53 protein-coding genes (1 of these 53 running past the window's edge) are annotated in these 56957 nt (G+C 55.5%); 25 read left to right on the top strand and 28 right to left on the bottom strand.

All coding sequences use genetic code 11. The features are described from left to right. Positions 1 to 19: 19 nt before the first annotated feature. A complete protein-coding gene (locus tag Q371_RS09835; protein ID WP_034339539.1) occupies positions 20 to 952 on the bottom strand; it encodes an MBL fold metallo-hydrolase in 933 nt (310 codons plus the stop codon). 376 nt (positions 953 to 1328) lie between these two features. On the opposite strand from Q371_RS09835, the gene Q371_RS09830 reads away from it, so the two are divergent. Then, the gene (locus Q371_RS09830) at positions 1329 to 2030 is read left to right on the top strand and encodes a phosphatase PAP2 family protein (protein ID WP_034339536.1); all 702 of its coding nucleotides are present in this window, start codon (positions 1329 to 1331) and stop codon (positions 2028 to 2030) included. On the opposite strand, the gene Q371_RS09825 is transcribed toward Q371_RS09830, so the two are convergent. After that, positions 2021 to 2842 carry a GNAT family N-acetyltransferase gene (locus Q371_RS09825; protein WP_034339533.1) on the bottom strand — a complete coding sequence of 274 codons (822 nt, stop codon included), beginning with the start codon at positions 2840 to 2842 and terminating at the stop codon, positions 2021 to 2023. The two genes, Q371_RS09830 and Q371_RS09825, sit on opposite strands and share 10 nt — an antisense overlap. A gap of 94 nt (positions 2843 to 2936) precedes the next feature. On the opposite strand from Q371_RS09825, the gene Q371_RS26930 reads away from it, so the two are divergent. The 4 genes from Q371_RS26930 to Q371_RS26925 all read left to right on the top strand — a co-directional run bounded on the left by Q371_RS26930 (position 2937) and on the right by Q371_RS26925 (position 7112). Beyond that, on the top strand, positions 2937 to 3089 hold the full coding sequence (locus tag Q371_RS26930) for a hypothetical protein (RefSeq protein ID WP_157442621.1): 153 nt from the start codon (positions 2937 to 2939) through the stop codon (positions 3087 to 3089). Positions 3090 to 3312: 223 nt separating this feature from the next. Then, complete coding sequence (locus tag Q371_RS25580; protein ID WP_051963973.1) at positions 3313 to 5559, top strand: carbohydrate binding domain-containing protein; 2247 nt, start codon at positions 3313 to 3315, stop codon at positions 5557 to 5559. A gap of 253 nt (positions 5560 to 5812) precedes the next feature. Then, on the top strand, positions 5813 to 6835 hold the full coding sequence (locus Q371_RS09815) for a LacI family DNA-binding transcriptional regulator (protein ID WP_034339530.1): 1023 nt from the start codon (positions 5813 to 5815) through the stop codon (positions 6833 to 6835). Between the two features lie 130 nt (positions 6836 to 6965). Beyond that, positions 6966 to 7112, top strand: a complete 147-nt coding sequence (locus Q371_RS26925) for a hypothetical protein (RefSeq protein ID WP_157442620.1) — start codon at positions 6966 to 6968, stop codon at positions 7110 to 7112. 71 nt (positions 7113 to 7183) lie between these two features. Here the strand turns inward: Q371_RS26925 and Q371_RS09810 are convergent, their stop codons facing one another. The 4 genes from Q371_RS09810 to Q371_RS09795 form a co-directional block, all read right to left on the bottom strand. After that, positions 7184 to 7831, bottom strand: coding sequence for a PepSY-associated TM helix domain-containing protein (locus Q371_RS09810; protein WP_245618308.1), 648 nt, complete (start codon positions 7829 to 7831; stop codon positions 7184 to 7186). After that, complete coding sequence (locus Q371_RS09805; protein ID WP_034339666.1) at positions 7809 to 8405, bottom strand: DUF2271 domain-containing protein; 597 nt, start codon at positions 8403 to 8405, stop codon at positions 7809 to 7811. Before Q371_RS09805 ends, Q371_RS09810 begins: the two co-directional genes overlap by 23 nt. 50 nt (positions 8406 to 8455) lie before the next feature. Continuing rightward, a complete protein-coding gene (locus Q371_RS09800) occupies positions 8456 to 9454 on the bottom strand; it encodes an FAD:protein FMN transferase (protein ID WP_084571364.1) in 999 nt (332 codons plus the stop codon). 78 nt (positions 9455 to 9532) lie between these two features. Further along, positions 9533 to 11167: a GGDEF domain-containing protein gene (locus Q371_RS09795; RefSeq protein WP_169743824.1), complete on the bottom strand. Its 1635-nt coding sequence runs from the start codon at positions 11165 to 11167 to the stop codon at positions 9533 to 9535. Positions 11168 to 11523: 356 nt separating this feature from the next. Here Q371_RS09795 and Q371_RS09790 point away from each other — a divergent pair, with 356 nt between their 5' ends. Both Q371_RS09790 and Q371_RS09785 read left to right on the top strand, forming a co-directional pair. Beyond that, positions 11524 to 12522 (top strand): endo-1,4-beta-xylanase, encoded by a 999-nt coding sequence (locus tag Q371_RS09790; RefSeq protein WP_034339523.1) that lies wholly within the window; start codon positions 11524 to 11526, stop codon positions 12520 to 12522. 193 nt (positions 12523 to 12715) lie between these two features. Then, positions 12716 to 12973, top strand: a complete 258-nt coding sequence (locus Q371_RS09785; RefSeq protein WP_034339520.1) for a cold-shock protein — start codon at positions 12716 to 12718, stop codon at positions 12971 to 12973. A gap of 63 nt (positions 12974 to 13036) precedes the next feature. Here the strand turns inward: Q371_RS09785 and Q371_RS09780 are convergent, their stop codons facing one another. The 4 genes from Q371_RS09780 to Q371_RS09765 are packed head-to-tail and all read right to left on the bottom strand — an operon-like array spanning position 13037 to position 18548. Further along, the gene (locus Q371_RS09780; protein ID WP_034339518.1) at positions 13037 to 14509 is read right to left on the bottom strand and encodes an ATP-binding cassette domain-containing protein; all 1473 of its coding nucleotides are present in this window, start codon (positions 14507 to 14509) and stop codon (positions 13037 to 13039) included. Next, on the bottom strand, positions 14502 to 16130 hold the full coding sequence (gene cydD, locus Q371_RS09775) for a thiol reductant ABC exporter subunit CydD (RefSeq protein WP_034339516.1): 1629 nt from the start codon (positions 16128 to 16130) through the stop codon (positions 14502 to 14504). The genes Q371_RS09780 and cydD overlap by 8 nt, the downstream gene beginning before the upstream one ends. Before the next feature lies 1 nt (position 16131). After that, on the bottom strand, positions 16132 to 17151 hold the full coding sequence (gene cydB, locus Q371_RS09770; protein ID WP_211253827.1) for a cytochrome d ubiquinol oxidase subunit II: 1020 nt from the start codon (positions 17149 to 17151) through the stop codon (positions 16132 to 16134). Then, positions 17148 to 18548, bottom strand: a complete 1401-nt coding sequence (locus Q371_RS09765) for a cytochrome ubiquinol oxidase subunit I (protein WP_034339511.1) — start codon at positions 18546 to 18548, stop codon at positions 17148 to 17150. The genes cydB and Q371_RS09765 overlap by 4 nt, the downstream gene beginning before the upstream one ends. Positions 18549 to 18952: 404 nt before the next feature. Here Q371_RS09765 and Q371_RS09760 point away from each other — a divergent pair, with 404 nt between their 5' ends. The 6 genes from Q371_RS09760 to Q371_RS09740 all read left to right on the top strand — a co-directional run bounded on the left by Q371_RS09760 (position 18953) and on the right by Q371_RS09740 (position 24072). Beyond that, the gene (locus tag Q371_RS09760) at positions 18953 to 20014 is read left to right on the top strand and encodes an IS4 family transposase (protein ID WP_051963971.1); all 1062 of its coding nucleotides are present in this window, start codon (positions 18953 to 18955) and stop codon (positions 20012 to 20014) included. Positions 20015 to 20102: 88 nt separating this feature from the next. After that, on the top strand, positions 20103 to 20246 hold the full coding sequence (locus tag Q371_RS27530) for a hypothetical protein (RefSeq protein ID WP_169743823.1): 144 nt from the start codon (positions 20103 to 20105) through the stop codon (positions 20244 to 20246). 32 nt (positions 20247 to 20278) lie between these two features. After that, positions 20279 to 20467, top strand: a complete 189-nt coding sequence (locus tag Q371_RS09755; protein WP_034339508.1) for a hypothetical protein — start codon at positions 20279 to 20281, stop codon at positions 20465 to 20467. A gap of 157 nt (positions 20468 to 20624) precedes the next feature. Next, positions 20625 to 20876, top strand: coding sequence for a hypothetical protein (locus tag Q371_RS09750; protein ID WP_034339505.1), 252 nt, complete (start codon positions 20625 to 20627; stop codon positions 20874 to 20876). 227 nt (positions 20877 to 21103) lie between these two features. After that, positions 21104 to 22579, top strand: a complete 1476-nt coding sequence (locus Q371_RS09745; protein ID WP_034339501.1) for a caspase family protein — start codon at positions 21104 to 21106, stop codon at positions 22577 to 22579. 161 nt (positions 22580 to 22740) lie between these two features. Next, on the top strand, positions 22741 to 24072 hold the full coding sequence (locus Q371_RS09740) for a sensor domain-containing protein (RefSeq protein WP_034339498.1): 1332 nt from the start codon (positions 22741 to 22743) through the stop codon (positions 24070 to 24072). 52 nt (positions 24073 to 24124) lie between these two features. Here Q371_RS09740 and Q371_RS09735 read toward each other — a convergent pair whose 3' ends face one another. Then, positions 24125 to 24757, bottom strand: a complete 633-nt coding sequence (locus tag Q371_RS09735) for a hypothetical protein (protein ID WP_034339495.1) — start codon at positions 24755 to 24757, stop codon at positions 24125 to 24127. A 538-nt stretch (positions 24758 to 25295) separates the two neighbouring features. On the opposite strand from Q371_RS09735, the gene Q371_RS25575 reads away from it, so the two are divergent. The 3 genes from Q371_RS25575 to Q371_RS25570 all read left to right on the top strand — a co-directional run bounded on the left by Q371_RS25575 (position 25296) and on the right by Q371_RS25570 (position 30274). Beyond that, positions 25296 to 25769 carry a MarR family winged helix-turn-helix transcriptional regulator gene (locus Q371_RS25575; protein WP_051963968.1) on the top strand — a complete coding sequence of 158 codons (474 nt, stop codon included), beginning with the start codon at positions 25296 to 25298 and terminating at the stop codon, positions 25767 to 25769. Beyond that, positions 25754 to 27583 (top strand): MDR family MFS transporter, encoded by a 1830-nt coding sequence (locus Q371_RS09725; protein ID WP_051963965.1) that lies wholly within the window; start codon positions 25754 to 25756, stop codon positions 27581 to 27583. Before Q371_RS25575 ends, Q371_RS09725 begins: the two co-directional genes overlap by 16 nt. Positions 27584 to 27781: 198 nt before the next feature. After that, complete coding sequence (locus tag Q371_RS25570) at positions 27782 to 30274, top strand: diguanylate cyclase domain-containing protein (protein ID WP_051963962.1); 2493 nt, start codon at positions 27782 to 27784, stop codon at positions 30272 to 30274. Positions 30275 to 30360: 86 nt separating this feature from the next. Here the strand turns inward: Q371_RS25570 and Q371_RS09715 are convergent, their stop codons facing one another. After that, entirely contained in the window at positions 30361 to 30657 is a 297-nt protein-coding gene (locus Q371_RS09715; protein ID WP_034339491.1) for an AzlD domain-containing protein, read from the bottom strand. Then, a complete protein-coding gene (locus tag Q371_RS09710; RefSeq protein WP_051963960.1) occupies positions 30654 to 31337 on the bottom strand; it encodes an AzlC family ABC transporter permease in 684 nt (227 codons plus the stop codon). The genes Q371_RS09715 and Q371_RS09710 overlap by 4 nt, the downstream gene beginning before the upstream one ends. Positions 31338 to 31430: 93 nt before the next feature. On the opposite strand from Q371_RS09710, the gene Q371_RS09705 reads away from it, so the two are divergent. Continuing rightward, entirely contained in the window at positions 31431 to 32102 is a 672-nt protein-coding gene (locus tag Q371_RS09705; RefSeq protein ID WP_034339488.1) for a GntR family transcriptional regulator, read from the top strand. Between the two features lie 259 nt (positions 32103 to 32361). Here Q371_RS09705 and Q371_RS09700 read toward each other — a convergent pair whose 3' ends face one another. Further along, the gene (locus tag Q371_RS09700; RefSeq protein WP_157442619.1) at positions 32362 to 32757 is read right to left on the bottom strand and encodes a hypothetical protein; all 396 of its coding nucleotides are present in this window, start codon (positions 32755 to 32757) and stop codon (positions 32362 to 32364) included. Positions 32758 to 32821: 64 nt separating this feature from the next. Between Q371_RS09700 and Q371_RS09695 the strand changes: the two genes are divergently transcribed. Both Q371_RS09695 and Q371_RS09690 read left to right on the top strand, forming a co-directional pair. Continuing rightward, positions 32822 to 34531 carry a DUF4153 domain-containing protein gene (locus Q371_RS09695; RefSeq protein WP_084571362.1) on the top strand — a complete coding sequence of 570 codons (1710 nt, stop codon included), beginning with the start codon at positions 32822 to 32824 and terminating at the stop codon, positions 34529 to 34531. A gap of 301 nt (positions 34532 to 34832) precedes the next feature. Then, on the top strand, positions 34833 to 36785 hold the full coding sequence (locus Q371_RS09690; RefSeq protein ID WP_034339480.1) for an acetoacetate--CoA ligase: 1953 nt from the start codon (positions 34833 to 34835) through the stop codon (positions 36783 to 36785). Positions 36786 to 36819: 34 nt separating this feature from the next. On the opposite strand, the gene Q371_RS09685 is transcribed toward Q371_RS09690, so the two are convergent. Then, positions 36820 to 37203: a hypothetical protein gene (locus tag Q371_RS09685; protein ID WP_034339477.1), complete on the bottom strand. Its 384-nt coding sequence runs from the start codon at positions 37201 to 37203 to the stop codon at positions 36820 to 36822. A 219-nt stretch (positions 37204 to 37422) separates the two neighbouring features. Here Q371_RS09685 and Q371_RS09680 point away from each other — a divergent pair, with 219 nt between their 5' ends. Then, positions 37423 to 37845 (top strand): GNAT family N-acetyltransferase, encoded by a 423-nt coding sequence (locus tag Q371_RS09680; protein ID WP_169743822.1) that lies wholly within the window; start codon positions 37423 to 37425, stop codon positions 37843 to 37845. Here the strand turns inward: Q371_RS09680 and Q371_RS09675 are convergent. From Q371_RS09675 to Q371_RS09645, 6 genes are all read right to left on the bottom strand, one after another. Next, entirely contained in the window at positions 37835 to 38494 is a 660-nt protein-coding gene (locus Q371_RS09675) for a response regulator (protein WP_034339472.1), read from the bottom strand. The two genes, Q371_RS09680 and Q371_RS09675, sit on opposite strands and share 11 nt — an antisense overlap. Next, the gene (locus tag Q371_RS09670) at positions 38484 to 40067 is read right to left on the bottom strand and encodes an ATP-binding protein (RefSeq protein WP_169743821.1); all 1584 of its coding nucleotides are present in this window, start codon (positions 40065 to 40067) and stop codon (positions 38484 to 38486) included. The genes Q371_RS09675 and Q371_RS09670 overlap by 11 nt, the downstream gene beginning before the upstream one ends. Before the next feature lie 484 nt (positions 40068 to 40551). Next, a complete protein-coding gene (locus Q371_RS09660; RefSeq protein WP_034339647.1) occupies positions 40552 to 41610 on the bottom strand; it encodes an ABC transporter ATP-binding protein in 1059 nt (352 codons plus the stop codon). Between the two features lie 11 nt (positions 41611 to 41621). Further along, positions 41622 to 43349, bottom strand: coding sequence for an ABC transporter permease (locus Q371_RS09655; protein ID WP_211253826.1), 1728 nt, complete (start codon positions 43347 to 43349; stop codon positions 41622 to 41624). Further along, complete coding sequence (locus tag Q371_RS09650; RefSeq protein WP_034339468.1) at positions 43349 to 44428, bottom strand: ABC transporter substrate-binding protein; 1080 nt, start codon at positions 44426 to 44428, stop codon at positions 43349 to 43351. The genes Q371_RS09655 and Q371_RS09650 overlap by 1 nt, the downstream gene beginning before the upstream one ends. Before the next feature lie 229 nt (positions 44429 to 44657). Continuing rightward, entirely contained in the window at positions 44658 to 45263 is a 606-nt protein-coding gene (locus tag Q371_RS09645; RefSeq protein WP_034339466.1) for a CGNR zinc finger domain-containing protein, read from the bottom strand. A 239-nt stretch (positions 45264 to 45502) separates the two neighbouring features. On the opposite strand from Q371_RS09645, the gene Q371_RS09640 reads away from it, so the two are divergent. Further along, complete coding sequence (locus tag Q371_RS09640; RefSeq protein WP_169743820.1) at positions 45503 to 46237, top strand: MBL fold metallo-hydrolase; 735 nt, start codon at positions 45503 to 45505, stop codon at positions 46235 to 46237. Between the two features lie 32 nt (positions 46238 to 46269). Here Q371_RS09640 and Q371_RS09635 read toward each other — a convergent pair whose 3' ends face one another. From Q371_RS09635 to Q371_RS25565, 5 genes are all read right to left on the bottom strand, one after another. Then, positions 46270 to 47055, bottom strand: coding sequence for an ABC transporter permease (locus Q371_RS09635; RefSeq protein WP_034339461.1), 786 nt, complete (start codon positions 47053 to 47055; stop codon positions 46270 to 46272). Next, a complete protein-coding gene (gene modA / locus Q371_RS09630) occupies positions 47052 to 47804 on the bottom strand; it encodes a molybdate ABC transporter substrate-binding protein (RefSeq protein ID WP_034339458.1) in 753 nt (250 codons plus the stop codon). The genes Q371_RS09635 and modA overlap by 4 nt, the downstream gene beginning before the upstream one ends. After that, positions 47801 to 48907 (bottom strand): substrate-binding domain-containing protein, encoded by a 1107-nt coding sequence (locus tag Q371_RS09625; protein ID WP_034339455.1) that lies wholly within the window; start codon positions 48905 to 48907, stop codon positions 47801 to 47803. The genes modA and Q371_RS09625 overlap by 4 nt, the downstream gene beginning before the upstream one ends. A 248-nt stretch (positions 48908 to 49155) precedes the next feature. After that, positions 49156 to 49647: a YqhA family protein gene (locus Q371_RS09620; protein ID WP_051963952.1), complete on the bottom strand. Its 492-nt coding sequence runs from the start codon at positions 49645 to 49647 to the stop codon at positions 49156 to 49158. Further along, positions 49644 to 49859: a hypothetical protein gene (locus Q371_RS25565; RefSeq protein WP_051963948.1), complete on the bottom strand. Its 216-nt coding sequence runs from the start codon at positions 49857 to 49859 to the stop codon at positions 49644 to 49646. Before Q371_RS25565 ends, Q371_RS09620 begins: the two co-directional genes overlap by 4 nt. 87 nt (positions 49860 to 49946) lie before the next feature. Here Q371_RS25565 and tnpA point away from each other — a divergent pair, with 87 nt between their 5' ends. The 4 genes from tnpA to Q371_RS09600 all read left to right on the top strand — a co-directional run bounded on the left by tnpA (position 49947) and on the right by Q371_RS09600 (position 55084). Beyond that, positions 49947 to 50342: an IS200/IS605 family transposase gene (gene tnpA, locus Q371_RS09615; protein ID WP_034339452.1), complete on the top strand. Its 396-nt coding sequence runs from the start codon at positions 49947 to 49949 to the stop codon at positions 50340 to 50342. Beyond that, the gene (gene tnpB / locus Q371_RS09610) at positions 50329 to 51555 is read left to right on the top strand and encodes an IS200/IS605 family element RNA-guided endonuclease TnpB (RefSeq protein ID WP_034339448.1); all 1227 of its coding nucleotides are present in this window, start codon (positions 50329 to 50331) and stop codon (positions 51553 to 51555) included. Before tnpA ends, tnpB begins: the two co-directional genes overlap by 14 nt. Then, complete coding sequence (locus Q371_RS09605) at positions 51527 to 52186, top strand: DsbA family oxidoreductase (protein WP_281174297.1); 660 nt, start codon at positions 51527 to 51529, stop codon at positions 52184 to 52186. The genes tnpB and Q371_RS09605 overlap by 29 nt, the downstream gene beginning before the upstream one ends. Positions 52187 to 52795: 609 nt before the next feature. Next, positions 52796 to 55084, top strand: a complete 2289-nt coding sequence (locus Q371_RS09600; protein ID WP_051963945.1) for a xyloglucanase — start codon at positions 52796 to 52798, stop codon at positions 55082 to 55084. Positions 55085 to 55138: 54 nt separating this feature from the next. Here Q371_RS09600 and Q371_RS09595 read toward each other — a convergent pair whose 3' ends face one another. Both Q371_RS09595 and Q371_RS09590 read right to left on the bottom strand, forming a co-directional pair. After that, positions 55139 to 55669, bottom strand: coding sequence for a DUF1697 domain-containing protein (locus Q371_RS09595; RefSeq protein WP_034339446.1), 531 nt, complete (start codon positions 55667 to 55669; stop codon positions 55139 to 55141). An 8-nt stretch (positions 55670 to 55677) separates the two neighbouring features. Continuing rightward, positions 55678 to 56957 carry the 3' portion of a beta-N-acetylhexosaminidase gene (locus Q371_RS09590; RefSeq protein ID WP_051963940.1) on the bottom strand. The gene runs 244 nt beyond the window's last position, so the window shows 1280 of its 1524 coding nt (coding positions 245-1524); its start codon lies off the right edge, out of view; it ends in the stop codon at positions 55678 to 55680.

Below are 56957 nucleotides of genomic sequence, written 5' to 3'. Positions count from 1 at the left end.
TTCTGATCTGTCAACAAATTCAGGATTGAACCGGCAACAGTGTAAACTCCATCAAATCCCGCCCGAGGGTGACTTTCCCCTGAAAGATCTCCTGCATGCCTTCCAGATAAGACGCTTCGGCCTCTGGGGTGCGCCGGGGAGCAGGAATGTGGTGGGTGAGCACCAGATGCTTGACCCCTGCTTTCGCGGCAATTTCAGCGGCCTCCAGGGTGGTGGTGTGGTACTTGGCCGGGTTGGTCACCTGAATGGCAAGCTCGGGGTTCTCTGCGGCAATCTGATCCAGCCATTTCTTGTTGTACGCATCATGGACCAGCAGGTCGGCGTTCTGGCTGTGAATCACCATGTTTTCCACAGGACGGGTGTCTCCAGAGACCACCACGGTTTTGCCCCTGTACTCGAATTTCAGCCCGATGCAGGGCTTGACTGGACGGTGATCCACCTCGAAAGCCGTGACTTTGAGCCCATCCTGATCGTACAGTACCCCGTTGTCCGATTCGGTGTATTCGATCAGGGCTCCGTCGGTGTCGGATTTGTTGTAACTGAGCCTCAGGTCAATGTCGTAACCCAGCGCATCATGGTACTTCTGGATGATCTGCCGGGTGTTGGTGGGACCGTACACCTTCATGGCGTTTTTGCGACCATCGATGATGCCCACATGGGTGCGCCAGCTGCTGATGAACAGGTCCAGAAAACCTCCGTTGTGGTCGTAATGGTGGTGGGTGAAGAACACATGCTCGATGCGCTGGGGCATGATGCTGCTCTCGATGAGCTGACGGACCACTTCGCCACCGGAGTCCACCAGAAAGACCTTGCCAGCAGCAATGACCGCCACCGAAGGTTTGGCTGCCCCACGGTACGCTCTGGGCGTGCCGGTTCCGAGGATCACCACAGAGAATTCTTCAGGGTCGATGGAGCGCACGAAGTTGGGTTCAATGAATTCCTGATAAGACATGAAAGCAGTTTATCTGCTCGTGTGGGGTTTCCCACCAGAGGTCCAGTCATGGTGTAGGGTCAGCGCAAAGTCTGACTTGTGGCAGGTCACTTGAAAAAGCGTTCAGCGATCAGCTTTCAGCAAAAAGCTCACCAAAAGGCTTTTGCAAACAGCAAAACAAAAAGACACAAAATGAATCCCACTTAGACGTTCAGTTCAAAAGGCAGCCAGAAAACTGTCCTTATGGCTGACGGCTGACCGCTGACAGCTGATGGCTCTTGGTGTTGGCATGGCCCGACAGCGACTTTGCGCTGACCCTGAGTCATGGTGCTTCAGCCCTCCTTAACAAAGAGAATTTCTGACAGTGTTGGCTTTGTGTGTTGAAGAAACTGCAAGAATGATTCACTGGATGCTCAACACCTTAAAAGTGCATTGGAAAGCCCTGCTGATCTGGTTGCTGGGCATTTTGCTGCCCCTTCTGGGGGTCGGTTTGATTGCAGAAGATTTGCTGGACAAAGAACCCTTCACCTTTGAAGAGCCTTTCATGCGCTGGCTGAACAGCCATTCCACCCCTTTTCTGGACGCTCTGGCCATCACCCTCGGGGTGGTGGGCAGCATCAAGATCATCGGCCCGATCAGTGTCTTGATTTGCGTGTTTGCCCTGCAGCATCGCAGGGCTTATGGGGTTTATTTTTTGCTGTCCACACTGGGTGCAGGTCTCCTCAATGTGATTGTCAAAGTGGTTTTCAATCGCCCGAGACCCCAGTTCTGGGAATGGCTGGTCAATGAACCTGCGGCCAGCTTCCCGAGTGGACATGCCATGTACTCTGCGGCCCTGTCTACAGCCCTGATCGCCCTGCTCTGGCACACCCGTTACCGGCTGCACATGCTGATTCTCGGGGTGCTGTTTGCCGTATCGGTGGGCATCAGTCGCATTTATCTGGGGGTGCACTATCCCACCGACGTGGTTGCAGGATGGGGAGCAGGCATGGCGTGGTCTCTGGCCCTCTGGCGCATCCTCAAAAGCCGCTGGCAAACCCACCCGAGCCGCACCGTGCCTGCCCAACCTGCAACCGCCGATCAGCTTGATCAGGCTTGACGCCAGAGTTCATACTGCCCCAGCTCTCCTTTTTGCCAGCCCAACTTCTGGGCGATGGGGGAAATCAGGTGCTCGGGGAACACCGGGATGGCTTGAAATTTCTGAATCCCTGTGAGGGCAGCGATGGCTTGCAGCAAACGTGTGGCCTGTCCCTGTCTGCGGGCAGGTGCAGCCGTAACCAGTGTGCGCAAATAAGCTTGTTCTCCAGCCAGAGAAACGATGGCCACACTGTCTTGCAATCGAAAAGCTCTGGCTGTGGGGGGCAGGCTGATGAGGGTGTCTGCAGAAATTTGCCAGGGCAAGTCAACCTCTCCATGAAGTCGCAAAAAGGCCACTGCCTCTTGCAGAGGAATGGACTGCAACTCAGGGTTTGCCACAGCAGGCACTTCGCCAGAGTAACCGGGCAGGCTCTGGCGGATTTCAAAGCCGTTCTTGAGGTAAAGCTGCACCGCTTTGATGTTGCTCTGGAAGACCTCCAGAATCAGCAGGTCTTTGCGTTCCAGTGCAGGTTGCATGAAGGCTTCGGTGAGCAGTTGACCCACACCCTGTCCCCGGAACTCGGGGTACACCCCGAGCCCGGCAAGGCGGGTGCGGTTGTCACGTCTGGCGGTCAGGGACAGACCGGCAGGTTGACCGTTCACTTCGGCCACCAGACTTTCGGTCAGGTCAATGTGCTCGGACCGCAGGCGGTAAGCAAACATTTTCAGGTCGTTGGGGATGGGCACCAGATACCCTTGAAAGGCACCCACAAAAATGGCATTGAGTTGCTGCAAAGTGTAATCGGTGGCGGGGCGCAAATTCACTGGGGACATGGGCAAGATTCTGACATGGCAGGCAGGGTGGTGGCTCTAAGCCAAATGGTGCATCTGCCTTAGGCCAAATGGAACACCAGAAGAATTGTGATTGATGGTTTTGATTTCTGAAGCTGATTTTGACAGTTCAAACTTCAAAAGGCGTCGCTTGATGGCAGGGAAAGGGGCAAGACAAAAAGCCTTTTCATTTACCGGTAAAAGAGAAATTCCTGCAATCCGGCGTGATTTTTGGGTTTTGGGGTTGTGAATTGTGGACCGGTAAAGCTGGGTTTGTGGTGGGGGTCTTGAAAACGCTCTCATTGCTCCTTACCATGACTGCATAGCAAAACAATTTTACCGCTAAAGGTCTGTGGTCCTCTGGCGCAGGGTTTCCACATGTGGTGGTCTGGTCTGCAAATTTTACCGGTAAAGTTTTTGGCTCTGTCGTGGGCAGATCATCGTGTCTGCAACATGACACAGGGGAGGAACACGTGAAACGCAAAACCCAAATCATGTTTGGACTCGGGCTCACACTGGCACTGGTGGCGTGCGGAACCAGCACCAAACCCGACACCAAGCCCACCATCACTCTGGATGCCACACCCACCTCACTGCCCAAAGGCGGAGGCAAAGTCACCCTGACCGCCACCGTCAAAGACGACAAAGGCATCAAAAAAGTCGAGTTCTACAATGGCGGTGCAACCCCATTTGCCACCGACACCACAGCTCCCTACAGTGTTGACAGCACCATCACCACCGACACCACCTTCACGGCCAAGGTGTACGACACTGCAGATCAAGTCACCACCTCTGCTCCCGTTTCTGTCACGGTTTCCACCGCGCTCTGGGAAGACAACTTTGATGGTGCAGCCCTCGACACCACCAAATGGGGTTACCAGCTTGGCAACGGTTTCGGCTCTGGTGCCGGATATGTTGCAGGGTGGGGCAACAACGAACTGGAATACTACACCGACCGTGCCCAGAACGTCAGCCTCAAAGATGGCAACCTGGTGATCACAGCCCTCAAAGAGAACTACAAAGGCGATGCCAACGGCACCATGCAGGATTTCACCTGGACCTCGGGGCGCATCCGCACTGCTGGGAAATTCAGCCGCACTTACGGCAAATTTGAGATCCGTGCAAAATTGCCTGCTGGAAAAGGCCTCTGGCCCGCCATCTGGATGCTGCCCGAGGACCAACCAGACAACCCCTACGGCACCTGGGCCGCCAACGGTGAAATCGACATCATGGAAGCCTGGGGCAGCAAACCCGGCAAAGTGGCCCACACCATCCACTACGGGGGCATGTGGCCCAACAACGTCTACTCTGGTGAGGAGTTCGAGTTCCCCAATGCTGGACGCATTGACGAGTGGCACACCTACACCCTTGAGTGGCGTTCCAACGAAATCAAATGGTTTGTGGACGGCAAACTGGCTGCCACCCGCACCCAGTGGTGGAGCTCCAAAGCCAACCCACCCAAGAGCGACGCAGACCTGAACGCCTGGCCTGCACCTTTTGACAAGCCTTTCTACCTGTTGCTCAACCTGGCTGTGGGCGGAAACTTCGATGGCAACCCCGATGCCAACACCCCAACCAAAGCCGAAATGCTGGTGGATTACGTCAAAGTCTGGTCTCTGCCTGATGAAAACCGCAACCCCGGTCCCCGTCCAGACATGACCTACCCATGGACGCCCAAACCTGCACGTCCCCCTCTGGAAGATGGCAACTTGATTTACAACCCTTCTTTCGACTGGGCTGCCAACGATCCACGCATTGACGCCACCACCACCACCCTTGCCGGAGCAGATCAATCGCACTTCTGGACCTCTTACAACACCGACGATGCTGCCATGGCTTTCTCCAACGATGCTGCCAACGGCAAAGCCCTGAAAGTGGACATCACCAAACCTGGCACCGTGAGCTACGGTGTGCAGGTCCGTCAGGACGGCATCAACATCCAGAACCTCAAGAAGTACGAAGTCAGCTTTGACATCTGGGCCAGTGCTGCCCGCAACATCATGGTCAAAGTGGGTGGCGGTCCCGACCGTGGATACGCTGCTTACTCGGGTGAGCAGACCGTGGCTGTGGGCACCACCAAAGAACGCAAAACCCTGAAATTTGACATGCTGGCCACCAGCGATGCTGCTGCAAGACTGGAATTCAACCTTGGCAATGCTGGAACCAACACCGTCTGGATTGACAACGTGTCCGTGAAAGCGGTGGGCGACATCGCCATCCGTCAACCCAAGGCCGATGGCAACCTGATTTACAACGGTGATTTCTCTGCAACCGACCCCGCTGCTCCCGGCATTGGTGGTGTGGCAGGCTCTGACTACTGGTCCTTCTGGGAAAATGGCAACAACGGTGTGGTCAACAGCATTGTGGATGGCAAGTTCAAACTTGCAGTGGCCCACGTGGATCCTGCCAACGACTGGCACATCCAGTTCATGCAGGAAAACGTTCCGGTGTTCTCTGGCAAGTCTTACACCCTGACCTTCACCGGTTCGGCTTCCAAAAACATCAGCGTTCCGGTGATTGTGGGTGAAAAAGGTGGCAGTTACCAGAGGTACCTTGATGCCAAAGCCAACCTGACCACCACACCTCAAACATTCAGCTACACCTTCACTGCTCCAGTCACCAATTACGCTGCCATGCTGCAGATTCTGGAAGCTGTTGGGCAAGCAGGAGACAGTTACGACCTGATCTTTGACGACTTCAAACTGGTTCAGAACCCCTGAGTTTCTCCAGAGCTTCAAAGTCCCGGAACATTTCCGGGACTTTTTGCTGAGGAAAGCCCACCAGAGCTGAACACGATCAAGCCAGAGCATCTCCCATATACAGGTTTTGGATCGGGTGGTGTTTGAGCAAGCAGAAAATGCTTTTTGGGTCTTCAAATTGTGTACAGTAACAATCAGCACAACATCAAGCTTTTTTGTATGCTCCGTTCAATCTCCAGCCTGTTCTGGCAAGCCAATCTGCAAGAGGAATCCCATGACCAAACCTGCCATCACCCTCAGTGAAATTGCCCGCATTGCTGGAGTTTCAAAAATGACCGTGTCCAACGTCATCAATGGAAAGAAAGGCGTGGCAGAGGACACCCGGCAACGCATTCTGGAAGTGATTCAGGAAACCGGATATGTGGCCAACCGTTCGGCCCGCAACCTGGCTTCCGGGCGCACCCGCACCATTGGTCTGGTGGTGCCCAAATTGAACTCCAATTACACCCTGTACATCGGTGAAATTCTGCGTGGTGCTGGGGATGCTGCAGACCGTCAGCACTGGGATTTGCTGGTCTGCACCACCAGCGACGACGAAGAACGGGAACTCCGGCGCATTCAGGCTCTGGCCACTGGCCTTGCCGATGGGATTCTGGTGCTTTTGCCCAGAGCCGAACAGACCTACCTGTCTTTCTTGCAAGACACCCACATTCCAGTGATCACGCTGGACCACGGCCTCATCGAAACCCCTTTGCCTTCCATTGATGTGGACAACCACACCGGAGGCAGGCTGGGCACCCAGCATCTGGTGGACCTCGGGCACAAACGGATTGCTTTTGTGGGTGGAACCTATTCCAGAGCCCATCTGGAACGCCTCTCTGGTTATCAGGAGGTGCTCAGGGAAAACGGTTTGCCCATTGATCCTGACCTGATGGTGCACGGGGACTACTCCCAGCCCAGCGGTTTTCAGGCTGCCGAGCGCTTGCTGGACCTTCCAGAGCCTCCCACTGCCATTTTTGCCATTTCAGACGCCATGGCTTTTGGTGTGATGGAAGCTGCAGGTCGCAGGGGCCTCAGGATCCCCGAGGATGTGTCTCTGGTGGGCTTCGATGACATCCCGATGGCCAACTGGGTGCATCCGCGCCTCACCACCATCCGGCAACCGCTGTACCAGCTTGGAGAAACGGCCATCAACCTGATCATTTCCCTCACCGATGGGGACGCTTTGCCGGGTCAAAGGATGATGCTTCCGGTGGAACTGGTGGTCCGCAACTCCACAGGAAAACCAGAGAAATGAAGGCCAATTTGTTTGACTTTATCTGCCGCAAATGACGTGTCAAAAGTGGAAAAGTTGGAATTTGTGCCTCATTACAAAATCTGAACTGAAGACAACCTGAATGCAACCCTCTGGCTGATAAGGTGACGTCATGGATTGGTTGATTCTCTCAGTGATCATGCTTCTGCTGGTGGCCAGCATTTACCTGTTGTACCGCATCACCAACCCACCTGAACTCCACCAGAGGCCCTCGGTGCACCAGATGAGGCAAGAACGGTACAGTCGGAAAGACCCCTGATTTTGCACACTGCAAACTTCAAGACCCCCTGAAACCTCAGGGGGTCTTTCGTTGATGGTTCAGTCAGGGCTTCAAGAGGCCAGACGCATCAGGAGCAGCACCAGAACGCCCCCTGCAGCAGCGGTGATCAGTCCTGCTGGACGGATTTTCTTGAGGAAAATCAGCAAACCCAGACCGGTCAGGGAAACCAGCGTCAGGAAACCTGCGGAGAGGTCAATCACCCATTTCCAGAGGGGGCTGGTGTCCCGTCCTTTGTGCAGGTCGTTCATGACCGCCACGGCCCCCTGTGCATCCACGTTGACGGTGTATTTTCCGGTGCCCATCTCGATGAAGACATCGGCAGCATAACCGGGTCCATGGAAAGCCACCGAAGCCTGCTGCTCGTCACTCTGGTAACCGTCATCGGCCACACTGCCCTTGACGTTGTGGGTGGCCCGCACGTGTTCCACCACCTTCAGCCAGTTCACCTGATTTCCGGTTTTCCAGCCCTCTGGGAGGGTTCCAGAGTACTCCTGCCGGGTTTCCACGTTGCCGAACACCCAATCGGGATGGTTCAGGGTGATGCCAGTCACCGAGAAGAACAGCACAATCAGCAAACTGAACATCGAAATGTACACGTGCAGCCAGCGGAAAAGGCCATAGGTTCTGGTCTTGAGGGGACGGGCTTTGCGTGCAGCCCCGGTTTTGGCTGGAGGGTTATTTTCTCTTGCGGAGCTCAATGGACACATCCTTCAGCTCGCCATCCGAGCCCAGACTTTGTTTGGCTGGACTGTTGCCGATGGTGACTTTTTTGCGGACCAACTGGTAAGGGCCGTGTTCTCGGGCCTCTTCCACACAGATGTAGTAGTCTCCCTGATCGACCAGCGCTTTCTTGTCGTTTTTGCCGTCCCAGACCACCGTGTACTTGCCTGCATTGCGGGTCGGACTGGAAACAGTGGCGACCAGATCGCCCCCATCTTTGGCCTGACGGGTGGCTTCTCCCTGTGCCCAACGGCGCAGGTCACGCACCCAGCGCATGCCTTTGGCAGAAGTCAGCATCCACAAACTGACCGTGCGCACCGGATAACCGCTCTCGTTCTCGATCCACACCGCCACATAAGGACGGTTGTAACGCCCACCAGAGGGTTGTTCCAGTTCAAAGCTGATGGCCATTTCCAGATCATCGTTGAACTTGCTGTTTTTGGTGGCGCTCTGGGCAAACGCCATGCGTCCTACCAAAAGGGTGGATGCCAGAGCGGCACTGCGGGTCAGGAAGTTTCGGCGGGAAAGGTAACGGGATTTTGGTTCACTCATGGGATCACCTCGGGAAGAAAGGACAGGGAAAGGAGGACGGAGGAAAAAGTTCACGGATCAGGAAGCACATGTTGTTTCCAGAGGGCATTGCTGAAGGCTTGCTGGTCTTCACGAACCAACAGGCATCCCACTCCGGGCAGTTGGTCTGCCAGAGACAGGCTTTCGGCCACGGGAAGCACACTGAAGGCGGTGGCCAGCACATCCGCAGTGGCACTGTCTGATGCAAGCACCGACACCCCCACCACTTCGGAAACCGGCCAACCAGAGGTTGGGTGAATCAGATGGGAATGCCACGCTTCACCCACCTGAAAGCCCCGATGGGTGTTTCCACTGGTGGCAAAGCCCTGGCCTTGCAGCTTCAGGCGGCAAAACGGCGGCAGGTTGTCGGCCTTTGCAAAAGGATGGGCCACATCCACCTGCACCCCCCTGTGCCCGAGGTGCCTCAGGTCCCCTCCGATGTTCACCAGCACCGATTCCACACGGGGACTCTGGAAGGCTTTTTCACAGGCCAGATCCACAATCCTCCCTTTGGCAAACCCATTGAAGTTCAGGGGCAAAGGGGTAAGCTTGCGGGCTTTGTGGCCCTCCGCCTCCCACATGGGCTGGGTGAGTGCGTTCAGGGTCTCCTGAATGGCGGATGGCTCTGGTGGACAGCCCTGTTGTGCTGCGGTTTTCCAAAGCTGGGTCAAAGCATCCACCCCCGGATGAAAAGCCTTTGAGGTCATTTCCATCCAGAACAGACCCTCAGAGAGGAGCCAGAGGAGGTCTTCTGACACATCAAGCCATGTGGCTCTGGAACTTTGCCAGAGGTTCAGTTCACTGTCTGCCAGAAAACGGCTGTAGATGTTTTCCAGACGCTCAATTTCCAGCAGCATCTGGGTTTCTGCAAACCGGGCATCCTTTGCAGAGGGGGCCACAATGTGCAGGTGCAGGTCGGTGCCCAAAACCCCTTCATAATGCTGTTCCAGATGGTGGGTTCTCTGGCGTGAGGTCCACGACCAGCGGTCCAGAAACCGGTTCAACCACAATGATTGTGCAGGTGTGCCCATCGAAACTCCCCCTGAAAAGGCCTGTGCTTCTCAGGGGGAAGTCTAGTTTTCTCGGGTTAAAAAGCGGTTACGGTCATTTCAAGTCCCCGAGAGGGTCTGGTTGCGGCCCCGTGCTTTGGCTTCCAGCAAGAGCAGATCGGCACTGAGCATCCACTTGTTCAGGTCGCCCTGAAGTTGCACGGTTCCCCCGGCCACCCCCACCGAAAAACCCACTGCAAACCCGAGTCGGTCCTGACTGAACAGGCGCATTTTCTGCCGGACGCGGTTCAGGATGCCCTGCGCCTGCTCTGGGGTGCAGTTGTACAGGAACACCATGAATTCATCGTTGCCCCAGCGCACCATGTCGTCTTCGCCACGCAATTGTTTGCGGATCAGGGTGGAGATCAGTTTCAGTGCCCGGTCTCCCACCTCGTGGCCATTCTTCTCGTTGATTTTGCGAAAGTGGTCCAGATCCAGCAGGCACACCGTGACAGGCAATTGCTGTCTGCTGGACAGGCTTTCATAACGGTTCACGATGGCTGGGACGGCCCTCTGGTTGCTCGCTCCGGTCAGGGGGTCCACATTCAGTTGGGCTTGCATGGCGTGTTGCCGTGCTGCGTACTGAATCACGTACTTTGCAGCCTGCACCGAGGTTTCCAGAGCGTGCTGCTGGGCGGGTACCTCGCTGAAATAGAAAGTCACCCGGCAAGAGGGTCTGCCCTCCAGATAAACTTTTTCTTCACGCTGGACGGTGGTGCTCTGGCCCATCAGGAGGGGTTCTTCGGTGTCAAAGCGCAAACCGACCAATTCGGGAACAATGTGCTGGATGTTGTGCAGCAGGCTCTCGGACAGTTCTTCCAGTTGGAAGTTTTGCTGCTGGTTGCGCTGTTCCAGCATGGACAAGAGGGCATTGTTGAAGCTGAGGAATTGCCTCTGGGCCAGTTTCTGGTGGTTGCGCAAGGCCAGCACCAGAGCCCCGATGCCCAGAAACACCCCGTAAAAAATCAGGATGCTGAGGGGTTGTGGCACTTCCTGTTGCTGCACCACCAGCAGCACAAACAATGAAGCGGTGATGGGGGTCAAGCTGTCCCGATGTCGGGCCTCTTCCAGACGCACCCCAGAGGCGAGCGCTGCACAGATCAGGGTGTAAATCAGCAACCCATCTGGAATGGTCCGCTCGGGCTCTACCATGAACGTTTCGGTCAGGTGGGTGATCAAGAGTCCCAGCAAAGCCACAATCCAGATGGACCTGCCCAGACTGGTGCGCCCTTCAATGAACGACTGGATGGAAGGCAGGGCCAGACCCAGCAGCATGAGGTCCAGCACAGGGTACAGCGCGGTCCAGTGGACCTCTGGCAGCAGGGTCAGGGTGGCCAGCACCCCGAGCAGCATCGGCAGGTACACGCTGAGGGCCATGCCAGAGCGCCACTTTTCGTCCTGCCTGAACAGTTGCACCCCCCACAGGCCGTAGGCCAGCAGGTTCAGCAGGTGTCCGACCACCGGAACATCCAGAAAAAAGGCCACCTGAGCCACGCTGAACAGGATCACCCCCAGTTTCCCGAGACCCCAGTTCAGGGTGATGGGGGTGTTCACGAAGGCCACCAGCACCACCAGCAAGGGCAAGGTCCAGAGCCAGCTCTGGTGGTTTCCGGGAAAAGCCAGGCCCAGCCCTCCCAGCACAAACAACCCTGCCCATTTGAAAGTTTGCAGACGGTCTGGATTCAACTTCAGCACAGGGGACCTCATTCTGGAAAGGCTCACGTTTCAGACGAAAAACATCCCGTTTCAGATGTTGTACAGCATAGGCCTGATGGTGTTACCGATTTCTGACAGCTCTCATCTGCCTGTGATTTTTAAACCCAGTGTAGAAAAAATTTTCATTTTTGTGGCCTTTTCCAGAGTTCCCTGTGACAGACAGTCTTTTCTTTGACCGGTTTTTTCAGAGGCTTTGCTTTTTGAAAGGCCCTTGATTTCCATGTCCCAGACACAAATACTGAAGTCAAACATCACAGCAAAACATTTCCGGGAGGTTCCCTCAAACCTTCCAGAGACGGTGTGTTCTTCGAAAAAGATCCACCAGAAAGGATCCCATGAAAAACCAGCTCATCCTGCTTGGCCTCTTGATTGGAACGTCATCCGCACAGGGCCTCAAAGATCTGGCAGCACCGCGAAATCTGGATGTGGGCGCAGCCATCAACATGTTCCAACTCATGGACAACCCCGATTACACCGACATCCTTGAAAAAGACTTCAACGTGGTGGTTGCCGAAAACGCCATGAAGATGGACGCCAGCCAGCCCCAGAGGGGAGAATTCAATTTTGCCCTCGGAGATTTGCTTTCCAGTTATGCCCAGAAGAACAACATGAAACTGCGTGGGCACACCCTGCTCTGGCACGAACAGGTCCCCAAATGGATGACGGACGGCAACTTCGGCAAAGATGAACTGGAAGAGGTCATGAAAAACCACATCCAGACGGTGGCCAGCCATTACAAAGGCAGGGTTTACGCGTGGGATGTGGTCAATGAAGCCATCTCTGACTCGGGAGGCATGAGGGACACCCTGTGGCGCAGAACCCTCGGGGACGATTTCATTGCGAGGGCTTTCCGGTATGCCAGAGAAGCCGACCCCAACGCCAAGCTGTTTTACAACGACTACAACAGCGAAACCATGAACCGCAAATCCAACGACATTTTTGAGATGGTCAAAAAACTCAAGGCCGATGGGGTCCCCATCGATGGGGTGGGCATGCAAATGCACCTGACGCTGGTGGCCCCGCCCAGCATCACGGAAATCCAGCAGAACATGAAACGCCTTGAAGGCCTCGGGTTGGAGGTGCACATCACCGAATTTGATGTGCGAACCACCGGATTCATGGGCACTGTGGCAGAGCGCAATGCAGCCACAGCCAAACTGTACAAAGATGTGGTGAATGTCTGCTTGCAGGCCAAGAACTGCACCACATTCATCGTGTGGGGTGTGACGGACGGGCAATCGTGGCTGAAAGCTGGATCTCCCTTGATGTGGGACGCTTTCTTCAAGCCCAACCCAGCATATTTTGCTGTTCAGGAAGCCTTGCAGGGGAAATGAAAGTTTCGAAAGTCTGACCCATAAGCCAAATGGCCCACGGTGAGCGGTTTCCGGGGGCCATTTGTAAGCAATGGTTCATTTCGAGGGAACGCTTTCAGAGATAATGACCGTAACTTCCAAGTACGCAACACCGGATGGGCGCACAAGGTTTAGATTGTGGGCCTGTTTTATTTGGAAGGTAGAGGAGCAAAGTATGCCAGTAGGTCGAGTCAAGTGGTTTAACGCAGAAAAAGGATTTGGATTCATCGAGCACCCCGGCAACCCCGACGTGTTCGCCCATTACAGTGCCATTAAGAGCCAGGGCTTCCGCAAGCTCAACGAAGGCGACGAAGTTGAATTCGAAGTTGAAGAAGGCCAACGCGGCAAAGGCCCACAAGCCAAAAACATTGTGGTGACCAAAGCTGCCCCCGAGAGCGGCAACAGCCGTCCCCAGCGCCAATCCCGCTGGTAAGCACCTGAAACTTCAAAACCCGGTCTTCAAGACCGGGTTTTTTTGTGCTGTTTTGCTGACCCATCAGAGCGCAAATTCAACGCGTTTCCACTGGGGACCGAAACCCTCGGGTTCATGGGTGATCACCACCACGGCCCGTTTTCCAGCGCTCTGGTCCAGAGCTTTGAGGGTTCGGGCTGCGGTGCGCGCATCGAGGTGGGCGGTGGGTTCATCCAGCAGCAGAAACGGGGAAGGGCGCAGCAAAGCCCTCAAAAGTTGCAGGCGGGCTTTTTCGCCCCCAGAGAGGTTGCGTCCTCCCTCTCCCAGCAGGGTTTCAGGGGCAAGGTCTTCTGGTAAATCCAGTTGCTGGACCAGCCGTTCATCAAACCCCCCGAGGTTTTCCTGTAAAGAGGCGTCCAGCAGGTAAGGCTCTTGCGGTGCCCATGCAAACAGTTCGCCTCTGGAGGTGTTTCCAGAAAGGTCTTGCCCGTCCAGTGTGGCTTCTCTGGCTTCCAGAGGTCGGAACCCCAGCAGTTTTTCAAAGAGGGTGCTTTTTCCCGCTCCACTCGGGCCAGTGATCAGGATGCGGTCGCCGGGTTTCACAGTCACCTGTGCTCCAGAGGGCAAAACAAAGGCAAGGGTTTCACCTGTGGGTGCCGTTTGAAGCTGTTCAGGAGCAGGCTCTGGCAACCGGATCAAAGTCACTTTCACCTGCTCGGTGACACTGTTCAGGAAAGCCACCTGCACATCACTGGCAGCCACCAGACCCAACCAGAGGCCTGCCATCCACACCTCTGGCACCTGCGAGAGGGCAATCTGCCACAGCAAAAAGGCCAGCGTGCCTCCCAGTGCCAGTTCACGGACCACCAGAGCGGTGGTTTGCACCCGCTTGATCTGCACTTCCAGCATGCGGATCTGGGCATCAAGGGTTTCGGTTTGCTGTTCCAGAGGCAAATTCAGAAAGCGAAGTTCGATTTTGTGGGCCAGCTGCAAGCGGTGCTGCTGGCTTCTCTGGTGCCTGAGGGTTTGCAGGCTCTGGGCCAGAGGAAACAGATTTCTTCTGATCCAGAAGGGCAAAACCACCAGCATCAAAAAGGCCACACCAGACCAGAGCAAGGCACCCTGAGTGCCCACAATCAAAAACAGCCCAACCCCACCGAGCACCGTCACCGTCCAGACCACCACCGCAGGCAGGGTGACGGTCAGAAAGCGGTTTTGCAGGATTTCGGTGTCGCGCCGGATGCTTTCCAGTTGATCGTGCCGTTCTTTGCCCAGCAAACGGTAGGTGGAGTTCACCAGAAAAGACCGCATCACCTGCAAACGGGTGGTTTCGATGCGCTGCAAGGTGACTTCATGGGACATCAACCGTTCTGCATAACGCAACGCTGCCCGCCCAATCCCGAAAAACCGCACGGTGGTTACGATGGGCATCAACAGCAAAATCGTCTCGGGGCGTTCCCACGCTCTGGAGAGCAGGTATCCGCTGGAGGTCATCAGACCCACCCCTAAAAGGGCCATCAGGACACTGCTCATGACCGCCAGAATCACATTACCCATGGATGGCCTCCTTTTGCAGCGCTTTCCCGAGATCAAGTTGTACAGCACCTTTGAACGATAACCCTTTGCGGTGGGTGATCAGCACGGTGGTTTTGCCCTGCATCAGGCTCTGGATGACGGGCTTCAGGTGTTGCTCGGTGGTCAGGTCCAGATGGGCGGTCGGTTCATCCAGAACCAGCAAGGTGGCAGGCTTCAGGAAAGCCCTTGCCAGAGCCAGCCTTGCCCGTTCCCCTGCCGAGAGGTTCAAGGCCCCTTCGCTGAGGGTCAGGTCAAGGCCACCCCGTTGCTGCAAGGCATCCCACAAGCGGGCTTTTTGCAGGGCGTCTGTCAGTTCAAGGTCGGTGGCCTTTTCCCATGCAGCTTTCAGGTTGTCCCGAACCGTGCCAGAGATGAACACTGGATGCTGGGACAGGTAAATCACCTGTTTTCTCAGGTGCTCTGGGTGGATGTCCTCAATGGGGCAACCGTTCAGGCGCACTTCTCCAGCCTGAGGGGTCCTGAGGCCCAGCAGGACCCCGACCAGCGTGGTTTTCCCTGATCCACTCGGGCCAGAGAGGTTTAAAATCCCGCCTGAAGGCACGGAAAAACCCACATGGTCCAGCAGGGTTCCACTGCCCACATCCACACGGAGGTCCTTGACCTGAATTTCAGGGGCTGTTTGCAGCACATCCTGACGCCCAGACTTTTCAGGGACAGCTTTTTGCAAGGCAAGCACTTCTGGCAGAACGGCTTTTGCTTCCATGAAAGCGTGGTGTTCGCTGCCCAGATTGCGCAGGCCCATGAAAAACTCTGGGGTGAGCAGCAGCACGTACAGGGCCGGGAAGTAAGCCATCTCGTCCTGAAAGACCCGGATGCCAATGGCCACCGCCACCATCGCTGTGCCCAGAGTGGCCCCGAGTTCCAGCACAAATCCTGAAAGGAAAGCCACCCGCAGCACCTTCATGGTGCGTTCGCGCAAGGTGGCGTTGGTGCTCTGGAGTTCCTGAAGGTGTTTTTGTTGCCATCCGTAAGCCCGGATGATCGGCAGGTTGGCCATGGTCCGCACAAAGTGGGTGCTCAGGCGGCTCAGGCTGCGGAATTGTTGCTGCTGGTAATTCTGCGCTGCGTACCCGATCAAGACCATGAACACCACCACCAGAGGCCCCATGACCGCCAGAACCACCCCGGAAAGCCAGTCGTGGTACACCATCATCCCCAGAGTCATGACGGCCAGAATCGGACTGCCCACCGCAGCGGGCAGGAAACGCTCGTGGAACTTCATGACCTGTTCGATGCCCTCATCCAGCACGCTGAGGGTTTTTCCAAGGGTCTCTTCCTGAGCACCGTCCAGATTTTGCTGTTTCAAACCCTGAAAAAGTTCCTGTCGCCACTGTATTTTGATGCTCTGGGCCATGCGGAACACCAGAAAGTCCCTCAGGTGCAAGAGGGCACCACGAACCGCCCAGAACACCCCGATCAGCACCAGAGCCCCAACTTCAAAAGGCTTCTGGTTGAGGAGGTCCGTCAACACCCGTGCAGCGCAGAACCACAGGGCCAACGTCAACAGGCCATGCAGTCCAGCGAAAAAGGCACTGGTCAGGGCAAGCCGTCTGGTGCCTGCACGGGTGAGGAAACCGTTCACTTCAGTAGCCCCCCTCAAGCGTTTGCGGGGTGACCCTCTGGCGGAACACCCAGTAGGTGTAGGCCTGATACCCGAGGACGATGGGCAGCAAAGTCACGGCCACGATGCTCATCACTTGCAGGGTGTAAGGGCTGCTGGAACTGTTTCGAATGGTCAGGTGGTACTCGGCCCCGAGGCTGCTGGGCATCACGTTTGGAAAGAGGCCCTCAAAGGCAACCACCGTGGCAAACAGGATCATCAGGCCACCCGAGATGAAAGCCAGCCCATCGTTTTTGATTTTCAGGGCAATCGGAATGATCAGGAAGCTGAGGATCGCCAGCAAAGGCAGGGTTCCGGGCACCAGACCCATCCCATCAAACAGGTTGGTCTGGCTGCGTCCCAGCCATGCGAAGACCGCCAGCAGGATTCCCGCAGGGAGCCAGAAGTTTTCAGCGGCTTTGTGGGCTTTCAGGCGCACGTTGTCGGTGGTGCGCAAAGTCAGGAACAGTGCCCCGTGCAAAATGAACACCACCACCGCCACCAGCCCCCCGAGCAGGGCGTAAGGATGGAAAATCACATCCAGACCGCCCACCATGTTCTTGCTGGCATCAATCGGCAGGCCACGCACAATGTTGGTGATGATCAATCCCCACATGAAGGCAGGCAGGAAGGACCCCACGAAAATCAGCAGGTCACACAGGTTCTTGCGGCTCTGGCGGTGCACTTTGCCTCTAAACTCGATCCCAGCAATCCGCACAATCAAGCCAATCAGGATCAGGAACATCGGCAGGTAAAAGCCGCTGAACAGGGTGGCGTACCACTCGGGGAAGGCCGCGAACATGGCTCCGGCTGCCGTGATGATCCACACCTCGTTGGCGTCCCAGAAAGGACCCATTGAATTCAGGATCACCCGTTTCTCGGTGTCGTTGCGTCCCAGAATGGGCAGCAGCATCCCCACCCCGAAATCAAAGCCTTCCAGAAAGAAATACCCGATGAACAGCACGGCAATCAGCACAAACCACAGGGCTTGCAGGTCCATCATTTCACCTCTCCAAGGCGGCGACCCCCCGAGACAGGTGGGGTGGGAGACTCGGGCTCGGCTTCGGTGTCTGTGGGAACATTCAGAGCGTAACGGCGAATCAGGATGAAATTCACCACAGCCAGAATGGCGTACAGCACAGTGAACCCGATCATGCTGATCCACACATAAGTGGTGGTGATGTTGGGGGAGACCCCCTCGGCGGTTTTCAGCAGGCCATACACCACCCACGGTTGACGGCCCATCTCGGTGACAATCCAGCCTGCACTGTTGGCGATGTAAGGTCCGAACAGCAAGACCAGAGCACTGCCCAGCAACAGGCGGTTGGTGGTCAGGGTGCCCCTCCACCACGACCACAGGCCCCACAAGCTCAGCAGAATGAACGCCATGCCCAGACCCACCATGATGCGGAAAGCCCAGTACAGGATCGCCACAGGAGGGACGTAATTTCCGGGGCCGTATTTGGCCTCTAGGGTTTTTTGCAGTTCTTCGATGCCGCGCACTTCGCCGGTGGTGTTGTTGTGGGCCAGCACGCTGAGCAGGATCGGCAGTTTGATTTCACGCAGGGATTCCCCTTTCTCCTGATCGATGATGGCAAACAGGGAGAAAGAAGCCGGTTCTTCGGTTTTCCACAGGGCCTCCATGGCAGCGAGCTTCATGGGCTGGTTTGCCGCCACATGCTGGGCTTGCTTGTGTCCGGTGGTGGCCGCCATGATCGAGAACACCGCACTGAAAATCAAAGCCACCTGAAAGGACTTCTGGAACAGCTCGGGGCGGTTTTTGCGCAGCAGGTGGTAGGCACTGATGCCCAGCACGAAAAATCCGCCGGTGATGTATCCGCCGACCAAGGTGTGGGGGACCTGACTCTGGACCTGCTCGCTCATCACGATGGCGAAGATGTCTGAGAGCATGGGCTTGCCGTTTTGCATGGTGTATCCGACCGGCATCTGCATCCATGCGTTGGCCACCAGAATCCAGATGGCAGAGAAAGTGGACCCCAGAGCCACCATCCAGATGCTCAGGAGGTGGATGGGTTTGGGCAGGCGGTTCCAGCCAAAGAGCCAGAGGCCCAGAAAGGTGGATTCCAGAAAGAAAGCCATCAGGGCTTCGATGGCCAGAGGCACCCCGAAGATGTCTCCCACAAAGCGGGAGTATTCGCTCCAGTTCATGCCGAACTGGAATTCTTGCACGATGCCTGTCGCCACCCCGAGCGCGAAATTGATCACGAACAGTTTGCCGAAAAACTTGGTGAGGGTCTTGTATTCGGTGTTGCCGGTCCGGTAGTAGATGGTGTGCAAAATCGCCACCATGAACGAGAGTCCAAGGGTGAGCGGCACAAACAGGAAGTGATACAGGGTGGTCACTCCAAATTGCCATCGGGAGAGCAGCAGTTCATCCATGCCTTCATTTAAAAGCCAGAGGGTTTCTTTTCGTAGGGTCTTGTGTCCCAATGGTAACATGGGCAGTAATTTGTTGGTAATTTGTGGGGAAGGTGAGGTATCTATATGGTCCGAGGCAGGACATTTGTCCTAAGAAGGTTTTTGACACTGGCTCATCAAATATAAGATAGTGTATTTCATTTGAAAATTCGGCATCTGCTTTTTATTGCAAGGGGTTCGAATTCTATTTCGAAGTTTCGGTTCAGATCGGATGTGTTGAATTAAAGAAGGTTCAAGATTGACGGTGAAAAATACAGTTGGACTACCTGAGCGCCTGACAGAAAAGATGAGAAGACGTCCCCAGGCTCAGTACCCGACAGTTTTGTTAGACGGTAGAAAAGCCAGACTGGTACAGTAAATCTGCGATGAATTACTCCCGGTCTGGCAGAAACCAGTATACCCTAACCCGCTTCCTCAGGGAACACTTTCCCTACCGCAAAAACCAGCTCGACACCTTCAGTCACATGCTGCAAGCCACGCTAGAGGGTAAACATGTCGTCCAGCAAAGCATCGCTGACCGCTTGCCAGGAGAGGCCCAAAACACCTCCAAGTTAAGACGGGTCGAACGCTTTTTTTCCACCCATCCCCTCAGCCAGCAACACACCGCATCCTACTTGCTGGACAGCCTGCCACACAATAAAAAGCTCACCCTTATTCTCGACCGTACGAATTGGGACCTCGGTCAAACACCGCTGAACATCCTGATGTTGGCCGTGCTTCATCCCTCCACGAGCACCGCCTTACCATTGTGCTGGACGCAACTAGACCACGGTGGTAACAGCAACACCGAAGCCCGAGTGAATCTACTGGAAACCCTGTTGCAGATTCTGCCGGTAGAGCGTATTGGCATGTTGCTGGCAGACCGGGAATTTGTCGGTGAGGACTGGCTGACTTTCCTGCTGGATCGAGGTGTCCCTTTTACCATCCGAATTCGAGAAAACATGTACCTGGACGACCTTCAAGCCAAACTCTGGTTTGAAAACCTGAAACCGGGTGAAGTGGGCGAGGTGGTCCATGCAGTGCGTCTCGGAGGTCTTGCGGTGTGGGTTCAGGCTACCCTGAGTGAAGAAGGTGAAAAAGTCATCGTCATTTCTAACGTGTCAGATGGTCTTTTACTCGAACCCTATTCGGAGAGATTCTGCATCGAATGTCTTTTCAAAAACTTAAAATCGCTAGGTTTTCGGCTGGAGAATACTCACATGACCGATCCTCGCCACCTGGAACGCCTGGTCTGCCTGCTCTCGGTGGTGTTCGTGTGGGCGGTGAAACTGGGCAAACAGGTCATCATTCCCAAAAAGAAGCATGGTCGACTAGCCCGCAGCGTCTTTCGGGTGGGAATTTCGATGATGCTGGAGTTATTTAAGAAACCGCTACATGCTTTGCTGGACGGCCTTCAGTCTTTGTTCCCCAAACTTGTCGGGTACTGAGCTGCTGGACAATGAAAACAGGGTCATTGCTGTAAAATGCTTTTGTGTCTTCAATCCAGTTTTAAAACACATTGGGAGGCTGTTTTGCATGGAAGTTAAAGACTTGACCTTGTTGTTTTACCTGCCTCTGGTGGTTTCAGGCTTGCTCTCCATGAAGCCAAACCGTCGGCTTGCATTGGTTTTTGTTGGGGTGACCCTTGTCTTGATGGGTTTTGGATGGGTTTGGATGTGAAAGGTCTACGTCTTCTTCCAAGTGTAGGTGTTGTGGCATTTTTGTTGTTCAAAGGGCTGACCGGATTGTACCTTTTGCCTTATGTGCTGGGTCTGCTGTTGCTGATTGCTCTGGAGTGGAAGCAGACCAGATGGTCTCTGGTGCTCTGGTCACTGGGTTTGCTGGGCTTTGTGGTTGCAGCATGGTTTCAAATGGCTGTCCTTCGCACAGCATTGATGTGATCAAGGCGTTGATTCTGCCCAGAGGCCACCTTGCAGCCCACCCAGAAGAAGGTGTGACAGGGCGTCCAATTTTGATCGGGTCAAAACAGACCAATGCGGGAAAAATTGCGGTCTCATACGGTGTGTTCTTTTAGGCTGAACCCTGAAGGAGGAACCCATGGCCACACAAGATGCACACCACATCAGCAACCCCACGGTGCAGGAGTTCAAAAACCTGATCCGTTACCGCTTGCAAGAAAACATCATGGACCGCGGAGAATTTGGGGTGGAGGAAACCCTTGATGAGGTGACCCAGCTTTTCAGTACATTTTTCCGCAAGTTCAAAGAGCGCCTCGGGGAACATGAAGTGGAAGACCTTGCTGCCGAAGTGCTTGCAGAAATGAAAAGGGAAACCCATCAGATGACTTGAAGGTCAAAATCAAAGAGAAGAGGAGCATTGCTCCTCTTTCTTTTTGAGGCACACCAGAGCTTGTGCAGTTGTGATCAAACAGCGTTTTTCCAAAGCAAAAAGGTTCATGATCAGGAGAAGGTGCAGTGTTTGATGGGGCAAGTCAGGTTTCTGACAGGGCCTATGGGGTTGAATGACATTGCAGCCAAACCGAACGATCATTTTCCACGCTCTGGAGGAGGAGCCACATGAACCTCAAAACGCTGGGCATTCTGGCCTGTCTGGGCCTGTGCAGTGTCGCTTACGCCGAAAACCGCGCCCTTTTGGTGGGCCTTGCCGAATACAAAGATCCCAAAGCCAACCTGAGGGGACCAGAGACCGACATCTCCCTGATGAAAGAGGTGATCGGACAACTGGGCTTCAAACCCGAGCAAACCCGCACCTTGCTCAACCAGCAAGCCACACGGGCCAACATTCTGGCCCAGATGCGTTCATGGCTGACCGAAGGGGTGGGGCCACAAGACCGGGTGATTTTTTACTACACCGGGCACGGAGCGCAGGTCAAAGATCGCAGTGGGGATGAATCTGACGGCTGCGATGAAAGCATCGTTCCTTATGACCTGAATGTGATTCTGGACGATGAAATCCAGAGCATCTTGCAGCAAATCAAGGCCAGAGAGGTGCTGGTGATGTTCGACAGTTGCTTCTCGGGCACCGTCACCAAGAGCCTGTTTGGCAATGAAGACGATGTGGAGGCCGATTCCAAATTCTGGGACAAGGCCAGCACCGGATGCGGCATTGCCAGCAACAAGGAATACAGCTTGGACGATGGGGCTCTGGACAGCATCAAAGACACCCCCTCCCAGAATTACATTGAATTCAGTGCTGCAGCAGAAAATCAGGTGGCTCTGGGTGCCCTGCGAAACGGTGAAGGGAGCGCCTTCACACAGGCGGTTTACAACGGATTGTCCACCCTGCCCAAACCCATCAGCTTTGAGAAACTGCGCGATTATGCCGTGGACTGGATCAAACAAAGGGCCAAGAACCGTGCACACACCCCGCAACTCTCTGGACCCCAGAAGTGGTTGAACACGGATTTTTATGCTTTTGGCCGTGCAGATGACCCTGCTCCTGTGGCTTCTGCTCCACCTGTGCAGCCCATCACCTCTTCCAGCGACCTGTTCACCCAACTGGTCCGCAAAACCCAATTCAAAGTGGAGGCCGAACCCAGCCAGCCTTCATACCGTCTGGGCGAAAAAATTTCCTTCAAGGTGCGCAGCAGCAAAGCCGGTTACCTGAACATCATCGAACTGGACCCTCAGGGGAACATGGTGGTGGTTTTCCCCAACAAGTACAACGACAAGAATCAGGTGCGGGCCGGAGAAGTGGTGACCCTGCCCGGCCAGAGGTACGGCAATTTTGACTTGCAGGCCATTGAGCCCATCGGCAAAAGCCGGGTGCTGGCTCTGGTCACCAGTGAACCCCTGAACCTTTTGAATGCGAACATTGGATCTCTGGCAGGCATCTTCAAGGTGATGGCCCCAGAGGATGCCCCGGCCATGACCACCGCTGTGACCCGTGCGATTGGCATTTTTGGGCCTGCACCAACCAGCGCACCCACCACGACCCCAACACCTGACACCACCCCACAGCCAACGACGGCACCTGCAACCCCACAGAATTACTACGGGGCTGCTGAACTGACCCTCGAAACCACCCGTTAAAACGTTTTGATGCCCACAGGCGATTTTGCTCTTGCAGATCGCCTGTTTTGATGTTGTGCACAAAAGTGTGGAAACCATGATGAATCCATGGTTCAACCCTGAAGCCAGAGCTGAACATTTGCAATGATTTTTTCACCTTTTGGGACAGCGTGGCTCTTAACATGAACCTCAACATTGTTTTCTCTGGAGATGAAATTGTGCCACAGCACCAGACCATGACCCCCGAACAGCGCATTGACAAATTGTTCAGTTTCTCTGTGCTCGACACCCTTGATGAAGCGGTGTTCACCCGCATGGCCGAGGACCTCTCGGTGTTCCTGAACGTGCGAGGGGTTTTGATCAGTTTCATGAACGCCCAGAAAGAATGGGTGCGGGTCTGCTCCCACCTTCCAGAAGGGGATTCAAAGGCTCTGGTGGTGCTCTGCGATTACATCGTGCAGGCGGGACAACCGGTGGTGGTGAACGATGTGCAGCAAACCCAGAGGTACATGATGCCTCTCCCCAACGACCTTCAAGATGTACGTTCCTTTCTGGGGATGCCCCTCAGTACACCGGGTGGACATCGGCTTGGAGCGATTCTGGCCGTGTGCACCGAACCCCGTGCGTTCACGGCGCGGGACATCGACATCATCCAGCGCTTTTCGGACCGGGTGCTCAGCGAACTCGAACAGCGTTTGCTGCGAGCAGAATTTGAGCAGATCAACGAAGACCTGCAAACCATCATGATGAACTCCCCGAGCGGCTACGTGCTGCTGGATGCACAGGAACAGATCATCGGGTTGAACCCAGCAGCAGAACGCATTACGGGGGTGCTCTGGCAACAGGGGGAAGATTTCAATTACAAAGCCCTGAAAAAAGATCCAGCGGTGTCCAGCAGTCGGGAGAGTCCGGTTTATTCGCGCTGGGTCGGGCAGGGCTGGTTTCAGGTGACCCGCATCTCCATGCCCCGCAAAGACCGCACCTTGCTGGTCTTCGAAGACATCACCGACCATGTGGAGCACCAGATTTACCTGCAGGACATTGCCTTCAAAGACCACGTGACCGCCACCGAGAACCGCCACGCCTTTTATGCCTATTTAAGAAGCCGTTTCCGCTCTGGACCGTTTGCGGTGGCTTTTCTGGACCTCGACCACTTCAAGCAGGTCAATGACACTTACGGGCATCAAGCTGGAGATGAAGTCCTCAAAGAAGTGGCCCAGAGGATCAAAACTGCAGTGCGTTCACAGGACCGGGTGTACCGTCTGGCCGGAGATGAATTCACCGTCATTCTGGGCGGAGATGTCTCCGATGAAACCTTGCAGGACATCTCAAGGCGCATTTTGAAGGTCATGCAGGCCCCGTTTCAGTTGGATGTGCATCAGTTGCATGTCGGGGTCAGCATTGGCATCACCCGTTCCATCTCTGGCGAGGGTGTGGATGACCTGCTCAAACGGGCAGACCGCCTGATGTATGAAGTGAAGCAGGGTGGGAAGTTCAATTTCCGTCTGGGCTGAGGCCCACAACCCTCCTTGTTGTTTTCCAGAGCACCCTTTTGACTGAAATCTGTCAGGGCGTGGGTGCCCACAAAAACTTCCAAGGCAGGTTCACATCCCTGCTGATGACGGACACCTTCAAGGTGGTCCACTTTCCTTTATAGGATGTGATCAGACAGTAGAGTTGTGTATTGAACCTCTTGCCACTCCAGCTGTTGTACTCATAGAGGATCCAGTCTGCTTCTTTCTGAGGTCCTTCGTTTAAGCGCCGATTGATTTCCCCGTCTGCCACACCAGTATCCAATGATCCAAGTCGTTCGGTGATGTCCTGCCGTGTGATGGTGCACTTCTTTCTGAGGCGTGTGATCAGGTTCTGGTGGCCATGAGGTGCAGGAAAAGTATGGTCGGTTACCATCTGTAGCATATGATTGTTGGGAGTAAAGGTGAGCGCAGTGGTGACCTCCCAGCCTGAAAGCTTCCCCTGGAATGCCGTCTGTTTTGCCCCAGGCACAAACGCCGCGATATTCACGGGTACGACCTTCAAGCCCAGGCTTTGGAGTTGCTGGGTGGCCTGCTGTGTACTGGCACTCCAGGGCACCCCCAGTTGTGTTATGGGTTGGGGTGCGCTGCACCCCAGCAACAGCAAAGGGAAAACCCAGAAGGTGTGGGTCCGCAATTTGAATAAATGTTTGTGGATATCCATCATTATATCTCCAATGTACGGTGGAATTCAGGAGTATAGGAGTATGAGGTCTGAAGTGGCCGTCGCTTTCCAGAGTCTACAACAGTAGTCTCTGGATTGTAATTACAGTAAGTGAAAGATGATCCTCTCAGACACCCAGAACACCAATGTGGAGGATGGGTTGCAATAGATGGGAAAACCGCAGAATCAATGGCTTTTGTTTGCTCAATAGGCATCAGAATCCAGAATTTGCAGTAGAAATTGTCATACACAAGTTTATCAAAGAAAAAGGGTCTTTTTCTTTGGAACGAGACAAACGATGGGTTCCATTTATGACAACCCACAATGGGTTTCTTCCTGACCCGAAAGCACCAAGTCAACCGCTTTGATCGGCTGGGTGAGGATGGTCCTGTGGCAATGAGGCGCTTCACGCAGTGAAATTTCAGCACGGCAGGACTCTGCCAACCCATGACCTGAGCACAATGGCTTACTTCTGGGTTGCCTGTGGCTTAGTTGCATTGGTATATAGTTGCATCATCCAACAATATGCTATAACAATCAAATGCAGGAGATTGCCGTCCCACAGATTTTTGAATTCCTCAAGACCCACAACGAACTCGGGTATGCCATGGGCAACCGCATGTCTGAACGGTTGGAGCAGGAACACAACCTGCAACTCAAAGACCTGATCATCGCCAGAGAGATCCACATGGGGGCCAAATACCCCAGTGAAATCGCCCAGAAACTGCGCATGCCCCGAGACATGGTCAGCCGCAGCATCGAAAGGCTGGTGCAAATCGGCAGCATCAGCCGTGAAATTGACCCACAAGATTCCCGCCGCACCATCCTGAGCATCAACCCCGGCGGAGAAGAACGCCGCAAGCAGGTGCAGCAAACCCTCGCCACAGCCATGCAACCGGTGGTCGAATCCCTCAATCCAGAGGAGCTTTTCACTTTGACTTCATTGATGCGCAAGATGCTGGAAGCCATGTACCAGCAGGAAGGCAATAAGGAGAAACCATGTCCCACACGATGAACCCCCTCACCATCACCCCCAGAGAGCGGAATTTGATTCTGGGTTCCATCATGGTGGTCATGCTGCTTGGTGCGCTGGACCAGACAATTGTGTCCACCGCCATGCCCAAGATCATTGAGCAGTTGCAAGGCCTTGAGCTGTATTCGTGGGTGACCACCGCTTACATGCTCACCAGCACCGTGATGGTGCCGATTTACGGCAAACTTTCCGACCTGTATGGTCGCAAACCGATCATGATCATTGGTGTGATCATCTTTTTGGTGGGTTCCATGCTGTGCGGTCTGGCCGGAGAATTTGGCAGCCTGCCCCTCCTCGGGGATGGCATGACCCAACTGGTGATTTTCCGGGCCATTCAGGGTCTGGGGGGCGCAGCCCTGTTCACCGTGGCATTTGCCGTCATTGCTGACATCGTGCCCATCGAAGAAAGGGGCAAAATTCAGGGCCTGTTCGGAGCAGTGTTTGGTCTGTCCAGTGTGGTCGGACCTTTGATCGGTGGTTTCCTGACCGACCACGGCACCATGAACATCCTCAACCACGAGGTGGCCGGATGGAGATGGGTGTTCTACGTGAACCTGCCTGTCGGACTGGTCAGCCTGTACATGCTGTTCACCCACATGCCCCTCTTGAAAATGAGTCTGGAGAAAAAACCCAGAATCGATTACCTCGGGGCTGCCTTGATCGTCACCACTTTCGTGCCCCTCCTGCTGGCCCTCACTTGGGGTGGTCACGCTTACGCATGGGATTCCGCCCGGATTATGGGCCTGTTCGGGGTTGCTCTGGTGTCTCTGGTGCTCTTCATCATCACCGAGGCCAGAGTCAAAGAGCCGATTCTCCACCTCTCCCTGTTCAAAAATCCGGTGTTCACAGCCAGCAACCTCACTTCCATCGTGATCAACATGGCCTTCATGGGTGCCCTGATGTTCCTGCCCCTGTTCATGCAGCAAGTTCTGGGGATTTCCGCCACCAACAGCGGAACCAGCATGCTGCCCCTCATGATGGGCATGATTGTCTCCTCGATCATCTCGGGGAACCTGATTTCCCGCTTCAAGCAGTACAAGCCTGTTCTGATTGGGGGCACCCTGATCATGGTGCTGGGCATTTACCTGATGACCACCGTCACCTCCCACAGCACCCAATTTGACATGGTCTGGCGCATGGTGATTCTGGGCCTTGGATTGGGACCTGCCCAGAGTGTGTTCACCATCGCTGTGCAGAACGCCGTGAAACCCACCGAAATTGGGGTGGCCACCTCTGCAAGCCAGTTCTTCCGCCAGATTGGGGGCACCATTGGGGTGGCAATCTTCGGCACAGTGTTGACCAACACCCTCACCACCGAACTGCCCAAGCACGTTCCCCAGATGCCCGCCCAGCAAGGCCAGAGCTTCAACTTCTCGGAAGGTGGAATGGGACTCGGAGGGGCTCTGGATGTCACCCCCAAAATCAAAGCCGCATTTGCTGAGCAGTACAACACCATCCAAAAAGCCTTCGATGGCGACAAAGCCGCCCAGCAAACCGTTCTGGCCAACCCCCAGACCCCCCAGCAACTCAAAGTGCTGATTCAGGCCGGAAGCCTCACCCCTCCAGCCATGAAAGAACAGGCTCTGGCCCGCATCAAAACCAGTCTGGATGAGCAGGCCACCAAACTGGCCACCGAATTGAACGCAGGCATCAAAGAAGGCTTCGCCCAGAGCATCATCCACCTGTTCCGTGTGGGCCTCTGGATCTCCCTGCTCGCCCTGCTCCTGACATTCTTTGTTCCCCAGATCCCCCTGAAAAACCGCGAAACCAACATCCGCACCGTTGCTGCAGATTGAGTTTGCTGACCAAAAACCCCAGAGCATGGACTCTGGGGTTTTTCTGATTTCAAAGTAGGGGTTTTCCCGGTGGGCAAGCCCAACATTTGATGCATCCATGGGTGCTAGAATTGGGAACAATTCCCTGCTGTCTCTGGTCGTCTCGTCTCCCTGTTTCCTTTCCCACACGTGCAAGTTTCAAGTCAGGTGATCGATGTCATGACCGCCACAACCCCCAGAACCCGGCCCAAACTGTCCCCCTGGATGGTGGTCCTGCTCTTTGAAGTGATCGCAGCTCTGGGTGCCCTGCAACTGATTTACGACAGTTACTCATCGTGGATGTGGTTTTTGGGGATGGTGCTCTTGGCCATCCTGACTTCGATGGTCTACTTGCAAGGCAAAAAGGACCGCATGTACTGGACCAGCCTGACGGCTGTTTCCGGGATGGGCATCATGTTGATGGTGTTCATGGCCAGCGTTACAGGGGTGTTTTCCCCCTTGCTGGGTGCGTGGATGCTTTTGATTGGTGCTGCATGGACCTTGCTGGGACGCAAAATGGGAATCCTGTACACCACTCTGGCGGTTTCCAGCGTGGTGGCTTTGGTGGTGTTGCAGCAACTCAAAACATTGCATCTGGAGTTTCGTCATCCACCTCCGTCCATCTGGCTCACCGAGATCGTGATTCTGCTCACCGCTCTGGTCTTGCAAAGGGCCATGTTTCAGCTCTTTCAGCGCACCGAAGAAGAAGTGCGGGTGGCTTCCCAGCAACAGGAAAAAACCAATCGGGCCTTCGAGACTTCAGAAGCACGCAACCGTGCCATTCTGGAATCTTTGCCAGACAGTGTGCTCAGGCTCTCTCCAGAGGGCGTGGTGCTGGATGCCAGCATGGGAGAACAGGGCAACCTGCCCCTCCGTGAAGACCTGCTCTTGCGAAAAAAACTGCAAGATTTTCTGCCTCCCCAGAGCACCGACCAGAGCATGCAGGCCATCACCTGGGCGCTCTCGGGTTACGGAACCCAGACCTACGAAATGGAAGTCAAGCACCCCTCCGAAGGGAACCGCATTTTTGAATCCCGGGTGGTGGCCCTCAATCAGGAGGGGGTGATCATGTTCCTGCGGGATGTCACTTCCAGAAGAAATTCGGAACGGGATTTGCGGGACAGCTACGAGCGCTTCGAAATCGTTTCCAAGGTCACCAGTGAAGTGATGTGGGAATGGGACCTGCAAAACGACACGTTGTGGTGGAATGAAAACCTCGCGCTGGTTTTCGGGCACGAACGCACCAGTGGACAGATTGATTTCTGGGACCAGCATGTGCACCCCGAGGACCAAGCAGAGGTCCGGCGCAGCACCCGTTACGCTCTGGCCGGAGAGGACCCCCACTGGGCACAGGAGTACCGCTTCAGACGTGCAGATGGCACCTATGCCCATGTGTTTGATCGGGGGATTGTTTTGCGGGATGCCAAGGGCAACCCCTCACGCATGATTGGTGCGATGATGGACATCAGCGAACAGAAACGCATCGAGCAAGAGCGGGCAGAGCGACTGTACCGCATGGAAACCCTCGACCGGCTTTCCCGTGAACTGGCCGATGTGGGCCTGAATCCTGACGCTGCCATGCAGGTCATCGTGAAAAACTCGGTTCGTCTGGTGGGCGACCTGTGCATGGTGGTCACCCTTGCAGAAAAACCCGGTCAGACCCGTCTGGCTGCTGCCCACCATGAAAACCCTGATCTGGAACAACAGGTGCATTTTTTGATGGGCAACCGCCTTCTCAGCATGAACACCGGCATCAGTGGAGAGGTGTTCCGCACAGGACAACCTGTGGTGCTCGGTGGCATCTCGGGAAGAGAGGTGCGTTACCGGTTCAAGAAGGAATTCGGTCCTTTCTTCGAAGCCCATGAGGTGTATGGGGTGCTGGCGGTTCCGATGCTGGTGCACGGCAAGGTCACCGGTGTGATCACCTTGCTGCGCACCGAATCCAGCCGGCCTTACACCACCGAAGACCAGACCTTGCTGCAAAACCTCGCAGACCGGGCAGCCCTGACCCTCTCCAATGCCCGCCTGTACGAAGAAAATGCCCAGCAAGCAGAAATGCTGCGTGAAGCCAACGCAGTGCTGGAACAGCGCATTCTGGAACGCACAAAAGAACTTGCTGAAGCCAATGAACTGCTCACCCGCCTTGCCACGCAGGATGGCCTGACTGGACTGTCCAACCGCAGACACTTCGATGAACTGCTGGCTCTGGAGATCCGGCGCGCAGGTCGCAGCAACCAGTACCTCACCCTGATCCTGTGCGACATTGATTTCTTCAAGCTGTACAACGACAATTACGGCCACCCAGAGGGGGACCGTTGCCTCAAAGAAGTGGCTGCAGTCCTGAAAAACATGTTCCGCCGGGCCGGGGATGTGGTGGCCCGATATGGCGGTGAGGAGTTCGCCATGGTGCTCCCCAACACCGCGCCAGAGCAAGCCCAACTGCTGGTGGAGCGCATTCAGGAACTCCTGCACCAACGGCATTTGCCCCACGCCCATTCGAAGGTGTCAGATCGGGTGACCCTCAGCATTGGTGTGGCCAGCACCTGCATCCATGACCATGATCCGGTCACCTCTGAACTGCTGATCAAAACTGCAGATGAAGCCCTTTACGACAGCAAACACTCGGGGCGCAACCGTGCCACTTACCGTGTGCTGCAAGAAGCTTTCATTTGAGTGCATACCAAAAACACCAAAATAGAAAGTCATCCTGTTGCAGAAACCAATTCGGCCCTGTGTTTTGCTGAAAGCGTACTGCTCTTTCACACCAGAGCCCTGAGTCCCCAGAACACCAGCATCCCCACCAGAATGCAGCTCCAGAGTTGCCGATGAAAGTAGAACACCACTCCGGCCACGCACGCTGCAATCAAACGGACAGGCAATTCTTTCATTTCTGTGCCGAAATTCAGCACCACCAGAGCGGTGAACACACTCACCGGAATGAATTTCAGGAAGTGCAACCAGAACTCTGGCACCCGGGTTTTCCCCATGCTGAGCCCGGCAAAGCGCACCCCGTAAGTCACCAGAAACATCAAAAAGATGGTGAGCAGGTATTTCATCTGGTGGCCCTCTGGGTGAGGACCGCCCCGAGCAGGCTTCCGAAAATGCCAACCAGCAACACACAAACCCCACCAGGTAGGTACCTTTGCAGGACCAAGGCCAGCAACACGCAAAACCCGGCCACCAGAAAAGCGGGGCGGTGGTTCAGGGCAGGGAGCAGCAAGGCCAGAAAAGCCAGAGGGAACACGAAATCCACTCCATATTTGAGGGGATCGGGAATGCTGCTTCCCAGCAACGCCCCAATCAGGGTGAACACGTTCCAACTGACGAAAACACTCATGCTGGCCCCCATCAGGTAGGCGTAACTCGGGTAGTGGGCATTGGCGGTGACCCCAAACGCTTCATCGGTGAGGACCCACGCAGATTTGGCCCGTTGCAAGCGGGACAGTTTCAGGTTCTGGCTGATGGACAGGCCGTAAAGCAGGTGACGGGCATTCAGCAGGAAAGTGGTGAGCACCACGCTGAACAGGCTGGCCTGCTGCAAAAACATCCCGGCTGCAATGAATTGTGCCCCTCCAGAGAACACCGTCAGGCTCATCAGTTGGGTTTCCAGCACCGACAGTCCAGCGGACCGGGCGACCAGAGCATAAGAGATGGCGAAAGGCAGAAAGCCAATCCACAACGGCACGATGGCCAGAAATCCAGTTTTGAAGTCGGGGTGCCGCAGGGTTGCTTGCATGGTTCACCTGTTGGCTCAGGTCAAAACACCACCAGAGCAGGGTAATATATTACACTTGTGAGGGCTGCAACTCAATGTGCTACATTGAACAGCATGTCCCCCGAGCCACATCCCGAAGCTCCCCTCAAACGGACGCTGGCCCGCGAAGAGGTGTACCACACCCTCAAAAACTGGATCATCGAAGGCACCCTGGCCCCCCGCGAAAACATCCGCGATCAGGACCTTGCCCTGCAACTCGGGGTCAGCCGAACCCCAGTCCGCGAAGCCTTGCGCCGTCTTGAAGACGAAGGACTGATCGAGACCGCCAAAAACCGCTGGACGAGGGTGGCTCCCCTGAATTTGCAATACAGTAGGCACACCTACCCTGTGATTGGTTATCTGGAAGATCTGGCGTTGCAACTGGCTTTCGTGCACCTGAGTCCGCAAGACCTCAGAGCCATGCAAGAAGCCAACGACTGTTTCCATCAGGCCATTCTGGAAGCCGATTCCCGCACTGCCCTGCAGTCAGACGAAGCTTTTCACGGTGTGCTGTTGGCCAGAAGCGGCAACCCCGAGCTTCAAAAAATCGCCACCGAAATGAAAGTCCGCATGATGCGTCTGGAATGGTATTACTACCGCACCCACGGCACCGCAGCCCCCAGCGTTTCCGAGCACCAGAAACTGCTCGATGCCTTGCACCAGCAAAACCTGCCTGCGGCCAGAGCGGCTCTGGCTGCGAACTGGACCAGCAGTGCCGGACGCCTGATGAATTTGCCAGAGCCATGATGCAAGTGGACCGTTTGCAGCAGACAGCATCATCTGTGAAAGTACACGTTGTGGTGGAAGCCTGAATGCCGTTTCACAAATGATGCTGTTCTGTCATCTCTGGTGCAATGCAGCATCACGTCTCGCTGTGAACTGTCTACTGTCTTGCTCTGACCACTGGAAAAGCGGGACGGCCCGCTTCGCACTGAGCGCTGTGAACTGTCTACTGTAAACTTTTCCGGCGAGGATCTGAAACCATACCCTCTACTGTGATCTTCCATCAAGGAACATGGGCCAGCAACCTCTGCAACACCCACTGCTGCACCCCCAGAGGACAGACAGGATTGCACACCAGCAAACGGATTTCGCTGTTTGCAACTTGAACACGGAAACGTTCACCTTGCCAGCAGAATTCCAGCACCTCCACATGATCGTTTTTGAAGACCACGGCCATCAAGAGCATCTCGGGCCATGCAGCAAACCAGTGGTGCAAGGTGGGGTGTTGCGTCCCGAGGGGAACCAGTGCAAATCTTTTCCATGTTTGACGGCTTTTGATGGGGTGGGTGGCTCTGGAAGTGGGATGCAAAAGGGCAGAGGAATGGGATTTGAGGGCTCTCTGGGACATTTGAACCCATTGCAGCACGGTTGGGGTGGGATTGTCCTTGACTTGAGTCAAACGCCCCTGCCTCTCATGGAAACCGTGTGGATTTTTCATCTGAGGGGTTCAAGCTGAAAGGGAAATGTATTCAAAATTACCAACTTTACCCCTCAAGGTCTGGCAGGTGCTGGGCATTGCTTTTCTGCAAGCCGTGCTTTTCAGGGTGCTGCAAGGCTCCGAAAACACCCTTTCTGCGACGTGGCAAACGTTTTGTTATGTGCTGGTGATCCTGATCCCCACGGGCACCGTGCTCGGGTTGCATGCCAGAGAGGGCAAAATGCAGGGTTTCAAAACCGCTTTGCTGGTGGCTGTGGTGACAGGCGCTTTGATGGCGGTTTCGGTCCAGATTGGGGCCAACCGTTATTCCAGTGTCTTTCAACTGAATCTGGTGCTGCTTGGACTGGCTTACGCAGTGACCTTCAGTGCACTGATCGGACGGCAACAGGGGCAACCCCTGTTCAACATGGGGGTGGGCTTGCTGATCACCCTCGGGGCTGCACAGCTTTTTGCCGGTCTGGTCTTGATGCTGGTGTACCTGATTGTGGCGCTTTTTCAGGCGATTGGTTTCAAATTCTTGCAAATGTGGCTGATGCAATCGGGCGTCCCAACCGTGATGCTGTGGGCTTTCACAGTCGGCGTCGGGGCTTTGCGCCAGAGAACCGAACTCACCGAAGGGGCATCCAGAACCATCCTCTTCATTGTCAGTTGGATTTTGCCGGTGCTGGCTCTGGTTTCGGTGGTGTTTCTGGGCAGCGCACTGTTTGCCAAACGGGAAGCCCTGTATGAGGGTTTGCTGTCCTCGGGGTTGTATCTGGGGTTCAGTGTGGTGTTGCTCCTCTTGATCAACATCTGGGTGAGTGTGCAGCAATTCCCAGAGAAGCACTGGCTCAGTCGGGTGGTGCGCTGGTTGCCCTTGATGGTGGGAGGCTTTGCAGCTCTGGCCGTGTACGGTCTGAACGTGCGGATTCAGGAATACGGATGGACCGAACCCCGCATCTGGGCAGCCATTTTGACCTTCTTCATGTTGCTGACCTCTGCGGTCTATCTGGTGGTTTTGCGTCCCGAGAAACCTCTGGGAAACTTGCAACAAGGCAACCTCTGGGTGGCCGGTGCTCTGGTGGCTCTGGTGCTCCTTGTGCAGGTTCCAGTGCTGCGCCCCATCCATTTCGCGGTGGCAAGCCAGAAGTCCATGGTTCAAAATGGCACAGGGAAAAATCAGGTGCTGGATGCCATCTCTTACCTGTCTTCTGAAGGGAGCGAAGAGGGCAGAAAGGCCCTCAAAGCCCTGAAGCAACTGGACCTCCCTGCTGAACACAAAGTCTGGATTCAAGCTGCTCTGGACGGAAAATCCCTGTATGCCTTCCGCAACCAGAGTGCCACACGCCAGATCACCTTTGAGGCGGTCAAAGGTCAGGCTCTGGACCGGGAAAATCTCAAGGCGCTGGAAAAATTTCTGCTCTCCAGAACTGGAGAAACATCCATCCTGAATCAACTGAACTGTCAGAACGACAACTGCACCATCAAGTACCGGGTCCAGCCACTGCCAGATGGACAGTTGAGGGCTCTGGTGTTTTATGGTTGGAGCGATCAGCCTTACGGGTTCTGGTTCACCCTCAAAGAGAAGAAAGTGGTTCAAACGGGCAAACTGGCTTCTTCTCTGGAAGCCAGAGACCTGAAGTTGCCTGTCCCAGCAGGTTTGCAAGAAGACGATTTGAAGGAAACCCGCACCCCGGTGGACCTGATCTACATTGACAAGACCCCGGTGTTTGTGTTGCCAGAGCAGAGACCCTGAACAGGGGCAGCCTAAAGTCGCAGTCTGGGCGATGCAAACATAAAGCAGCCATCAGCCGTCAGCCAGAAGGAATGTTTTCTGGCTGCCTTTTGAGCCTCAAGTCTGATGGGCTTTCATTATGCGTCTTTGGGTCTGGCTGATTTCCAAAGCAAAAGCTTCAGGATGCGCTTTTCGCTGAAAGCTGATGGCTGAACGCTGAACGCTTTTTCAAGTGACCTGCCAAACTTCAGACTGTGCGTTTGTCCTGCTCCAGCCCCACTGCCGTTCCCAAAATGCAACACCCTCAGGTTATATTGAGGGCATGACAACACAATCCAGACAGGCGCTCTGGGAGCCTTCTCCCGAGCGCATTTCAAACACGCTGCTTCACCGTTTCTGGCAGCAACTGGAACAGCACACAGGGCAGCATTTTGAGACCTATGCAGACCTGAACCGGTACGCTCTGGACCATCCCCAAACCTTCTGGACTTTTTTGTGGGATTTTGTGGGCATTCAGTCAGAGGTGAGGGGAGAGGCCGTCCTGCAAGAAGATCAGGGCATGATGCTGGCTCAGTTTTTTCCAAAGGCCCGCCTGAATTTCACCGAAAATGTGTTGCGGTACGCTGGCCCTCAGGAGGCTCTGGTCGAGTATGCCGAAACCGGACGGCGCAGAAGCCTGACCCGCGACCAGTTGCGCGATCAGGTGGAGCAGATGTCTGCATATTTGCATGCTCTGGGTGTGAAAGCTGGAGACCGTGTGGCAGCATGGATTCCCAACTGCATGGAGGCGGTGGTCACGGCTCTGGCAGCTGCCAGAATCGGCGCGATTTACTCTTCCACCTCGCCGGATTTTGGGATGGATGGGGTGCTGGACCGCTTCGGACAGATTGAGCCTGTGCTTTTGGTGGTTGCAGATGGGTACACCTACAACGGCAAGGTTCAGAACTGCCTGAGCAAAGTCCCGGAGTTGCTTCAGGGCCTCCCATCGGTCAAAGAGGTTCTGGTGATCGCCTACCAGAGTGAATCCCCTGACCTCTCGGGGTTGGAGAAGGCCAAGCCCTTTGAAGCCGCTTTACAGCACGATCTGCCTGTGCCAGAGGCAGCCATGTTGGACTTCAACCATCCCCTGTACATCCTGTACTCCAGTGGGACCACTGGAAAACCCAAGTGCATCGTGCACCGGGCTGGAGGGATTTTGCTGAACCACCTCAAAGAGCACCAACTGCACTCCGACATCCACCCCGAGGACCGGGTGATGTATTACACCACCACCGGATGGATGATGTGGAATTGGCTGGTCACCGCTCTGGCGAGTGGCGCAACCATCGTGCTTTATGACGGTTCTCCCTTCAAACCCGGCCCAGAGCGCTTGTTTCAGATTGCCGAGCAGGAGAAACTGACTTTTCTGGGGGTTTCCGCGAAGTGGATTGAGTCGCTCAGAAAACTGGGCCTCGATCCAGCCAGCAAATTTGACCTCTCTGCCTTGAAAACCCTTGCCTCCACAGGCTCACCCCTGTCGGAAGAAGGCTTCGAGTACGTGTACGAACACATCAAAAAGGATGTGCACCTCAGTTCCATCTCTGGTGGAACCGACCTGTGCGGTTGCTTTCTGGGAGGCAATCCTCTGGCCGCGGTGCACCCTGCGGAGCTTCAGGTCCCCATGCTGGGCATGGCGGTCCAGATCTTCGATGAGGACGGGCACCCTCTGGAAGGTCCAGCCACCGGAGAACTGGTTTGCACCCGGCCTTTCCCTTCTCAGCCCCTGATGTTCTGGAACGATGCCGGACACCAGAAGTACAGCTCGGCTTACTTTGAGCGGTTCCCCGGCCTCTGGCACCACGGGGATTTCATCCAGAGGACCGAAACCGGATTCAAAGTGCTCGGGCGCAGCGACGCGACCCTGAATCCCGGTGGGGTGCGGATTGGGACCGCAGAAATCTACCGTCAGGTGGAGTCTTTCCCTGAAGTGCTGGAATCTCTGGTGTTCATGCGGAGTGTGCAGGGCGACGATCAGGTGGTGCTTCTGGTCCGCTTGCAAGAAGGCACCCCCCTGACCGAGGACCTGAAAAAGCAGATCCAGAGCCGCATCCGTCAGGCCTGCACCCCCAGACACGTTCCGGGTCGCATCGAGGGTGTGCCGGACCTTCCCAGAACCAAAAACGGCAAACTGCTGGAGCTTGCCGTATCAGACCTCGCCAATGGACGCACCGTGCGAAACGTGACAGCGGTCGCCAACCCTGAGGCTCTGGACTTCCTGAAAACCTTGTTTGCCTGAAGAAGCCCATCTGCAAGCCCGGTGACGCGCAAACTCACCGGGCTTCGAACAGCAGTTTCAAATGGTCTTCCAGCGCTTGAACGGGCAAATCAGGGTGCCCGAGGGCCACATGACAGCCTCTGGCGCGCACCAGTTTGGCCATCGCTGGACGGTATTGCAGGGTCAGGACCCCATCTTGCAACTGGTACCCTTCGATCACATCCAGAAATTCGATGCCGTCCAGATGCCTGTAAACCAATCTGGACGGCAACGCAGGAAGTCGGATCAGGTCAACCATGCTGATGGTTTTGCCGGGATCGTCACAGAGGGACACGAAAACCTCCCCATCCGGTTTGATGCCCGTTGCGACAGTATTGGCGGTGAAGCCCACGTAGAAATGCTGCTCGGGATCGAGTCCCATGATCTGTCTGAGGTTCATGGGGTCATTTTATCGGGTTGGCTCAGAAACGAGATGTGCTCTCCTGTTGAACAAAGCTCACAGTTTACGTGCTGAGTTGCCAGCGGAAAAAGGCAGAGAAACAGGGTTTTGGGTCGTTTTTGCCTTTGAAAGACAAGAAATGGTTAGCCAACCCAGTTTCCGTGCTTGCAAATGAAGCACATGCACCCCCATGCTGAAGACATTCAACCGGAGGAACCCATGCCAGAGTACCGTGATGACCGCCCGATTTCTTACGCAGATTTGCTGCCCCTCATGAAGCAAACCTCATGGATGGAAAGCCGCACCGAAGAGCAAGTGATGTCCATGCTCCAGCATTCTCTGGTGGTTTCGGTGTGGGAAAAGGATGTGCTGGTGGGTTTTGGCCGTGCACTTACCGACCATGTGTGTCGGGCTTTCATTGAAGACATCGTGATTGATGAAAAACACCGCCATCAAGGGGTGGGCAGCACCCTGATGCGCCACCTGCTGGAACGCTTGAAGGATGTTGAACAAATCCAGTTGGATTGCGTTGAAGAACTGGTTGGATTTTATGGGGCTCTGGGGTTTGAGCGGTCCAGTCAACCCAAAATGATTTTGCGGAAAGCTGTGCCAGAGCAAAGCCAATCAAGCATCACTTCCTGAGTCGGTACCTTTTGCTGGGCCTCCCCACATTTCCGTACTGCAAATTCACCCCGAGGTCCCCGAGTTCCAGCAGGTACTCCAGATAACGCCATGCCGTGACCCGGTTGATGGAGAGTTGCTCACTGACTTCGTCTACAGTGAGGCCCGCTGGGACATCTTCCAGCAGGATTTTGATGTCCTGCAAGGTCTGGGCCTGAATGCCTTTGGGCAGGTGCCCGTCCTGACGCACTCCGAGCATCTGGTCCAGTCGGGCTTGGGTCAGTTGGGAATGCATGGGTTTGTTGCGTTCCACAAAGCGTTCAAGGGTTTGCAGCAGGCGTTTTTCCTGCACGGGTTTGATCAGGTAGTCCAGAATGCCGTCCCGCAAAGCCTGTTGCACGCCCATCAGGTCGGAGGCAGCGGTCAGCATGATCACGTCCGTGGAGATGTTTTGCTGGCGGATGGTTTTCAGCAGTTCCAGTCCGTTGCCGTCTGGCAGGTAGGTGTCCAGAACGATCAATTCTGGTTTGAGGGCCTGAATGATGTGCAGGCCACTCTGGTACCCATCGGCATGCCCGATCACCTGGAACGCGGGGTGTTTTTCGATGGTGTCACGGTTGATGCGGGCCACCAGAGGGTCGTCTTCCACCACCACCACTTTATAGGGCATGGTCGTCCTCCAGTGGGTTTGGGAAGTTGGCGAGAAAGTGGGTGCGTTGCTGTTTGCGGTCATGGTGGATGCTGCCTCCTCGGGCTTCAAGGTGTTGCTGCACCAGAGCGAGCCCGATGCCCCGTCCGGTGCCTTTGGTGCTGTGGCCCCTCTGGAACACCCTCAGGCGGTCCTCTTCGGGGATGCCGGGTCCGTTGTCGATCACTTCGATTTGCAGGCCCAGAGGGTCCTCTCCGATGAACACCCGCACTTCTGCCCCTTGTCTGCCTGCCACCGCTTCAATGGCGTTTTCGATCAGGTTTCCGGTCACCAGCAGGATTTCGTCGGCGTGGGTGTGTTCCCATTGTTGGCCCAGAAAACTGCCCGGTTCCAGCACCAGTTGAATGTTTTTTTCTCGGGCGTAGGCGTATTTTCCGATCAAGAGGGCTTTGAGTCTGGAAAACTGCAGGTCTTGCAGGGCTTCCTGAATTTCGTCATGCTCATGGTGGTTTTTTTGAATCCATTGCAGGGCTTCTTTTTCCTGCCCGAGGTGGATCAGGCCGGCCAGAATTTGCAGTTGGTTCTGGTGCTCGTGGGTTTGTGCGCGCAAGAGTTCGGTGTAGCGTTTCACGCTGGTCAGTTCTTCGGCCACCCGCATGATGTCCCTCTGGTCCCGGAAGGTGATCACGTGCTGTTCGCCCATCGGGTAGACCGTCACCAGCACAGGCAGGTTGTTGATGCCCACTGGAACGTTCTTGCACTGGTGCTGGTTCACCAGAGGGCACACTTCAGGCCACACCTCAAAAAGAAATGATGGGCTCTGGGGGTCTTTCAGGTGCTCACGGGCTCTGGGATTCATCAGGATCACCTGCTGGTCCCGGTCTATCACCAGCACGGCGTCTTCGATGGCGTCCAGCACGGTGCGGTACTGGTCCACCAGACTGGCGATCTGCTCGGGTTCCATCTGGTGCATGGCAGCCTTGATGCGCCCACCCACCCACCAGCTTCCCAGCAAGGCCATCAGCATGGAAAGGGCAAACCACGGCAGCAAACTGAGCGCCACCTGTCCAGTCAGTCCGCGCAAATTGGGCAGCAGGTATCCCGTGGACACCACCCCGATCACCGCCCCCTGACGGTCAAACACCGGAACCTTCCCCCGGATGCTCTCCCCGAGGCTGCCCTGTGCGGTGTTGATGATTTCTTTCCCCGAGAAAGGCAAGTCGTTGTCTCCACCCACCATCGGCTGACCGATGCGCTCTGGAAGGGGATGGGCCACCCGGATGCCTTGCCGGTTTCCCACCACAATGAAATCCGCTTCGATGCGGGATCGCAACCGGTTCACCAGAGGGTTGATCACCTGAACCGCGTCAGGCTGGGTGAGGTGGTCTTGCACTTGCGGCAAACTGGCCACCATTCTGGAAATGGCCAGTGCCCTCTGGCCGTACTGGTCGAGGTTCTGGCGGTACAGCAGTTGCACTTCCGCCGCCCCCAGCACCACAAACCCGAGGCAGAACAGCACGAACAGCAAGCGGAAAAACCTCCAGCGGATGCCGGGTGGATGTCCGGGCTCCAGAAGGAAAGGTTTCTCCTGCATCAAAAAGGTTCGGGGGGGTCTGGTGGCTGTTCTCACAGGGGGCCTCTGGGGTTTGGGGATGGTTCCTGTTGGCCTGAACCGGAGGGGGTTCAAGGTGTGGACCTGCATCTGGATGGTGTGGTCTTGATTTTACCGCTTTGGGGCGCACAGATTTCAAGTTTCATGGCCTCGGAGGCAGGATCAACCTGATGGCTCAAGTTTGGCATGGCACCTCAAAATGCGGTCAGCCATCATCACCAAGAGCCTTACTCCGATTCCGTCAGACAAGGCAGACCGCAAGAAAAGCAGCCGAGCATTGTTCAGTTTTCTTTTCTCTTTTGACACAGCAGACATTCCTTTTTGCTGACGGCTGAAAGCTGATGGCTGATGGCTGATGGCTTTCTGTGTGTGTGCTGCCCGAACAGCCACTTTGCACCAATCCTGAGCTTTGAAATGGGATGCATGGCCCGGCATCATCCGAACCATGCATCTTCTGACTTCTGCTTCAGGCTGGGAACACCAGAGCGCTCTGGGGTGTGAAGTTGATGCTGGCCTGTCCAAAGCCCACTGGAAAGGGGGTGTGCACCCTGAGGCGTTCATCGCCCACCTCAAACCAGTGCTCGTAATGGGATCCGAGGTACAGCGAGTGCTCTTTTTTGCCTTGCAGGCTGTTTCCGGTGCGTTCACCTACACTGAGGCGCTCGGGACGCAGCACCAGTTTGCAGTCCGCTCCCCTCTGGATGGGGGTGTTCATGCGTGCGCGCACCACCGCATTCCCGAGTTGCACGGTGGCCTCTGGGCCTTCGGTTTGCAGCACTTTGCCCTGCAGAATGTTGGGACTGCCCATGAAATCCGCAATGAACAGCGAGTTGGGGTTCTCGTAGAGTTCCTGAGGGGTGGCGATCTGGGCCAGTTGGCCGTTGTGCAGCACAGCCACGCGGTCTGCAATGGCCATCGCTTCGGCCTGATCGTGGGTCACGAACACTGCGGTCATGTTGGCGGCCTTGAGGGCTTCCCTGAGCCACACCCTGGCGTATTCGCGCAGTTTGGCGTCCAGATTGGAGAGCGGTTCGTCCAGAAGCAACAGCACCGGATCGGTCACAAAAGCCCGTGCCAGAGACACCCGTTGTTGCTGCCCGCCCGAAAGCTCGCCGGGAAACCGTTCTGCAAGCCCGTCCAGTCCGATGCGTTTGAGGGTCTGCTCGACTTTCTGTTGTGCCTGTGCGCGGGGAATCTTGCGCAACTCCAGCCCGAAAGCCACGTTCTGGTGCACGGTTTTGTGGGGCCAGAGGGCGTAAGACTGAAACACCAGTCCGATGTTGCGGCGCTCTGGGGGCACGATGGTGGAGGTCCTCGCGTTGAACACGTCTTTGCCTGCAAGGGTGATGCTTCCGCTGTCGGGGGTTTCCAGCCCGGACAGGCACCGCAACAGGGTGGTTTTTCCGCTGCCAGAGGGGCCCAGAAGTGCGATGATTTCGCCTTGCTGCACATCAATGCTGAGGTTTTGCAGGATCTGGTTCTGCCCGAGTTTCTTGCCAAGGTTCTGGATGCTCAAAATCGCCATGTTTTTCTCCGTCATTCTCCTGCTTTGACACCCAGACGGTTGGCCAGAATGTACACCACGCCGATGATGCCAATTTGCAGGGTCGAGAGGGCTGCAATCGAATCCACAGCACCGGTTGCCCACAGGGACACAATCAAAGAGCCCATCACTTCGGTGCCGGGGGTCAGCAGGTACACCCCGGTGGAGTATTCCCGCACGAACTGCATGAACAGCAGCAACCACGCCGAGAGCAACCCGCTTTGCAAGAGAGGCAGGGTGATGCTCTGGAAGGCTTTGAGGGGAGAGGCTCCGGTCATGCGGGCAGCCTCTTCGAGGTCCTTGCTGATTTGCATGAGGGTGGCGGTCAGCAGCCTCACCCCGTAAGGCATCCACACGATGGTGTAGGCCAGAATCAGGCTGAACAGGGTGGTCCTCAGGAAGCCAATGGGCTTCACGAACAGAAACAGCCACATGAACGCCAGTCCGATGATCAGGCCCGGAACCGAACGGGGAAGACCACTCAGGTAATCCAGCACTTTGCGCAAAAAGGGTGTGGACCGCAAAATCCCCGAGGCGATGGTCAGGTACACACCCACCGCAATGAATCCGCCCACCGATGCCACCAAGAGGGTGTTGGTGACCCCCCGGCTCAGGTCAGGCAGGGTGAAAATCGCCTGATAGTTCTTGAGGGTCAGCACATCCAGCAGGTTGACCCCGGCCCCCCAACTGGTCACGAAGCTCCTCAAAATCACCCCGAACACAGGCAGCAGCACGGTGACCAGCAGGTACACCATCACCGCAGCTGCAATCCACCAGCGGGCCTTCCCGAGTTTCAGGCGTGCAGAGCGGTAACCTTTGGCCCCCACAGAGGTGTACTTGTTTCCGGTGTTCCCGAGGATTTTTCTTTGCAGGGCCACAATCAACAGGGCCACCGCGATCAGCAGCACCGCCACCACGGCCATCGGGCCGTAAGCTGGAACGCCAGTGATTCCGGTCAGGCGGTACAGGTAGGTGGTGATCACATCGATGCCTTTGGAATCCCCGAGCACCAGAGGCAAACCGAAGATTTCGAAGCCCAGCAAGAGCATCAGCATGGCACTGTAGACCACCGAAGGCCGAACCAGAGGAATGGTGACGCTCATGGCCACCGTCCAGATGCCTGCGCCACTGACTCGGGCGGCCTCTTCCAGCGATGCATCCAGATTGCGGATGGTGCTGGACACGTACAGGTACACGTAAGGGACGTGCAGCAAACCGGCAATGATCGCAATGGCAGGCAAGGAGTAGATGGTCCACGGCACCGTCCCGAACAGATCTCTGACTGGGTTGCTCACCAGACCCACAGGCCCAAAAACCATGGTGAACCCAATCCCCAGAATGATCGGCGAAACAAAAGTGGGGGTGAGCAGCAGCAACTCAAAACCTTTGCGGAACGGCAAATCGGTTTTGTTGACCAGAAAAGCCAGAGCGGTCCCGGCAGGCACCGCAATCCCGACCATCCCCAGAGCGATCACGAAAGAGTTGAACAGGGCACGGTAAAACGCCGGGTCGGTCAGCACATAACGGTAAGCGTCCAGCGAAACCTGCTTGATGGGTGCAAAGAACGGTGCACTGAGCAAACTCTGGTAGGCCAGCAGTCCCAGAGGGGACAACACCAGCACGGCCACCACGCAGGTGAGCAGGATCCCCCAGTATGCCGGTTTCAGTTTCAAGGCGGGTTGCTCGGCCTTGCTTTGCATCTGGGAACTGCGCCCGGTCATCACTGGCCTTTCAGGGCGGTGCGCCAGTCGTTCAGGAAGTCGTTTCGCACCGCAGGCTCAAGGTTTTTGAGGAGGTCTCTGGACACCGGAATCACATACAGGTTCTGCTTGCCGCCAATTTTGCCGTAGATGTTTTTGGGAACGGCAGGACCGGTGGTGCCAGAGCGCAGGGCGTAAATCAAAGATTTGTTGGCCATCACGTTCTGACCGCGTGTGCTCAGCAGGTAATCCAGAAACAGTTTCGCAGCATTGGGGTGCTCACCCAGTTTGCTGATGAACGCCGGACGCTGAAAAGCCACGGTTTTGTCCTTGAAGAACGCCACCCCGATGTCTGGCACTTTCTCGGCACGCAGCAGGGCGTAAGAACCAATCACGTTGTACCCGAAGTGGTGCTCCCCAGAGATGACCTTCTCCATCATCACGCCAGAGGAGGAATACTGCGCGGTGCCCGACTTCCCGAAGGCTTTGAACAGGTCCATGATGCTGCCCACCGTCACACTGTCCTGATGTAAGAAAGTAAAGCCGATGCCGCTTTTCTCGGGGTCCCAGGTGGCCACCTTGCCGTTCATTTTGGGGTCTGCAAGCAGTTTGGCAAACTCCTGACGGGTGGTGGGGGGCTTTTTCACAAAGCGCTTGTTGTACACCAGCACGCCCGGCTCCATGGTGGTGCCGTACAGGATGTTGTCCAACTTGGAGGAGGCAGGGTAAAACTTGGCCTCTGGCGAGGTGTAAGGCAGGGCGTAACCATCTGCTGCCAGTTTCACTTGCAGTTCCATGCCACTGCTCCACACAAAATCCGCGCTTTTTCCACCTGCTGCTGCCTCACTGATGAAACGGCTGTAAAGCTGGGTGGTGCCGATGTCGTTGTATTCCACTTCAATGAAGGGGTACAGGGTTTTGAAATCATCGATCAAGAACTGGGCGCTGGCCTGATCCGTCGAGGAGTACACCACCAGTTTTTTCTCTTTGCGGGCCTCATCGATGGTTTTCTGGTAACTGGCAGGATACCCTTTGGGCACCTGTGCCAGAGCGGGTGCGGCAAACAACAAGGCCAGTGTGACAGACACAAATTTCTGCATAAAACCTCCACAGGACCTTTCAAGTCCTCTTCGCTGTGTTTTGGGATGCACACAGCATACGGGACATTTGCCGGGTCAGGAAGATTTGGTTGCTTTGATTGCATTGATTTCACAGACATGCAAGAAACCTGTCTGGTTATGGAAAGAAAACCAGCGGTATGTATCCGTCAGACCACGGAGTTGCCATTGGGAAGTGTCTGGAAAAGCATAAAGAGAAGATGCAGCCCTTTCAGAAGCTGCTTTCGTCTGCTCTTTGCACTTTGCGACGGTAAAACGCCTGCGCTTTGGCCCGGTTTCCACAGGTGGCCATGCTGCACCAGTTGCGGCTTTTGTTTTTGCTGGTGTCCAGAAAGTGCCGGATGCAGGTGGACTTTGCACATTTTTTGAGGCGGCCTTGCAGGTCCAGAGTCAGCAGATTTGCCATCTGGTCGGCCAACACCCCCAGCAAGGCGTCCGGGGTGTCCAGTTCGTGTTGCAGCTTGAATTGCAATGGCACCTGTCCTACAGCCAACACCTTGCGAGGGGGGTGTTGCCAGAGCAGCAGGTTCAGGTGCTTGAGCAGGTCAGCAGGAACCTCTGGTGTGTTCACCAGACCCTCGATGGCGTGCCTGAATTCGTCCCTCAGGGCTCTGGCTTGCTGGTGCACTTCTGGAAAAGAGGGGTGCAGGGACAGCCTCTGGAGGTCTTCACCAGGGACCAGAGCGCTTTCCTGAAGCCAGCGTTGAAAGTCGGTGGGGGCAGGCAACTGGTCTTTCCGGTGGCCGTCCCTCTGGCGAACGGTGTTGATGAAATCCAGAGCCACATGTCCGGCATCAAAATCAAAGGTTTCGGTCATGGTTCACTCCAGCTTACTGACTTCTGCTTGAGCAAAGCGAATGGGAAGGTCAGGAAACGACAACGAGGTTGCAGCAACCTCTGCTCGGATCGGGAACGGGAATGGTTCAAAGTGTCCATTTATAACCAGTATAATATCACTTGACAGGTTAGAAAAATGGACTTAGCATGGAGGCACAGGAAACCCGCACTTCCAAAACCCGAAAAGGGAAGGCTGGGGTTTCCGGAATGGAGAACCTCATGCACATTCAAAGGCTTCACTGGGCAGGACTCCGACTCCAGCATGGCAACACCACCCTTCTGGTGGACGCCATCACCCCTCCAATGACACTTCCCGTCAACATCAAAACCCCGCACCGGGGTGCACTGCTGACCCACCACCACCCCGACCATGCAGACCTGCCCTACCTGACCGCCATGCTGGGGGCAGGCAGCACCCTGTTGACCCACACAGATGTGGCACCCCTTTTGCCTCCCTCGGAGTTGCATCTGCGCACCACCCCACTGCACCAACCTGTGCACCTGCACCCCTCCACCAACGATTTCACAGTGTGGGCGGTCCCTGCCGTGGATGGCCTCGGAGACCCACAGGTGTCATGGGTGATCGATGCTGGGGGCAAACGCATTTTGCACGCCGGAGACACCCTCTGGCATGGTCACTGGTGGACAATTGTCCGAAGTTACGGACCTTTCGATGCGGTTTTCCTGCCCATCAACGCCCCCAGAGTCAACCTTGGGCGGTATCCAGACAGTGGCATTCCCATCGTGATGGTACCTGAGCAGGCGGTGGCTGCAGCACGCATCCTGCAAGCCAGAGCCGTGGTGCCCATCCATTACGGACGCCATGAGCCGGGCCGGTACGTGGAAATTCCCGACGCTCTGAGCACGTTCTCTGATCTGGCCCAGCAAGCGGGATTGCCCCTGAAAGTCTTGCAGCCCGGTGAAACGCTGGAATTCCTGCCTGTCCTTTCCTGAGCTTTTCAATCCACATTCGATCCACAGTGCCTTCAAGCCTGCCTGAGGGCACTGATTTTGCGCACCACCCCGAGCATCACAAACGCCACCACCACCATCACCGCCGAAAGCACCAGAGCCGGTTTCAGGTCCGATTCCAGCGCAGCATAAATGGACAGGGTGATGGTGCGGGTTTCGCCCTGCAAGGACCCAGCAAACAGAATGGTCGCCCCGAATTCCCCGAGCGCTCTGGCCCACGCCAGCACCATGCCTTCCAGCAAAAACGGAAACGCCAGAGGCCAGGTCACAAACCGGAACACCTGCCCATTGCTGGCCCCATCCACTCGGGCTGCGTTTTCGATGTCCGGGTCAATGGACATGAAGCCCCCTCTGGACGCCCGAATGAAAAAGGGGGCAGAGGTGAACAGTTGCGCCATCACCACGGCAGCAGCGCTGAACGCAATCTGGATTCCGGCCAGAGACAGCACCGGTCCCAGCACCCCATTTCGACCAAAGGTGAGCAGCAAACCCACCCCGGCGACCACCGGAGGGAGCACCATCGGCAAATCCAGCAGGGTGTCCAAGAGGGTTTTGCCCCTGAAGCGGTAACGGGCCAGCAGGTAAGCGATGGGTGTTCCAAACAGCACCGTGACCAGCAACGACACCGAGGTGGTGAACACACTCACTTTCAGGGCGTCCAGCACCACAGGCTCAAGGAGTGCAGCAAAAAACCCCCCTGTGAACCCGTTCCCGAGCACCACAAAAGTGGGCAACAGCAAAAAGCCCATCAAAATCAGGCTGAGCACCAGAGGCAGGGTAGGCAACACGTCCTTTTTCATGGGCGGACCGGCAAGAACCCCCATTTTTTCAGGATGCTTTGTCCGGCTCTGGACTGCACAAACGCCACGAAAGCCTGTGCAACCTCAGGTTGCCTGCTGCTTTTAAGGACCCCCATCGGGTAATGGGTGATCACGTTGTATTTGCCCGGAATGGCAAGGGTTTTCACTTTGTTTTTGTTGTCTCCCACGATGTCGGTGGTGTAGACCACCCCGGCGTCCGCTTCACCCAGAGCGATTTTCAGGACCACCTGACGGACGTTGTTCTCCTCGCTGATCAGGTTCTTCAGGGCTCTGGCGGTGAATCCTTTGCTGGACTTGGAAAAGGCATCAAAGACCGCTCTGGTGTACTGTCCAACGGGCACATTTGGGCTGGCCAGAATCAGTTTCAGGCCGGGTTTGGCAAGGTCGGACAGGGAGCGCACCTTTGCAGGATTCTGAATCGGGACCACCACCGCCAGTTGATTGCGAGTGAAGGTGGTTTTGTCTGTCAGCAGACCCTTTTTGACCAGAGGATCAAACTGCAATTCGTTGGCACTGGCGAACACATCTGCCTGTGCGCCTTGCTCCAGTTGGGTTTTGAGGATTTGTGAGCCTGCAAACTGAAAGCGCACCTGATGCCCGGTTTTCTGCCCAAATGCCGTACCGATCTCCTGAAAAGCTTCTGTCAAAGAGGAGGCAGCAAAAACCGTCAGGGTCTCTGCATGGGCCACCGACAGGCAAAAGCACAGCATCAACAACATTTTTTTCATGGTGTTCCTTGACCTGCCCACTGAAGCACCTCTCCGGCCTGAGAGGGATCGTAACCGCCCAGAGCCTGCACACTCTGGCGCAGCACTGGAGATTTCAGGTGCAAGAGCAGCTTTTGCAGCACAGGATGGTTCTGGTGCGCTGGGGCCACCACCAGATCAAAACGTTCCTGCACCAGTGGAATGAAATCCAGACCTGCCCCCTCCGCCACAGCTTGCAGGGCCAGACCGACATCTGCCTGACCAGAGAGCACCTGCTGGGCCACTTCCTGATGGCTCTGGGCTTCGGTGGGTGTAAGGGTGATCTGAGAAAGGTCCACGCTGGCCTCCCTGAGCAGGGCATCCAGCAAAATCCGGCTGCCTGCACTGCTTTGACGCTGCACCAGACGCACATTCGGACGGGTCAGGTCATTGAGGCTCTGGATGTGCAAAGGGTTGCCTCTGGCCACCAGCAATCCCTGTTGCCACGTCCAGAGGGAAACCACCATGCACCCTTGCAGCCCTGCTTTTTCCAGAAAAGGCAGGTTGAACGTCTGGCCCTCTGGGTCATGCAGGTGAATCCCTGTTGCATGCACCTGACCGGCTTTCAAAAGCTCCAGACCTTCCAGACTGGTTGCATGAACCGTCTGAATGCGCTGCTCTGGTCCATTCTGTTGCAGCAAGGCAAAAGCCGGATCGCATCCGGCCAGCATCAAGGTGTGGTTCCAGAGCTCTGGCGAAGTGACCGGAGAGAGCCTCACCTGCCCGGCCTCGACCTCCTGCACCAGAGCGTCGGTAGTGTGCAAGAAACGCTCGGGTCCAGTGAGTGGATGGGCCACCAGACGGTTTCCCACCTTTGCCACCCTCACCTGTGCACCAGATTGTGTCTCTTTTTCACTGGCCCACATGGCGACAGGCAACTCTTGGCTTGCAAGTTGGAACAGGTCCTCTACGCTGCATTTCAGGGCCTGTGAGAGTTGCAAAGCCACCAGGGTGCTGGGAATGTACTTTCCCTGCTCGATGCTGTGGATGGACTGCCTGCTCAGGCCCGTCCGTTCAGCCAGTTCAGATCGGCTCAGACCACAACGCTCACGTTGGGTTTGCAGGTGGATGACAAGGCCAGACATCCCCCTGAATGTAAACAACTCTGGACGGAGTGTCAAGAACAGATGACAAACTCAGCAGGTCAAACGCAAAGTCGCTGTTCGCGCAGTGCAATCAGAGAGAGCCATCAGCCGTCAGCAATCAGCCAGTATGAAAGTCTGTTTCTGGCCCTTTGAGCTTAAACTCTGAGTGGGCTTTCACTTGTTGTTTTTTGCTGTTCTCGAAAGCAATTGCCTCTGGGTGTGCTTTTTGCTGAACGCTGAAAGCTTTCTCAAGTGTTCTTTTTTTGCTCCTCGGTCACGGGTGTGTGGTTCACGTATCCGTAGGCTGCCACGGCCAGAATCACAATGCCGATGCCTCCACCAATTTCCAGCACACTCCACTTGTGCTGGTTCTCAATGACCAGCGAAAAGAAGGCCACCACCAGAGCCACCACCGCCACATTGACCAGTTTGTCTTTCAGGTCTGTGAAGGTTTTGATCTCCAACCAATCGGGAATGCTGTCGATTTTGCCCACAAACAGGGCATAAAGACCAAAAGCAATCACCATCAAGGCGGTGGCGACCAGCAGCACATCGGCCTGTTCGATGCTGGCGACCAGCAGGATTTTGCCCATTTTTTCGGTTCCAAGGTCCAGAAACGTTTCCCGCACCAACCGGACCGTCCGGGCCATCACCGACACAAACATCAACAAAGACAGCACCAGACTGGAAATGACCCCGAGCACAGCAATGAATCGGGTGAACCCGAGAATGCGTTTCATGGCTGCATGATAGGACAAAAACCTGCTCCTGTTTGGTTTCCTGTGGTTTTTCTTTCTGGTGCTTCAGGTGACCCATGGCAAATTGCATGTTTTTCAAAAGCGGTGGCCTTCACAAAGATGCCTCCCTCAGGCATGTTATCTTCGGCGTCATGAGCGATGTCACCGAATTGTTCTTTGATGAATGAGGGGCGCACACCCGTGACTTTAGTCATGAGTGAGCCCCTCTCGCCCTGAAAAGGAGGACAAAAGGCGAAAGCTTCTGGAGATTTTGAACGACATATGTTACAATTGTAGCTGAGATGAAAAAAGGTCGGGGCTACGTCTACCAGCTTGAATACCACCTCATCTGGTGTGTGAAATACCGTCATCAGGTTCTGACAGATGAAGTGGCAGATGGGCTGAAAGACATTCTGCGTGACATTGCCGCCCAGAATGGTCTGGATGTTGTTCGGCTGGAAGTCATGCCAGACCATGTTCATCTCCTGCTTGGTGCAACCCCACAACACACCATCCCCGACTTCGTCAAAGCCCTGAAGGGTGCGTCGGCACGTCGGATGTTTGCAGCTTACCCGCAGTTAAAGCAAAAGCTATGGGGTGGCAATCTCTGGAATCCGTCTTATTGCATTTTGACTGTTTCCGAGCATACCCCTGCTCAAATTCAGAAATACATCGAGAGCCAGCATGATCAGGAATAAGGCTTTCAAAGTCAGGCTGTATCCCACTGCAGCTCAGACCGAACTGATAAATCGCACACTGGGCAGCGCAAGGTTCGTCTACAACCATTTTCTTGCCCGTCGCATCGCGGCTTATCAGGAGAACAAAAAAGGGTTGAGCTACGGACAAACCAGCAGTGAGCTGACCCTTCTGAAGCAAGCTGAGGAAACCCGCTGGCTTTCGGAAGTGGACAAGTTCGCCTTGCAAAATGCCCTGAAAAACCTTGACACCGCGTACAAGAACTTCTTTCGTGCTGCATCGAAGATGGGCAAGAAAGTGGGTTTTCCGCGCTTCATGAAGAAACGCACAGGTGAGTCTTACCGCACCCAGTTCACCAACAACAACATTCAGCTTGCACAAAACAAGCTCAAACTTCCCAAACTGGGCTGGGTCAAAACCAAAGGACAACCGGACATTCAGGGAAAAATCTTGAATGCCACTGTGCGTCGCGTTCACGAGAACCATTACGAAGCGTCCATCCTCTGTGAAGTTGAAATTCCCCATTTGCCTGCGGCCCCCAAATACGCAGCAGGTGTAGATGTTGGCATCAAGGATTTTGCCGTCATCACCGATGGTCAGGCGTTCAGCCATGCAAAAAACCCGAAATACTACCGCTCCACCTTGAGAAAACTTGGCAAAGCACAAAAAACCCTGTCCAGACGCAAAAGGGGCAGCGCACGTTATGGGAAAGCGAAAACCAAGCTGGCTCAGATTCACAAGCGCATCGTCAACAAGCGTCAGGACTTCCTTCACAAGCTCACCACCGCTCTGGTGCGTGAATATGAAATCATCGGCACGGAACACCTCAAACCTGACAACATGCGAAAAAACCGCAAACTGTCGTTGAGCATCAGCGACGCGGGATGGGGTGAGTTCATTCGGCAGTTGGAGTACAAGGCAACGTGGTACGGGCGACGGGTGTCTAAAATCAGTGCTTACTTTCCATCGAGCCAGATGTGTCACGACTGCGGGTTCAAGAATCCTGCAACGAAAAACCTTGCCGTCCGTACATGGACTTGCCCGAATTGCGGGGAGTTTCATGACCGTGACGAGAACGCTGCGCTGAACATTCGGCGTGAAGCGTTGGTGGCTGTCGGAATGCCAGACACCTTAAACGCTCATGGAGATGGTGTAAAACCTACTTCGGTGGGTAGCGGTCTACGAAGTGAGAATCGCTCGACTTCAGTCGAGTGAGGTTCAATTTGTCTGCCCCTACGCATGGCGGGGCGTGGAACTGGCCCTGTTGCTTCGTCAGGATGGACACACCTTCAAACTCAGGCATTTTTCTCTGGTGGAAGGCAACCACACCGACAACACCAAGGAGCTGAACTGGAAGATCACCGATCAGCCTCTGGAAGATGTGGCCACAGAGGGATACATGCAGTACCTCACCCCGAGCCTGCGTGCATTTCTGGCCGCCCGGGCAGCTTCCCAGCAGGGAGAAGAACAAGCGTGGGCTTTTACTCTGGCCCTGTTCCGTGCCCACCACCAGCACAAAAACCCCCTCGATGAAAACACCATTCTGCAGGCAGCCAGCACCGCAGGTCTGGACTTGCAGCAATTTCAGCAAGCCCTGCAGGATGAAGCCCACCTGAGATCCGACCTCCGTCAGGACCTCGACCTTGCTCGAGAAATCGGGGTGTTTGGGACCCCCACTTTTGTGCTGCCAGAGGGCAGTGCTGCCTATTTCCGCTTTGAGAACGCCACACCGGATCTGGCTGCAGCTCGGGTGCGCTGGGACCTGTACCAGCAGGTACTTGCAAACGACGCAGGCATGGCCACCATCAAGCGGGCCAAAAACCGACCTGCACGCAAAATCACCTGACCAGAATACAATCCAGAGCATGCAAAAGACCACCAGAGCAGGTGGTCTTTTGGCTGTTTTGATTCCGTTGGGTGGACTTTGATGGTGTGCCAGAGTTCACCTCACCCTCAGGGTCAGCGCAAAGTCCCTGTCAGGCCATGCCAACAGAGAGAGCCATCAGCAGTCAGCGATCAGCAGTCAGCAATCAGGACAGTTTTTTGGCTGCCTGTTGAACGGAAAGTCTGAGTGGCTTTCCGTTTGTGGCTTTTTGTTTTGCTGTTTGCAAAAGCCTCAAGGTGAGCTTTTTGCTGAACGCTGATCGCTGAACGCTTTTTCAAGTGACATGCCAAAAGTCAGACGTCACGCTGACCCTGACCTCACCCTTGACATTCGAATCGATTCGACCATAAGATGGTTTCACCTCAATCTTCATTCCTCAGCGCACTTCTCTGCGGCTGCCTGCAAGCAGCCTGCCCCTTTGGAGGTTCCCTGATTTAACCCTTTTGCCGGCTTGAACTTTTTTCCCATGAACCCAGATTCCCTCTGGGATGGATTTTTGTTGTCTTTTGAACCCCTGAAAGGTGTTTGCTGCTTTTCAGCAGGATTTGTGTTGCCCCAAAGGAGATCCCCATGATTCAACTGTCCCGTCATGTTCGCTTTGGCCTGATTGCTCTGGGGCTGGCCACCCTCAGTGCAGGCTGCGCCACCCAGCCCGAGCCTCCCTTCAAAACCCAGCCTTACCAGTGGCAGAACGTGGAAATCGTGGGCGGAGGGTTTGTTCCCGGCATCATTTTTAACTCCACAGAAAAAGACCTGATTTACGCCAGAACCGACATTGGCGGAGCCTACCGCTGGGACAAAACCACAAACCGCTGGATTCAACTCCTCAACTGGGTTGGCGCAGAAGATTGGGGCCTCTCTGGCGTGGACAGCCTTGCCACCGATCCTGTCGATCCCAACCGGGTGTATCTGGCAGCCGGTACCTACACCAACGACTGGGACCCCAACAACGGAGCGATCCTGAGGTCCAGCGACCGTGGGCAGACTTGGCAGAAAACCGACCTGCCGTTCAAAGTGGGGGGGAACATGCCAGGTCGTGGGATGGGTGAACGGCTGGCGATTGACCCGAACAAGAACAGCACCCTGTACTTCGGGGCCAGAAGTGGAAACGGACTCTGGAGGAGCACGGATTACGGCGTGACTTGGAAGAAAGTGGACAGCTTTACCCACCCCGGAAATTACATCCCTGTGCCCGGAGACGCCTATCAGGGAGACAAAGTGGGCGTGGTCTGGATCACCTTCGATCCCAAGAGCAACAAGGCAGGAGTGGGCAGCCAGAGGATTTACGTCGGCGTTGCAGACAAGGACCAGAGCATCTACCAGAGCACGAATGGTGGTGTGACCTGGAGTGCAGTGGCTGGGCAACCGACTGGATTCTTGCCTCACCATGGCGAGCTGGACAGTGAAGGGAACCTTTACATCACCTACAGCGATGGGGCAGGTCCTTACGACGGAGGCAAAGGGGACGTCTGGACCTACAACCCCACCAAAAACGAATGGACCAACATCAGTCCGGTGCCTTCCAGCAACAAAGACCTGTACTTCGGATATGGTGGGCTGGCCCTGGACCGCCAGAAACCCGGCACCCTGATGGTGGCTGCCCTCAATTCATGGTGGCCGGACACGGTGCTGTTCCGCTCGACGGATTACGGCAAAACCTGGAGCCGCATCTGGGATTGGGGGGATTACCCCAACCTGAACACCCGTTTCAACATGGACAGCTCAGGTGCCCCCTGGCTCAACTTCGGACGGGAAACCCCCAACCTGCCCGAGCCTCTGGTCAAGGTGGGCTGGATGGTGAACGATCTGGAAATCGACCCCTTTGACTCCAACCGCATGATGTACGGGACGGGAGCCACGCTTTTTGGCACCAACAACCTCACCAACTGGGACAAGAACGAGAAAATCGACCTGAAAGTGATGGTACAGGGCATCGAGGAAACCGCGGTGCTGGATCTGGTCAGTCCGCCCACCGGAGCCCACCTGCACAGCGCTCTGGGCGACATTGCGGGCTTCCGTCACGATGACCTTGGAAAAGTGCCCCAGAAAATGGCCGCGCAACCCGTGGGAGGCAGCCAGACCAGTCTGGATTTCGCAGCCCAGAAACCCGAGCTGATGGTCCGGGTCGGCAACGGTGGCAGCCCCGAGAAAAGCTTTGCTTACAGCACAGATGGTGGCCTCAGTTGGACCATTGGAAAAACCGGACCTGCAGGCACCACCGGAGGGGGCAGCGTGGCCCTTTCTGCACAAGGGAACACAGTGCTCTGGGCACCCTCTGGCAACAACCCCAGAGTGTCTTACTCTACGGACAAAGGAGACAGTTGGACCCCCTCCAAAGGGCTTCCAGAGGGTGCAACCCGCATTGTCTCTGACCGCGTGAACGACAAAACTTTTTACGCTGTCGTAGACAACGGCCTCTACGTCAGCACCGATGGAGGCGTCACCTTCAGCCTGAAAGCCCAGAATGGCCTGCCCGCAGACCTGAAAGCCACCGACTTGCAAACCGTTCCCGACAAACAGGGTGACCTCTGGGTGGCTGCAGGGAAAGACGGGCTGTACCACTCTCTGGATGCAGGAAAAACCTTCCAGAAACTGAACGGCATCGATCTGGCCAATGTGATTGGCTTTGGCAAAGCTGCACCCAACCAGAGCCAGATGTCCATTTACCTGACCGGAAAAATCAAAGGACAGCAGGGCTTCTTCCGCTCGGACGATGGGGGCAAAAACTGGGTGCGCATCAACGATGACCTGCACCAGTTTGGATCGACCAACACCACCATCACCGGAGACCCCAGGGTGTACGGTCGGGTGTACATCGGGACCAACGGCTACGGCATTGTGTACGGCGACATCAAGTAGAGTTTGTGCTTGAGAAGAGGACCCGTCTCGGGTCCTCTTTTTTGTTTTTTCTCTTCAGCAGGGCTGTTCCAGCAGTTGCTGCACTTTCAAAACCGTTCGCCAGTTGCGCACCGTGCCCGAAACCTGCAAGTGCTTTTCCAGCACCTTGTGGGTCAGCTGGGCCTCCGCCGTTCCATGCGGATAAAACAGATAAACATCTTCCCCGAGCAAATGCCAGAGGTCATCGCCGGTGGCAGCTTCCTGCAAAGCCTGCACACGGGCTTCTGAAGGTGCACGGCCCAGAAATGCCACATGCAGATGGTCGGTCTGGTCAGGAAAAGGGTTGCTCTGGATGGTGTGCTGCCATTGTTCAGCGGTCCTGACCACCACCTCGACCTCAAAACCAAAACGGTCACGGACCACCTGCTGAACCTGCCGGGCCAGAACTTCTGGTTTTGCCTGAGACTGCCAGAGGATGTTGCCACTCTGGATGTAGGTCTGGACCTGCTCAAACCCCGCTTTTTGCAAGGCCAGACGCAGGTCTGCCATGGGGATTTTCCTGTTCCCGCCCACGTTTATGCCGCGCAACAATGCCACCCGATTCATGTGCCCCGTCATTCCAGAGGCCTGTACTGGATGCCCAGCACGTCCAGACGTTTCAAGTGGACTTTCAGGCGGATCATGAAATCTGCCAGATCCTGTTTTTCAGGGTCCGTCCAGGCCATTTCACTGAGGGCGCAGAGCCTCGGGAACATCATGTACTGGGCATGCTCTGGGGTTTTGACGTACTCGGTCCAGAGGTTTGCCTGTGTGCCCAGCACGAAGCGGGCTTCCTCTGGGGTGGCCCAGCCCACCGGGTTGTACTGGTAAACCTTTTCGAGGGTGTTGCATCCACCAATCGCCAGAGGTTCACCTGCACGGTCTGAACTCTGGTAATGGTCAAGGTAGAGGTGTTCCTGAGGGACCATCACCACATCGTGTCCGGCCCTTGCCGCCTGAATGCCGCCTTTTTCACCGCGCCACGACAGCACGGTGGCATGGGGGGCCAGCCCACCTTCGAGAATTTCATCCCACCCGAGCAGTTTGCGTCCATGCTGATGCAAGAAGGTGTCCATGCGACCAACCATGAAACTCTGGAGTTCTTCTTCGTTCTGGAGGCCCAGTTCCTGCATGCGCTGTTGGGCGAAAGCACTTTCACGCCACTCCTTTTTTACGCACTCATCCCCACCAATGCAGATGTACGGAGAGGGGAAAAGGTCCATCACTTCGGTCAGCACGTCTTCCAGAAACTTCAGGGTGGCTTCGCTGGGGTTCAGGACGTGCTCGATCACCCCCCAGAAGTTGCACACCTCCAGCTTTTGACCGGTGTTCCCGAGCTCGGGGTAGGCAGCAATGGCTGCCTGCATGTGTCCCGGCAGGTCCACTTCGGGAACGATGGTGATGTGACGGACCCGGGCGTACTCGACCAGTTCACGGATTTCTGCCTGCGTGTAAAATCCGCCGTGGGGCACATCGTCAAACACTTTTGGATGGTCATGTCCGTGACCGATCAGGGTGTTTTTGCGCCATGCCCCAATTTCAGTCAGCTGAGGGTATTTCTGGATTTCGATTCTCCAGCCCTGATCGTCGGTCAGGTGCCAGTGAAACACATTCATCTTGTGGAGGGCCAGCAAGTCCAGCACGGTCTTGATGAACGATACAGGCATGAAGTGTCGGGACACATCCAGCATGAAGCCGCGCCATGCAAACCTCGGGCGGTCCTCGATGTGCACGGCAGGGATGGTCCAGTCGCATTCCTTCACACTTGGGCTGAACACCTCGGGTGGAAAGAGCTGCAGCAAACCGATGGCGGCATGAAAAAAGCCGGCTTCCCGAGAGGCCTCCAGCACCACCT

Source organism: Deinococcus misasensis DSM 22328 (assembly GCF_000745915.1).
Lineage (GTDB): Bacteria > Deinococcota > Deinococci > Deinococcales > Deinococcaceae > Deinococcus_C > Deinococcus_C misasensis.
Note: the sequence above shows the minus strand (reverse complement) of the source record. Positions and strands in the feature narration are given on the sequence as shown.

Excerpts from the sequence above, each read along its gene's own strand:
- cydB (WP_211253827.1), bottom strand. The coding sequence starts at position 17,151 with ATGATGGACCTGCAAGCCCTGTGGTTTGTGCTGATTGCCGTGCTGTTC.
- Q371_RS09805 (WP_034339666.1), bottom strand. The coding sequence starts at position 8,405 with ATGAGTGAACCAAAATCCCGTTACCTTTCCCGCCGAAACTTCCTGACC.
- Q371_RS09595 (WP_034339446.1), bottom strand. The coding sequence starts at position 55,669 with ATGAATCGGGTGGCATTGTTGCGCGGCATAAACGTGGGCGGGAACAGG.
- Q371_RS09780 (WP_034339518.1), bottom strand. The coding sequence starts at position 14,509 with ATGGGTAATGTGATTCTGGCGGTCATGAGCAGTGTCCTGATGGCCCTT.
- Q371_RS09710 (WP_051963960.1), bottom strand. The coding sequence starts at position 31,337 with ATGCAAGCAACCCTGCGGCACCCCGACTTCAAAACTGGATTTCTGGCC.
- Q371_RS09835 (WP_034339539.1), bottom strand. The coding sequence starts at position 952 with ATGTCTTATCAGGAATTCATTGAACCCAACTTCGTGCGCTCCATCGAC.
- Q371_RS09660 (WP_034339647.1), bottom strand. The coding sequence starts at position 41,610 with ATGGCGATTTTGAGCATCCAGAACCTTGGCAAGAAACTCGGGCAGAAC.
- Q371_RS09785 (WP_034339520.1), top strand. The coding sequence starts at position 12,716 with ATGCCAGTAGGTCGAGTCAAGTGGTTTAACGCAGAAAAAGGATTTGGA.
- Q371_RS09815 (WP_034339530.1), top strand. The coding sequence starts at position 5,813 with ATGACCAAACCTGCCATCACCCTCAGTGAAATTGCCCGCATTGCTGGA.
- Q371_RS09760 (WP_051963971.1), top strand. The coding sequence starts at position 18,953 with ATGAATTACTCCCGGTCTGGCAGAAACCAGTATACCCTAACCCGCTTC.
- Q371_RS09600 (WP_051963945.1), top strand. The coding sequence starts at position 52,796 with ATGATTCAACTGTCCCGTCATGTTCGCTTTGGCCTGATTGCTCTGGGG.
- Q371_RS09725 (WP_051963965.1), top strand. The coding sequence starts at position 25,754 with ATGTCCCACACGATGAACCCCCTCACCATCACCCCCAGAGAGCGGAAT.
- Q371_RS09800 (WP_084571364.1), bottom strand. The coding sequence starts at position 9,454 with ATGGGCACACCTGCACAATCATTGTGGTTGAACCGGTTTCTGGACCGC.
- Q371_RS09620 (WP_051963952.1), bottom strand. The coding sequence starts at position 49,647 with ATGAAACGCATTCTCGGGTTCACCCGATTCATTGCTGTGCTCGGGGTC.
- Q371_RS09765 (WP_034339511.1), bottom strand. The coding sequence starts at position 18,548 with ATGGATGAACTGCTGCTCTCCCGATGGCAATTTGGAGTGACCACCCTG.
- Q371_RS09705 (WP_034339488.1), top strand. The coding sequence starts at position 31,431 with ATGTCCCCCGAGCCACATCCCGAAGCTCCCCTCAAACGGACGCTGGCC.
- Q371_RS09655 (WP_211253826.1), bottom strand. The coding sequence starts at position 43,349 with ATGACCGGGCGCAGTTCCCAGATGCAAAGCAAGGCCGAGCAACCCGCC.
- Q371_RS09740 (WP_034339498.1), top strand. The coding sequence starts at position 22,741 with ATGAACCTCAACATTGTTTTCTCTGGAGATGAAATTGTGCCACAGCAC.
- Q371_RS25565 (WP_051963948.1), bottom strand. The coding sequence starts at position 49,859 with ATGACTAAAGTCACGGGTGTGCGCCCCTCATTCATCAAAGAACAATTC.
- Q371_RS09690 (WP_034339480.1), top strand. The coding sequence starts at position 34,833 with ATGACAACACAATCCAGACAGGCGCTCTGGGAGCCTTCTCCCGAGCGC.
- Q371_RS25570 (WP_051963962.1), top strand. The coding sequence starts at position 27,782 with ATGACCGCCACAACCCCCAGAACCCGGCCCAAACTGTCCCCCTGGATG.
- Q371_RS09790 (WP_034339523.1), top strand. The coding sequence starts at position 11,524 with ATGAAAAACCAGCTCATCCTGCTTGGCCTCTTGATTGGAACGTCATCC.
- Q371_RS27530 (WP_169743823.1), top strand. The coding sequence starts at position 20,103 with ATGGAAGTTAAAGACTTGACCTTGTTGTTTTACCTGCCTCTGGTGGTT.
- Q371_RS09750 (WP_034339505.1), top strand. The coding sequence starts at position 20,625 with ATGGCCACACAAGATGCACACCACATCAGCAACCCCACGGTGCAGGAG.
- Q371_RS26930 (WP_157442621.1), top strand. The coding sequence starts at position 2,937 with ATGGTTTTGATTTCTGAAGCTGATTTTGACAGTTCAAACTTCAAAAGG.
- Q371_RS09640 (WP_169743820.1), top strand. The coding sequence starts at position 45,503 with ATGCACATTCAAAGGCTTCACTGGGCAGGACTCCGACTCCAGCATGGC.
- tnpA (WP_034339452.1), top strand. The coding sequence starts at position 49,947 with ATGAAAAAAGGTCGGGGCTACGTCTACCAGCTTGAATACCACCTCATC.
- Q371_RS09625 (WP_034339455.1), bottom strand. The coding sequence starts at position 48,907 with ATGTCTGGCCTTGTCATCCACCTGCAAACCCAACGTGAGCGTTGTGGT.
- Q371_RS09635 (WP_034339461.1), bottom strand. The coding sequence starts at position 47,055 with ATGAAAAAGGACGTGTTGCCTACCCTGCCTCTGGTGCTCAGCCTGATT.
- Q371_RS25575 (WP_051963968.1), top strand. The coding sequence starts at position 25,296 with ATGCAGGAGATTGCCGTCCCACAGATTTTTGAATTCCTCAAGACCCAC.
- Q371_RS09680 (WP_169743822.1), top strand. The coding sequence starts at position 37,423 with ATGCCAGAGTACCGTGATGACCGCCCGATTTCTTACGCAGATTTGCTG.
- Q371_RS09745 (WP_034339501.1), top strand. The coding sequence starts at position 21,104 with ATGAACCTCAAAACGCTGGGCATTCTGGCCTGTCTGGGCCTGTGCAGT.
- Q371_RS09670 (WP_169743821.1), bottom strand. The coding sequence starts at position 40,067 with ATGCAGGAGAAACCTTTCCTTCTGGAGCCCGGACATCCACCCGGCATC.
- Q371_RS09685 (WP_034339477.1), bottom strand. The coding sequence starts at position 37,203 with ATGAACCTCAGACAGATCATGGGACTCGATCCCGAGCAGCATTTCTAC.
- Q371_RS09735 (WP_034339495.1), bottom strand. The coding sequence starts at position 24,757 with ATGATGGATATCCACAAACATTTATTCAAATTGCGGACCCACACCTTC.
- modA (WP_034339458.1), bottom strand. The coding sequence starts at position 47,804 with ATGAAAAAAATGTTGTTGATGCTGTGCTTTTGCCTGTCGGTGGCCCAT.
- Q371_RS09830 (WP_034339536.1), top strand. The coding sequence starts at position 1,329 with ATGATTCACTGGATGCTCAACACCTTAAAAGTGCATTGGAAAGCCCTG.
- Q371_RS09675 (WP_034339472.1), bottom strand. The coding sequence starts at position 38,494 with ATGCCCTATAAAGTGGTGGTGGTGGAAGACGACCCTCTGGTGGCCCGC.
- Q371_RS09695 (WP_084571362.1), top strand. The coding sequence starts at position 32,822 with ATGTATTCAAAATTACCAACTTTACCCCTCAAGGTCTGGCAGGTGCTG.
- Q371_RS26925 (WP_157442620.1), top strand. The coding sequence starts at position 6,966 with ATGGATTGGTTGATTCTCTCAGTGATCATGCTTCTGCTGGTGGCCAGC.
- Q371_RS09645 (WP_034339466.1), bottom strand. The coding sequence starts at position 45,263 with ATGACCGAAACCTTTGATTTTGATGCCGGACATGTGGCTCTGGATTTC.
- Q371_RS09715 (WP_034339491.1), bottom strand. The coding sequence starts at position 30,657 with ATGAAATACCTGCTCACCATCTTTTTGATGTTTCTGGTGACTTACGGG.
- Q371_RS09650 (WP_034339468.1), bottom strand. The coding sequence starts at position 44,428 with ATGCAGAAATTTGTGTCTGTCACACTGGCCTTGTTGTTTGCCGCACCC.
- Q371_RS09825 (WP_034339533.1), bottom strand. The coding sequence starts at position 2,842 with ATGTCCCCAGTGAATTTGCGCCCCGCCACCGATTACACTTTGCAGCAA.
- tnpB (WP_034339448.1), top strand. The coding sequence starts at position 50,329 with ATGATCAGGAATAAGGCTTTCAAAGTCAGGCTGTATCCCACTGCAGCT.